At 65.1% G+C, this 55137-nt stretch carries 59 protein-coding genes (1 of these 59 running past the window's edge); 32 read left to right on the plus strand and 27 right to left on the minus strand.

Annotation, left to right across the window (positions count from 1 at the left end; translation table 11 throughout):
* From ileS to arfB, 6 genes are all read left to right on the plus strand, one after another.
* Positions 1-2765, plus strand: partial view of an isoleucine--tRNA ligase gene (gene ileS / locus WN73_RS24585; RefSeq protein ID WP_271555221.1) — the 3' portion only. 250 nt of this gene lie to the left of the window's left edge; the window shows 2765 of its 3015 coding nt (coding positions 251-3015); its start codon lies beyond the left edge, outside the window; the stop codon is at positions 2763-2765.
* Positions 2766-2926: 161 nt separating this feature from the next.
* A complete protein-coding gene (lspA, locus tag WN73_RS24590) occupies positions 2927-3421 on the plus strand; it encodes a signal peptidase II (protein WP_060910439.1) in 495 nt (164 codons plus the stop codon).
* A gap of 96 nt (positions 3422-3517) precedes the next feature.
* Positions 3518-4246, plus strand: coding sequence for a hypothetical protein (locus tag WN73_RS24595; protein ID WP_271555281.1), 729 nt, complete (start codon positions 3518-3520; stop codon positions 4244-4246).
* Between the two features lie 204 nt (positions 4247-4450).
* Positions 4451-5842, plus strand: a complete 1392-nt coding sequence (locus WN73_RS24600; RefSeq protein WP_442868805.1) for a M16 family metallopeptidase — start codon at positions 4451-4453, stop codon at positions 5840-5842.
* Positions 5839-7209: a M16 family metallopeptidase gene (locus WN73_RS24605; protein WP_028174651.1), complete on the plus strand. Its 1371-nt coding sequence runs from the start codon at positions 5839-5841 to the stop codon at positions 7207-7209. The genes WN73_RS24600 and WN73_RS24605 overlap by 4 nt, the downstream gene beginning before the upstream one ends.
* A 117-nt stretch (positions 7210-7326) precedes the next feature.
* Positions 7327-7743 carry an alternative ribosome rescue aminoacyl-tRNA hydrolase ArfB gene (gene arfB / locus WN73_RS24610; protein WP_028174650.1) on the plus strand — a complete coding sequence of 139 codons (417 nt, stop codon included), beginning with the start codon at positions 7327-7329 and terminating at the stop codon, positions 7741-7743.
* Between the two features lie 58 nt (positions 7744-7801).
* Here the strand turns inward: arfB and WN73_RS24615 are convergent, their stop codons facing one another.
* Positions 7802-8110, minus strand: coding sequence for a hypothetical protein (locus tag WN73_RS24615; protein WP_028174649.1), 309 nt, complete (start codon positions 8108-8110; stop codon positions 7802-7804).
* A 373-nt stretch (positions 8111-8483) separates the two neighbouring features.
* On the opposite strand from WN73_RS24615, the gene WN73_RS24620 reads away from it, so the two are divergent.
* The 4 genes from WN73_RS24620 to WN73_RS24635 are packed head-to-tail and all read left to right on the plus strand — an operon-like array spanning position 8484 to position 11391.
* Positions 8484-8804, plus strand: coding sequence for a c-type cytochrome (locus WN73_RS24620; protein WP_038967308.1), 321 nt, complete (start codon positions 8484-8486; stop codon positions 8802-8804).
* The gene (locus WN73_RS24625) at positions 8805-9200 is read left to right on the plus strand and encodes a VOC family protein (protein ID WP_028174647.1); all 396 of its coding nucleotides are present in this window, start codon (positions 8805-8807) and stop codon (positions 9198-9200) included.
* 43 nt (positions 9201-9243) lie between these two features.
* On the plus strand, positions 9244-9792 hold the full coding sequence (locus WN73_RS24630) for a hypothetical protein (protein ID WP_028174646.1): 549 nt from the start codon (positions 9244-9246) through the stop codon (positions 9790-9792).
* A 30-nt stretch (positions 9793-9822) separates the two neighbouring features.
* Positions 9823-11391: a GMC family oxidoreductase gene (locus WN73_RS24635; RefSeq protein ID WP_028174645.1), complete on the plus strand. Its 1569-nt coding sequence runs from the start codon at positions 9823-9825 to the stop codon at positions 11389-11391.
* A 249-nt stretch (positions 11392-11640) separates the two neighbouring features.
* On the opposite strand, the gene WN73_RS24640 is transcribed toward WN73_RS24635, so the two are convergent.
* On the minus strand, positions 11641-11958 hold the full coding sequence (locus tag WN73_RS24640) for a ribbon-helix-helix domain-containing protein (protein ID WP_011090224.1): 318 nt from the start codon (positions 11956-11958) through the stop codon (positions 11641-11643).
* Positions 11959-12197: 239 nt separating this feature from the next.
* Here WN73_RS24640 and mutL point away from each other — a divergent pair, with 239 nt between their 5' ends.
* From mutL to WN73_RS24655, 3 genes are all read left to right on the plus strand, one after another.
* On the plus strand, positions 12198-14009 hold the full coding sequence (mutL, locus tag WN73_RS24645) for a DNA mismatch repair endonuclease MutL (RefSeq protein ID WP_028174644.1): 1812 nt from the start codon (positions 12198-12200) through the stop codon (positions 14007-14009).
* 119 nt (positions 14010-14128) lie between these two features.
* The gene (locus tag WN73_RS24650) at positions 14129-15763 is read left to right on the plus strand and encodes a DUF1963 domain-containing protein (RefSeq protein ID WP_080668205.1); all 1635 of its coding nucleotides are present in this window, start codon (positions 14129-14131) and stop codon (positions 15761-15763) included.
* On the plus strand, positions 15754-16488 hold the full coding sequence (locus WN73_RS24655; RefSeq protein WP_271555225.1) for a hypothetical protein: 735 nt from the start codon (positions 15754-15756) through the stop codon (positions 16486-16488). Before WN73_RS24650 ends, WN73_RS24655 begins: the two co-directional genes overlap by 10 nt.
* Before the next feature lie 15 nt (positions 16489-16503).
* Here the strand turns inward: WN73_RS24655 and rsmD are convergent, their stop codons facing one another.
* On the minus strand, positions 16504-17058 hold the full coding sequence (gene rsmD / locus WN73_RS24660) for a 16S rRNA (guanine(966)-N(2))-methyltransferase RsmD (protein ID WP_271555226.1): 555 nt from the start codon (positions 17056-17058) through the stop codon (positions 16504-16506).
* A 1-nt stretch (position 17059) separates the two neighbouring features.
* On the minus strand, positions 17060-19138 hold the full coding sequence (locus tag WN73_RS24665; protein ID WP_271555227.1) for a pseudouridine synthase: 2079 nt from the start codon (positions 19136-19138) through the stop codon (positions 17060-17062).
* A gap of 119 nt (positions 19139-19257) precedes the next feature.
* Between WN73_RS24665 and WN73_RS24670 the strand changes: the two genes are divergently transcribed.
* Positions 19258-19716: a nucleoside deaminase gene (locus WN73_RS24670; RefSeq protein ID WP_038955606.1), complete on the plus strand. Its 459-nt coding sequence runs from the start codon at positions 19258-19260 to the stop codon at positions 19714-19716.
* On the opposite strand, the gene WN73_RS24675 is transcribed toward WN73_RS24670, so the two are convergent.
* From WN73_RS24675 to WN73_RS24695, 5 genes are all read right to left on the minus strand, one after another.
* The gene (locus WN73_RS24675; protein ID WP_271555228.1) at positions 19713-20618 is read right to left on the minus strand and encodes an alpha/beta fold hydrolase; all 906 of its coding nucleotides are present in this window, start codon (positions 20616-20618) and stop codon (positions 19713-19715) included. The genes WN73_RS24670 and WN73_RS24675 overlap by 4 nt on opposite strands.
* 189 nt (positions 20619-20807) lie before the next feature.
* Entirely contained in the window at positions 20808-22091 is a 1284-nt protein-coding gene (purD, locus tag WN73_RS24680) for a phosphoribosylamine--glycine ligase (RefSeq protein WP_271555229.1), read from the minus strand.
* A 244-nt stretch (positions 22092-22335) separates the two neighbouring features.
* A complete protein-coding gene (locus tag WN73_RS24685; protein WP_271555231.1) occupies positions 22336-22668 on the minus strand; it encodes a hypothetical protein in 333 nt (110 codons plus the stop codon).
* Entirely contained in the window at positions 22668-23189 is a 522-nt protein-coding gene (locus WN73_RS24690) for a permease prefix domain 2-containing transporter (protein ID WP_271555233.1), read from the minus strand. Before WN73_RS24690 ends, WN73_RS24685 begins: the two co-directional genes overlap by 1 nt.
* Positions 23186-23509, minus strand: a complete 324-nt coding sequence (locus WN73_RS24695) for a PadR family transcriptional regulator (protein WP_271555234.1) — start codon at positions 23507-23509, stop codon at positions 23186-23188. The genes WN73_RS24690 and WN73_RS24695 overlap by 4 nt, the downstream gene beginning before the upstream one ends.
* Positions 23510-23705: 196 nt before the next feature.
* Here WN73_RS24695 and WN73_RS24700 point away from each other — a divergent pair, with 196 nt between their 5' ends.
* The 3 genes from WN73_RS24700 to WN73_RS24710 all read left to right on the plus strand — a co-directional run bounded on the left by WN73_RS24700 (position 23706) and on the right by WN73_RS24710 (position 25566).
* Complete coding sequence (locus WN73_RS24700) at positions 23706-23951, plus strand: hypothetical protein (RefSeq protein ID WP_271555236.1); 246 nt, start codon at positions 23706-23708, stop codon at positions 23949-23951.
* Positions 23948-24652, plus strand: coding sequence for a hypothetical protein (locus WN73_RS24705; RefSeq protein ID WP_271555238.1), 705 nt, complete (start codon positions 23948-23950; stop codon positions 24650-24652). The genes WN73_RS24700 and WN73_RS24705 overlap by 4 nt, the downstream gene beginning before the upstream one ends.
* A 233-nt stretch (positions 24653-24885) precedes the next feature.
* Entirely contained in the window at positions 24886-25566 is a 681-nt protein-coding gene (locus WN73_RS24710; RefSeq protein ID WP_271555240.1) for a hypothetical protein, read from the plus strand.
* A 233-nt stretch (positions 25567-25799) separates the two neighbouring features.
* Here WN73_RS24710 and WN73_RS24715 read toward each other — a convergent pair whose 3' ends face one another.
* The 3 genes from WN73_RS24715 to WN73_RS24725 form a co-directional block, all read right to left on the minus strand.
* Positions 25800-26099: a winged helix-turn-helix domain-containing protein gene (locus WN73_RS24715; protein ID WP_271555242.1), complete on the minus strand. Its 300-nt coding sequence runs from the start codon at positions 26097-26099 to the stop codon at positions 25800-25802.
* Positions 26099-26653 (minus strand): hypothetical protein, encoded by a 555-nt coding sequence (locus WN73_RS24720; protein ID WP_271555244.1) that lies wholly within the window; start codon positions 26651-26653, stop codon positions 26099-26101. Before WN73_RS24720 ends, WN73_RS24715 begins: the two co-directional genes overlap by 1 nt.
* A 240-nt stretch (positions 26654-26893) precedes the next feature.
* On the minus strand, positions 26894-27904 hold the full coding sequence (locus WN73_RS24725; protein WP_271555246.1) for an alpha/beta hydrolase: 1011 nt from the start codon (positions 27902-27904) through the stop codon (positions 26894-26896).
* Between the two features lie 120 nt (positions 27905-28024).
* Here WN73_RS24725 and xseA point away from each other — a divergent pair, with 120 nt between their 5' ends.
* Entirely contained in the window at positions 28025-29656 is a 1632-nt protein-coding gene (xseA, locus tag WN73_RS24730; RefSeq protein WP_271555248.1) for an exodeoxyribonuclease VII large subunit, read from the plus strand.
* A gap of 214 nt (positions 29657-29870) precedes the next feature.
* Here the strand turns inward: xseA and WN73_RS24735 are convergent, their stop codons facing one another.
* A complete protein-coding gene (locus WN73_RS24735) occupies positions 29871-30020 on the minus strand; it encodes a hypothetical protein (protein WP_165448178.1) in 150 nt (49 codons plus the stop codon).
* A gap of 222 nt (positions 30021-30242) precedes the next feature.
* Complete coding sequence (locus WN73_RS24740) at positions 30243-31067, minus strand: dienelactone hydrolase family protein (protein WP_271555249.1); 825 nt, start codon at positions 31065-31067, stop codon at positions 30243-30245.
* 203 nt (positions 31068-31270) lie between these two features.
* On the opposite strand from WN73_RS24740, the gene WN73_RS24745 reads away from it, so the two are divergent.
* A complete protein-coding gene (locus WN73_RS24745) occupies positions 31271-31498 on the plus strand; it encodes a DUF2093 domain-containing protein (protein ID WP_011090242.1) in 228 nt (75 codons plus the stop codon).
* Between the two features lie 16 nt (positions 31499-31514).
* On the opposite strand, the gene WN73_RS24750 is transcribed toward WN73_RS24745, so the two are convergent.
* Positions 31515-31820 (minus strand): hypothetical protein, encoded by a 306-nt coding sequence (locus WN73_RS24750; RefSeq protein WP_161536737.1) that lies wholly within the window; start codon positions 31818-31820, stop codon positions 31515-31517.
* Positions 31821-31997: 177 nt separating this feature from the next.
* Here WN73_RS24750 and WN73_RS24755 point away from each other — a divergent pair, with 177 nt between their 5' ends.
* Positions 31998-32285, plus strand: coding sequence for a hypothetical protein (locus WN73_RS24755; RefSeq protein ID WP_271555252.1), 288 nt, complete (start codon positions 31998-32000; stop codon positions 32283-32285).
* A gap of 405 nt (positions 32286-32690) precedes the next feature.
* Positions 32691-32876 carry a hypothetical protein gene (locus WN73_RS24760; RefSeq protein WP_271555254.1) on the plus strand — a complete coding sequence of 62 codons (186 nt, stop codon included), beginning with the start codon at positions 32691-32693 and terminating at the stop codon, positions 32874-32876.
* A gap of 384 nt (positions 32877-33260) precedes the next feature.
* Here WN73_RS24760 and WN73_RS24765 read toward each other — a convergent pair whose 3' ends face one another.
* The 7 genes from WN73_RS24765 to WN73_RS24795 all read right to left on the minus strand — a co-directional run bounded on the left by WN73_RS24765 (position 33261) and on the right by WN73_RS24795 (position 39363).
* The gene (locus tag WN73_RS24765; RefSeq protein ID WP_011090245.1) at positions 33261-33596 is read right to left on the minus strand and encodes a GYD domain-containing protein; all 336 of its coding nucleotides are present in this window, start codon (positions 33594-33596) and stop codon (positions 33261-33263) included.
* Positions 33597-33832: 236 nt separating this feature from the next.
* Positions 33833-34849: a tetraacyldisaccharide 4'-kinase gene (lpxK, locus tag WN73_RS24770; RefSeq protein WP_271555255.1), complete on the minus strand. Its 1017-nt coding sequence runs from the start codon at positions 34847-34849 to the stop codon at positions 33833-33835.
* On the minus strand, positions 34842-36188 hold the full coding sequence (locus WN73_RS24775; protein ID WP_271555256.1) for a 3-deoxy-D-manno-octulosonic acid transferase: 1347 nt from the start codon (positions 36186-36188) through the stop codon (positions 34842-34844). Before WN73_RS24775 ends, lpxK begins: the two co-directional genes overlap by 8 nt.
* Positions 36151-36864 carry a lysophospholipid acyltransferase family protein gene (locus WN73_RS24780; RefSeq protein ID WP_028174623.1) on the minus strand — a complete coding sequence of 238 codons (714 nt, stop codon included), beginning with the start codon at positions 36862-36864 and terminating at the stop codon, positions 36151-36153. The genes WN73_RS24775 and WN73_RS24780 overlap by 38 nt, the downstream gene beginning before the upstream one ends.
* Complete coding sequence (locus WN73_RS24785; RefSeq protein ID WP_011090249.1) at positions 36861-37106, minus strand: DUF4170 domain-containing protein; 246 nt, start codon at positions 37104-37106, stop codon at positions 36861-36863. Before WN73_RS24785 ends, WN73_RS24780 begins: the two co-directional genes overlap by 4 nt.
* A gap of 60 nt (positions 37107-37166) precedes the next feature.
* A complete protein-coding gene (locus WN73_RS24790; RefSeq protein ID WP_028174622.1) occupies positions 37167-37985 on the minus strand; it encodes a 3'(2'),5'-bisphosphate nucleotidase CysQ in 819 nt (272 codons plus the stop codon).
* A complete protein-coding gene (locus WN73_RS24795; protein WP_271555257.1) occupies positions 37972-39363 on the minus strand; it encodes a TldD/PmbA family protein in 1392 nt (463 codons plus the stop codon). The genes WN73_RS24790 and WN73_RS24795 overlap by 14 nt, the downstream gene beginning before the upstream one ends.
* Positions 39364-39627: 264 nt before the next feature.
* Here WN73_RS24795 and WN73_RS24800 point away from each other — a divergent pair, with 264 nt between their 5' ends.
* Entirely contained in the window at positions 39628-40146 is a 519-nt protein-coding gene (locus WN73_RS24800) for a DUF6101 family protein (RefSeq protein ID WP_011090252.1), read from the plus strand.
* A gap of 110 nt (positions 40147-40256) precedes the next feature.
* Here WN73_RS24800 and ubiA read toward each other — a convergent pair whose 3' ends face one another.
* A complete protein-coding gene (ubiA, locus tag WN73_RS24805) occupies positions 40257-41189 on the minus strand; it encodes a 4-hydroxybenzoate octaprenyltransferase (protein ID WP_028174620.1) in 933 nt (310 codons plus the stop codon).
* Entirely contained in the window at positions 41186-41845 is a 660-nt protein-coding gene (locus WN73_RS24810; protein WP_161536742.1) for a hypothetical protein, read from the minus strand. The genes ubiA and WN73_RS24810 overlap by 4 nt, the downstream gene beginning before the upstream one ends.
* A 209-nt stretch (positions 41846-42054) precedes the next feature.
* Here WN73_RS24810 and WN73_RS24815 point away from each other — a divergent pair, with 209 nt between their 5' ends.
* The 6 genes from WN73_RS24815 to WN73_RS24840 all read left to right on the plus strand — a co-directional run bounded on the left by WN73_RS24815 (position 42055) and on the right by WN73_RS24840 (position 48026).
* Complete coding sequence (locus tag WN73_RS24815) at positions 42055-42810, plus strand: 16S rRNA (uracil(1498)-N(3))-methyltransferase (RefSeq protein ID WP_271555283.1); 756 nt, start codon at positions 42055-42057, stop codon at positions 42808-42810.
* A gap of 145 nt (positions 42811-42955) precedes the next feature.
* On the plus strand, positions 42956-44107 hold the full coding sequence (locus WN73_RS24820; protein ID WP_271555259.1) for an ATP phosphoribosyltransferase regulatory subunit: 1152 nt from the start codon (positions 42956-42958) through the stop codon (positions 44105-44107).
* 3 nt (positions 44108-44110) lie between these two features.
* Complete coding sequence (hisG, locus tag WN73_RS24825; RefSeq protein ID WP_060910417.1) at positions 44111-45088, plus strand: ATP phosphoribosyltransferase; 978 nt, start codon at positions 44111-44113, stop codon at positions 45086-45088.
* Positions 45089-45175: 87 nt separating this feature from the next.
* A complete protein-coding gene (locus tag WN73_RS24830; protein ID WP_011090258.1) occupies positions 45176-46222 on the plus strand; it encodes a glycosyltransferase family 2 protein in 1047 nt (348 codons plus the stop codon).
* Entirely contained in the window at positions 46219-47064 is an 846-nt protein-coding gene (locus WN73_RS24835; protein WP_271555260.1) for a ChbG/HpnK family deacetylase, read from the plus strand. The genes WN73_RS24830 and WN73_RS24835 overlap by 4 nt, the downstream gene beginning before the upstream one ends.
* Positions 47065-47189: 125 nt before the next feature.
* Positions 47190-48026, plus strand: coding sequence for a DUF2076 domain-containing protein (locus WN73_RS24840; RefSeq protein WP_060910416.1), 837 nt, complete (start codon positions 47190-47192; stop codon positions 48024-48026).
* 70 nt (positions 48027-48096) lie between these two features.
* On the opposite strand, the gene WN73_RS24845 is transcribed toward WN73_RS24840, so the two are convergent.
* Positions 48097-48906 (minus strand): L,D-transpeptidase family protein, encoded by an 810-nt coding sequence (locus WN73_RS24845; RefSeq protein ID WP_038967312.1) that lies wholly within the window; start codon positions 48904-48906, stop codon positions 48097-48099.
* Positions 48907-49220: 314 nt separating this feature from the next.
* On the opposite strand from WN73_RS24845, the gene WN73_RS24850 reads away from it, so the two are divergent.
* A complete protein-coding gene (locus WN73_RS24850) occupies positions 49221-50003 on the plus strand; it encodes a protein phosphatase CheZ (protein WP_028174613.1) in 783 nt (260 codons plus the stop codon).
* A 186-nt stretch (positions 50004-50189) separates the two neighbouring features.
* On the opposite strand, the gene WN73_RS24855 is transcribed toward WN73_RS24850, so the two are convergent.
* The gene (locus WN73_RS24855; protein WP_161536749.1) at positions 50190-50711 is read right to left on the minus strand and encodes a hypothetical protein; all 522 of its coding nucleotides are present in this window, start codon (positions 50709-50711) and stop codon (positions 50190-50192) included.
* A gap of 315 nt (positions 50712-51026) precedes the next feature.
* Between WN73_RS24855 and WN73_RS24860 the strand changes: the two genes are divergently transcribed.
* The 3 genes from WN73_RS24860 (at position 51027) to WN73_RS24870 (ending at position 54565) form a co-directional block, all read left to right on the plus strand.
* The gene (locus tag WN73_RS24860; protein ID WP_011090264.1) at positions 51027-51323 is read left to right on the plus strand and encodes a co-chaperone GroES; all 297 of its coding nucleotides are present in this window, start codon (positions 51027-51029) and stop codon (positions 51321-51323) included.
* 165 nt (positions 51324-51488) lie between these two features.
* Entirely contained in the window at positions 51489-53120 is a 1632-nt protein-coding gene (groL, locus tag WN73_RS24865; RefSeq protein WP_011090265.1) for a chaperonin GroEL, read from the plus strand.
* Between the two features lie 233 nt (positions 53121-53353).
* Positions 53354-54565, plus strand: coding sequence for a hypothetical protein (locus WN73_RS24870; RefSeq protein WP_028174611.1), 1212 nt, complete (start codon positions 53354-53356; stop codon positions 54563-54565).
* Positions 54566-54632: 67 nt separating this feature from the next.
* On the opposite strand, the gene WN73_RS24875 is transcribed toward WN73_RS24870, so the two are convergent.
* Positions 54633-55031: an META domain-containing protein gene (locus WN73_RS24875; protein ID WP_028174610.1), complete on the minus strand. Its 399-nt coding sequence runs from the start codon at positions 55029-55031 to the stop codon at positions 54633-54635.
* Between the last annotated feature and the right edge of the window lie 106 nt (positions 55032-55137).

Here is a 55137-nt window from a genome sequence, read left to right on the forward strand (position 1 = left end):
TGAACAAGATCCTCAAGGACGTCGTGACCAAGAGCCAGCAGATGCTCGGCTTCGACTCCAACTACGTGCCCGGCTGGGACTGCCACGGCCTGCCGATCGAATGGAAGATCGAGGAGGAGAACTACCGCAAGAAGGGCAAGCAGAAGCCCGACTTCCGCGACAGCGCCGCGATGGTGGCGTTCCGGAAAGAATGCCGCGCCTATGCGACGCACTGGATCAACGTGCAGCGCGAGGAGTTCAAGCGGCTCGGCATCATCGGCGACTGGGATCATCCCTATCAGACGATGAGCTATCCAGCCGAAGCGCAGATCGCACGCGAGTTGATGAAGTTCGCCGCCAACGGCACGCTGTATCGCGGCTCCAAGCCGGTGATGTGGAGCGTGGTCGAGAAGACCGCGCTTGCGGAAGCCGAGGTCGAGTACGAGGACTACACCTCCGACATGGTCTGGGTGAAATTCCCGGTCACCTCGCCAGCGCACGGCGCGCTCGCCTCCGCCAGCGTCGTGATCTGGACCACCACGCCGTGGACGCTGCCCGGCAACCGCGCCATCTCGTTCTCACCGAAGATCGCCTACGGCCTCTACAAGGTGACGGATGCGCCTGCGGACAATTGGGCGAAGACCGGTGATCTCCTGATCCTGGCCGATGCGCTGGCCGCAGAAGTGTTCAAGCAGGCCCGCGTCACGACCTATGAGAAGGTGCGCGAGTTGCCGGCGGACACGCTCGACGCGGTGGAATGCGCACATCCGCTGAAGGGTTTTAGCGGCGGCTACGAATTCACGGTGCCGCTGCTGCCGGGCGATCACGTCACCGACGATACCGGCACCGGCTTCGTGCACACCGCGCCCGGCCACGGCCGCGAGGACTTTGACGTCTGGATGGCGAATGCGCGCGAGTTGGAAGCGCGCGGCATCAACACCACGATCCCCTACACCGTCGATGAGAACGGCGCCTTCACCGACCACGCGCCGGGTTTTGTCGGCAAACGCGTCATCAACGACAAGGGCGAGAAGGGCGATGCCAACGAGGCCGTGATCAAGGCGCTGATCGACGCCGGCAAGCTGCTGGCCCGCGGCCGCCTCAAGCACCAATATCCGCATTCCTGGCGCTCGAAGAAGCCGGTGATCTTCCGCAACACGCCGCAATGGTTCATCGCGATGGACAAGGACATCAGCGCGAACGGCCATGCGAAGAAGGGCGACACGCTGCGCGCCCGCGCGCTGCACGCGATCTCGGTCACACAATGGGTGCCGCCGTCGGGCGAGAACCGCATCAACGGCATGATCGCCAACCGTCCGGACTGGGTGATCTCGCGCCAGCGCGCCTGGGGCGTGCCGATCGCCGTGTTCGTGCGCGAGAAGAGCGACGGCTCTGCCGAGATCCTGCAGGACGAGATCGTCAACCAGCGCATCGCCGAGGCCTTCATGGAGGAAGGCGCCGACGCCTGGTACATGGACGGCGCCCGCGAGCGCTTTCTCGGCTCCCGCGCGAGCGAAGACTGGAAGAAGGTCGACGACATCTGCGACGTCTGGTTCGATTCCGGCTCCACGCATGCCTTCGTGCTCGAGGATCGCCAGAACTTCCCGCAGCTCGGCAACATCGTCCGCAAGGTCGACGGCGGCAGCGACACCGTGATGTATCTCGAAGGCAGCGACCAGCATCGCGGCTGGTTTCATTCCTCGCTGCTGGAAAGCGCCGGCACGCGCGGTCGCGCGCCCTACGACATCGTGCTGACCCACGGCTTCACGCTCGACGAGAACGGCCGCAAGATGTCGAAGTCGCTCGGCAACACGGTCGAGCCGCAGAAGGTGATCAAGGATTCGGGCGCGGACATTCTGCGCCTGTGGGTCTGCGCGACCGACTATGCCGACGACCAGCGCATCGGCCCCGAGATCCTGAAGAACACCATCGAGACCTATCGCAAGCTGCGCAACTCGATCCGCTGGATGCTTGGAACGCTGCATCACTTCAAGCCGAGCGAGAAGGTCGCCTATGCCGAGATGCCCGAGCTCGAGCGGCTGATGCTGCACGAACTGGCCGGCCATGCCGAGACCGTTCGCAAAGCCTATGCCGCCTTCGACTACAAGACCGTGGTCGCAAGCCTCGCGGCCTTCATGAACTCGGAGCTGTCGGCGTTCTATTTCGATATCCGCAAGGACACGCTCTATTGCGATCCGCCGTCCTCGCCGGCGCGCAAGGCCGCGCTTACCACGATCGACCTGTTGTGCGACGCCATCCTGAAATGGCTCGCGCCGATCCTGAGCTTCACGACCGACGAAGCCTGGCGGATGTTCCGCCCCAACGCGGAGCCCTCGGTCCATTTGACCCTGTTCCCGGCGGACATCGAAAAGCTCCGCGACGACAAGCTCGCCGGGAAGTGGGAGACGATCCGCAACGTCCGCCGCGTCGTCACCGGCGCGCTCGAGCTCGAACGCGCCGCCAAGAACATCGGCTCGTCGCTGGAGGCATCGCCCGTGATCTATGTCGCCGACCGCGACATGCTGGCGACGCTGTTCGACACCGACCTCGCCGAGGTCTGCATCACCTCGAACTACGAGGTGCGCGAGGGCGAGGCGCCGGCTTCGGCGTTCCGTCTCGATGCGGTGCCAGGCGTTGCCGTCATGGTCGAGAAGGCGGTCGGCACCAAATGCGCCCGCTCCTGGAAGATCTCGCAGACGGTCGGCGAAGACCCTGAGTATCCCGACGTCACCCCGCGCGACGCCCAGGCGCTGCGCGAATGGAAGGCGCTGGGGGTGGGGGTCTGATAGTCGTCCCGGCGAAAGCCAGGGCCCATCACCACCGCCGTCAAAGGTGAACAGAGATCGATGACCCCGAGTCTTTCAAACGATTACCGCCTGGGGTTATGGGTCCTGGCATTCGCCAGGACGATGGCGGAGTATGCCGCGGCGGCGTTGGGTCACGCACGATGACCCCCCTCCGCGCCGGCATCCTCTCGGCCATCGCCACGGTCATCCTCGACCAGGCATCAAAACTCTGGCTGCTGAACGGGTTCGACCTCGCCCATCGCGGCGCGGTGCGGGTGACGCCGTTCTTCGACCTGGTGCTGGCCTGGAACATCGGCATCAGCTTCGGCTGGCTCCAGAACGACAGCCAGGCGGCGCAGCTCGCGCTGATGGCGGTCAAGGCCATCGCGGTGGTCGCGCTGGCGATCTGGATGGCCCGCTCCCACACCCTGCTTGCGACCGTCGCGCTCGGGCTGATCATCGGGGGCGCCATCGGCAACGGCATCGACCGACTGGCCTATGGCGCGGTGGTCGATTTTGCCCTGTTTCATCTCGATATCGGCGGAAATACCTATAATTGGTACGTGTTTAACCTCGCGGACGTGGCCATCGTTGCTGGGGTGGCGGGGCTACTGTATGATTCCTTCCTGGGGGTACCCGCCGCAAAAGCGCCCTGATCCCGGCCGATACGGACCGGCAGGTGGAACCCGGCCTTTTGCGAGGGTTGGCCGCGTGCGAGCGGCAATCTGCCACAATATGGAACAGGTACAGTGATGCGCAGCTCGAAGACCAGCGGTTCGATGGTTCGAGACCCCAAATGGGGGTTCATGCGGGCATTGAAATTGTCCGGTGTCGCGCTCGGCATCGGTCTCGTCATGTCGGCAGGCCCGGTCCGCGCCGGTGACGACGGCGACGATGATGACGACATGACCTTCGAAGAGAAGCTCATCGACAATCTGATGTCCGGTATCGGCGCCAAGAGCATGGAGAAGAAAGGTATCGAGTACCGCGAGCGGTCGCCGCTGGTGGTGCCGCCCAAGCTCGACCTGCCGCCGCCCGCCGGCACCGAAGCCAAGAACGCGCCGAACTGGCCGAAGGACCCCGACGAGAAGCGCCGCAAGGAGGCCATCGCTCAGAGGAAAAAGGCCGTCAAGGCGACGGAGAACTGGCAGGCGGCCCAGCCGCTGACGCCCGCCGAGATGAGAGCCGGCACGGCAGCTGCCCCGGAGCGCACCAGCAACGATCCGATTCAGCCGGGCACCAACGGCAACCCGTCGCTCAGCCCCGCCCAGCTCGGTTTCTCCGGTGGCCTGTGGAACATGATGAAGGGCGGCAACAGCTCCGAGGAAAAGCAATTCACGAGCGAACCCCCGCGCCAGTCGCTGGTCGAGCCCCCGCCGGGCTATCAGACGCCGTCGCCGAACTACGCCTATGGCGCCGGTCCGGACAAGTCGCGGCGGACCTATTTCGACATCATGTCGGGCAAGGACAAGGAGCAATAGCCCCCTCGCCCGCCGCGACGTCCTGACAGTAGCGAACCTGGCGCCGGCGGCTCATGCGCGCCGGACGCGGCCCTTGAATTGCTTATCAGTAACTTGCCTACGCGTTGAGTTCTCTGCTTCGTGACGCGAAGCCTCAGCCGCACGGTGTAGCATGCCGTGCCTCCGAGCCGGACATCCGGGCTCGGCCTTTCACCAGGGATCATGATGTCCGCAAACCGATCGGTTGCCTGCCTTTTTACCGCGCTGCTTTCGACGAGTGTCCTGACAGCCAACGCCGCCCTCGCCCAGACCACGGTGACATCGGCCCCGCCCGCCAGCTTCACGCTCAGCAACGGCCTCCAGGTCGTGGTGATCCCGGACCACCGCACGCCCGTGGTCACGGAGATGATCTGGTACAAGGTCGGCTCGGCCGACGAGACGCCGGGCAAGTCCGGGCTCGCGCACTTCCTCGAGCACCTGATGTTCAAGGGCACCGAGAAGCATCCGGTCGGTGAATTCTCGCAGACCGTGCTCCGTGTCGGCGGCAACGAGAACGCCTCGACCTCGGTCGACTACACCAACTACTACCAGCGCGTGCCGAAAGAGCAGCTGCCGACCATGATGGAGTTCGAGGCCGATCGCATGACCGGCCTGATCCTCAAGGACGAGAACGTGCTGCCCGAACGCGACGTCGTGCTCGAAGAGTACAACATGCGCGTCGCCAACAATCCGGACGCGCGGCTCAACGAGCAGATCATGGCCGCGCTCTATCTCAACCATCCCTATGGCCGGCCGGTGATCGGCTGGCATCAGGAGATCGAGAAGCTCGATCGCGAGGATGCGCTGGCCTTCTACCGCCGCTTCTACGCGCCGAACAACGCGATCCTGGTGATCGCCGGCGACGTCGAGGCCGCCGACATCCGCCCGCTGGTCGAGCGCAATTTCGCCTCCATCCCGGCCCAGCCCGCGATCCCGGCACGCCGCGTCCGTCCGCAGGAGCCGGACCCGGCGGCGCCGCGCACCGTCACGCTGTCCGACCCGCGCGTCGAGCAACCGAGCCTGCGTCGCTATTATCTCGTGCCCTCCGCCACGACGGCCGCGGCCGGCGAGAGTGCGGCCCTCGACGTGATGGCCCAGCTGATGGGCAGCGGCAGCAATTCCTATCTCTACCGCGCGCTCGTCGTCGACAAGCCGCTCGCGGTCTCCGCCAGCGCCAGCTATTCGAGCATCTCGCTCGACCCGACCCAATTCGCGATCTCGGCCGCGCCGAAACCGGGCGTCGGCTTCGCCGAGGTCGAGCAGGTGATCGACGGCGTCATCGCCGACATCGCGCAGAACCCGATCCGCGCCGAGGATCTCGAGCGGGTCAAGACGCAGCTCATCGCGGAAGCGATCTACGCTCAGGACAACCAGGCGGTGCTGGCGCGCTGGTATGGCGGCGCGCTAACCACGGGCCTGTCGATCGAGGACATCAGGAGCTGGCCCGACCGCATTCGCGCGGTCACCGCCGACCAGGTTCGCGCTGTTGCGCAGAAATGGCTCGAGAAGAAGCGTTCGGTGACGGGCTATCTGATCAAGGACACCACCGCCACCAAGCGCGAGGAGAAGCGTTCGTGACCTATCCCTTCCTTCGCACGCGTCGTTTCGCGCTTGCCTTCGTCACCGGCGCTGCGCTTGCGCTCGCCGCGGTCCAGCCGTCGCAGGCCGCTGCAAAGATCCAGCGCCTGGTCTCGCCCGGCGGCATCGAGGCCTGGTTCGTGCAGGACGCCACCGTGCCGCTGATCGCCATGGAATATTCCTTTGCCGGCGGCTCGGCCCAGGACCCCAAGGACAAGTCGGGCGTTGCCAATCTCGTCGGTGATCTCCTCGACGAAGGCTCCGGCGATCTCGACTCCAAGACCTTCCACGAGCGGCTCGACCGCCGCGCCATCGAGCTTTCCTTTAGCGCCACCCGCGACACCTTCCGCGGCAGCCTGCGCATGCTGCGCGACAACAAGGACGAAGCCTTCGACCTGCTCAGGATGGCATTGACCTCGCCGCATTTCGACACCGCCGACGTCGAGCGCATCCGCTCGCAGGTGATCTCGGGCCTGCGCCGCGAGACCACCAACCCGACGTCGCTCGCGAGCCGCAAATTCCTGGAGGTCGCCTTCGGCGATCATCCCTACGGCCGGCAGACCAACGGCACGCTGGACAGCGTGCCGACCGTCACGGTCGCCGACATGAAGGACTATGTCGGCCGCGTGCTCGCCAAGGACGGGCTGAAAGTCGCGGTGGTCGGCGACGTCGATCCGGCCACTCTCGGCAAGCTGCTCGACCACACCTTCGGCAGCCTGCCCGCCAAGGCCAATCTCGTGCCGGTGCCCGACGTCGAGGCAGCCAAGCCGCCGCAGCGCGCCTTCGTGCCGCTCGACGTGCCGCAGACTGTCATCACCTTCGGCGGCCCCGGCGTGAAGCGCAGCGACCCGACCTTCATGGCGGCCTATGTCGTCAACCACATCCTCGGCGGCGGCGGACTGTCCTCGCGGCTCTATCGCGAGGTTCGCGAGAAGCGCGGGCTCGCCTATTCGGTGTTCGAATCCTTGCTCTGGATGGAGCATTCGGCGGTCTTCATCGGCAATACCGGCACCCGCGCCGACCGTGCCGGCGACACCATCGACGCCATCGAGAAGGAGGTGCGCCGCATCGCCGAGGAGGGCCCGACGCAGAAGGAGCTGGACGAGGCCAAGTCCTACCTCAAGGGCTCTCAGATGCTGGCGCTGGATACGTCCTCCAAGCTCGCGCAGGCGCTGCTGCAATACCAGCAGGACAAGCTGCCGATCGACTATATCGAGAAGCGCAACGCGATCGTCGACGCGGTGACGCTGGATGACGCCAAGGCGGCCGCCAAGCGCCTCTGGGGCCAGGGCCTCCTGACCGTCGTCGTCGGCCGCGCCCCGCAGGCCGCCGCGCAGCCGGCGGCAGCAGCGCCCAAGTCGAACTGAGGTCTTCCGTACGTTTTCTGAAATGGCCGGGCTCGCCCGGCCATTTGCGTTTCCACGATGCGCCATTGCCGAACGTGAACGTCCGGGATATGTCCGGACATCACGAATGGTGCCATCATGCTGCGGATATCCCGCGATCTCGTCATCGACGAGGACGACATCGAGATCGGCTTCGTCCGCGCCTCCGGCCCCGGCGGGCAGAACGTCAACAAGGTCGCGACCTCGGCCCAGCTGCGCTTCGACACGCGCAAGCTGACCCTGCCGGAGGATGCAGCGATCCGGCTCGCCCGCATCGCCGGCCAGCGCATGACCAAGGACGGCGTGATCGTGATCCACGCCCAGCGCTTCCGCACCCAGGAACGCAACCGCCAGGACGCGATCGACCGGCTCGTCGAGATCCTGAGCGAGGCGATGATACGGCCGAAGCCACGGCGCGCGACACGGCCGACCTTTGGCTCCAAGCAGCGCCGGCTCGAAGGCAAGAAGCGTCGCAGCGACGTCAAGGCCGGACGCGGCCGGAGTTTCGACGATTGAATGGGCAAAGACCTCCGGCCGCCGAGCGGCCGGAGGTTTGCAGGTTCACGTTCCGGCGTCAGTAACGCTTGCCGGTGGCGGGGCTGCCCGAAGCGGAATCGTCGACCGTCCCCTTGTGCGCTGCGCTTCCCGTTGTGCCGACCGTGCCCTTCGTCCCCTTGGTCGACTTCATGCCCGTCTTCTCACCCGCAGCTCCCGGCTGCGTAGCGAGATCCTCATCTTCGCCGACTGACGCACCCCCCTGCATGGGTTTGCTTTGCACGGTGCCGCCAGGCTTGATGCCAGATGACGTGCCTTGCGCGAAAACGGGCGTCGCAATGAGGGCCGCAAGAGCGCATGCGATTGCAGAAGTCTTCACCAACTTCATCCATTTCTCCTGGATTTTTCGCGATGAACGGGTCGGCTGCGTCCTGCGCCACCCGCCTGCACCGGACCGGTTCATCGCATAGAGAGTTCGAGCGGCGCGATCGCGATGCAATCCGCCTCGTGTGGTCATCGTTTAGGGATTTCGAGGCGGTTTCGCGGAATTGTGCTCCGCATATGCGGCAGCGCGGAACACGCTCCCCACGAGCATCTCCGCTTGCAGCGAAACAGCCCGCTACTACCACCGCATGTTTGGCGGCGCCTAGAGTTTGCGCACGTTGAATTTGACGTGGATGGGCGAGCTCTTGGCGATGCGCGCAGTCGTGCTGGGATTGTGCACCGCAGTGGTGCTGGTGGTGCGGGTTGCCGACGCGCAGATGCCCTTGCCGGCCGCAAAGCCGCCGGACGGCGCGACACTGTTCAAGCAGCAATGCGCGGTATGTCACACTTTGAGCCTGTCGGAACCGTTGCGGCAAGGTCCGCCGCTGGTCAAGATCGTGGGCCGGACCGCCGGCAAGGTCGACGGCTTCCGCTATTCGGACGGCCTCGCCAAAGCCGACTTCGCCTGGGACGAGACCCGGCTCGATGCGTGGCTGACCAATCCGCAAGCCGTCATTCCCGGCGTGGTCATGGCCTACCGGCAGGGTAAGCCGGAGACGCGCGCCGCCATCATCACCTACCTCAAGGAGCTGAACTGAATGGCCAAGCCCGTCCATTCCATGATCCGCGTGCTGAATGAGGCGCGCTCGCTCGACTTCTACCAGCGCGCCTTCGGCCTCGAAGTCACCGATCACCTGAAGTTCTCGGACTTCGCCCTGATCTATCTGCGTCACCCCTCCTCACCTTTCGAGGTGGAGCTGACGGTGAATTTCGATCGCAAGGAGCCGTACGCGCTCGGCGACGGCTACGGCCATCTCGCCGTGGTAGTCGACGATCTCGATGCCGAGCATGCCCGCTTCGAGCGCGAGAAGCTCGCACCGGGCCCCTTGCGCGACTTCAAGCACGACGGCAGGACGCTGGCGCGCTTCTTCTTCGTCAGTGATCCCGATGGCTACAAGATCGAGGTGATCCAGCGGGGCGGACGTTTCAACTGATCAACTCACAAAGATCCAAATCACAAAAATACGGAGGAATGCCATGAGAGAAGTCGATCGTCGAAGCAAGCACAGCCGCCGCGTCTTTCTCAAGGGCGCGGCGACCGCCGTGCCGGTCGTCGCTGTCGCGACCAGCGTCGCCGTCAGCATCGAGGACGCATGGGCCGATGATTCCAGCGCGTTGTCCCCGGCGACGATGAAGACGCTGCTGAAGGTCGCGCGCGACATCTATCCGCACGATATTCTCGGCGACAGCTACTACATCACCGCGATCAAGCCATGGGACGGCAAGGCGGCCAAGGACCTTGCCGTCAAGTCGCTGATCAGCGACGGCATCGCGCGGCTCGATCAGAACGCGCGGGATCGCCACAAGGTGGCTTACGCCGAAGTCCCCTGGGAAGCCGACCGCGTGGTGCTGCTGAAGGAGATCGAGCAGAGCGACTTCTTCCAGAAGGTGCGCGGCGACCTCATCGTCTCGCTCTACAACCAGAAAGAGGTCTGGCCGCGGTTCGGCTACGAGGGCTCCTCCGCCGAGCACGGCGGCTACATCAACCGCGGCTTCGCCGACATCGACTGGCTGCCGAAGGCTTAGATCGCCACCCAACGGTTCAGGAGAACGCATATGGCAAAATTCGATCTGAACGACTCCAGCGTTGTGGTGATCGTCGGCTCCGGTGCCGGCGGCGGCACGCTGGGCAACGAGCTCGCGCAGAAGGGCGTCAAGGTGGTCATTCTCGAAGCAGGGCCCCGCATCGAGAACCAGGACTTCATCAACGACGAGTGGGAGAGCTTTTCCCAGCTCGCCTGGACCGACGCCCGCACCACGTCGGGGACGTGGCGCGTCGCCAAGGACTTTTCGGGCCTCCCCGCCTGGATCGTCAAGGCGGTCGGCGGCTCGACCGTGCATTGGGCCGGCGCCTCGCTGCGCTTTGACGAGCACGAGTTCAGGGTGAAGACCGCCTACGGCAATATTCCCGGCGCCAATTTGCTCGACTGGCCGGTGACGCTGGCGGAGATGGAGCCATGGTACGCCAAGGCCGAGAACAAGATGGGCGTAACCCGCACCAACGGCATTCCCGGACTTCCCGGCAACAATAACTTCAAGGTGCTGGAGGCCGGCGCGAAGAAGCTCGGCTACAAGACCGTGCACACCGGCAACATGGCGATCAACAGCCAGCCGCGCGATGGCCGCGGCTCCTGCCAGCAGATCGGCTTCTGCTTCCAGGGCTGCAAGTCCGGCGCGAAATGGTCGACGCTCTACACCGAGATCCCCAAGGGCGAGGCGACCGGCAATCTCGAGGTGCGGCCGAGCAGCATGGCGGTCAAGATCGAGCATGACGCCGGCGGCAAGGTCACCGGTGTCGTCTACGCCGACGAGGCAGGCGCAATGCAACGCCAGAAGGCGCGCATCGTCGCGGTCGCCGGCAATTCGATCGAGAGCCCGCGGCTGCTGCTCAACAGCGCCTCGACCATGTTCCCGGATGGCCTCGCCAATTCGTCGGGACAGGTCGGCCGCAACTACATGCGGCACATGACCGGCAGCGTCTACGCCGTGTTCGAGAAGTCGGTGCACATGTATCGCGGCACCACCATGGCCGGCATCATTCGCGACGAGGCCGCCAACAATCCGAAGCGCGGCTTCGTCGGCGGCTATGAGATGGAGACGCTGTCGATCGGTCTACCGTTCATGGCGGCCTTCCTCAATCCCGGCGCCTGGGGCCGCCAGTTCACGTCAGCACTCGACGGTTATCCCAGGATGGCCGGCATGTGGCTGGTCGGCGAGGACATGCCGCAGGAGACCAACCGCATCACGCTCGACCCCGTCGTGAAGGACAAGTTCGGCCAGCCGGTCGCGAGCGTGCATTTCGACGACCATCCCAACGACGTCGCGATGCGCGCACACGCCTACAAGCAGGGCGCCGCGGTCTACGACGCCGTCGGCGCCACCGTGACCTATCCCACGCCGCCCTATCCGAGCACGCACAATCTCGGGACCAACCGGATGAGCGAGAAGCCGCGGGACGGCGTGGTCAACAAGTTCGGGCAGAGCCACGACGTCAAGAACCTGTTCGTCTCCGACGGCAGCCAGTTCACCAGCGGCGCGGCCTGCAACCCGACCCTGACAATCGTCGCGCTCGCGATCCGGCAGGCGGATTACATCGCCGGCGCGATGCAGAAGAAGGAGATCTGAGGTCAGATAGGCAACCGCTCTCTCCCCCGTCATTGCGAGCGGAGCGAATCAGTCCAGACTGCCGACGCCGAAAGATTCTGGATTGCTTCGTCGCAAGCGCTCCTCGCAATGATGATGTGGAGGCAGTTGCGAAGCCCGGATGGAATCTCGTAGCCCGGATGGAGCGAAGCGTAATCCGGGGCGCGGACGGATGACCAGAACCCGGATTGCGCTACGCTCCATCCGGGCTACGCACTTTTGTTGGGACAGCTATTCGGCCGCATCGAGGATCGGCGCCACCGTGGCCTTGAACTCCTGCACCGTCGCCATGTTCCTCGACCGGTAGATCAAACATGAGCAGCGCAGCAGCGAGGCGAAATTGTTGACCTCGCCGTGATGGTCGAGCACCTCGTTGTAGAGCGTGGTCAGGAACTTCCCGAGGCTCATGTTCTCCCTGGCCGCGATCTCCTCCAACGTGTCCCAGAACGCCATTTCCAGCCGGATCGAGGTGCAGTGGCCATCGATCCGCAAGGAGCGGGTCTGGGATTCGTAGTCGCGTTGGGGCTGGTGCGCGAAGAGATGGCACATGGCGTCCTCCCGTCCTGTTGCCGTTTTTTCACGATGCTACACCGCGGCCCGGCACCCCACAATCAGGACTGCAGCCGGAGATCGGTCCGTCCCGCCTGCGCGATTTTCTCGAACGTCCAATGTCTTCAATGTGATAGATATCCCTCTTCCCCAGCCCGCCACGTTCCTGTTGCTCAACACATGCTTTTGACGCAACACGGCTTAAGATAACGCCGTTCGCGAACCCAAGACCCGAGCCCATGCCCGTCCGCCAACTGCCAGAGCAAGTCGTCAACCGCATCGCCGCCGGCGAGGTGGTCGAACGGCCCGCGAGCGTGGTCAAGGAGCTGGTCGAGAACGCGATCGATGCCGGCGCGAGCCGAATCGACGTCTTCACCGACGGCGGCGGCCGGCGGCGGATCGGCATCACCGACGACGGCAGCGGGATGACGGCGAAGGACCTCGCGCTCGCGGTGGAGCGCCACGCCACCTCCAAGCTCGACGACGAGGACCTGCTCCAGATCCGCACGCTCGGGTTCCGCGGCGAGGCCCTGCCCTCGATCGGCTCGGTGGCGCGTCTGTCGATCACCACGCGCCATGCCGGCGAGCCGCACGCCTGGGCACTCACCGTCGAGGGCGGCGAGAAATCGGAAATCATGCCGGCGGCGCTGGCCCACGGCACGCGCGTCGAGGTCAACGACCTCTTCTACGCGACGCCGGCGCGGCTAAAGTTCTTGAAGACCGACCGCACCGAGGCCGAGGCGATCCGCGAGGTGGTGCGGCGGCTCGCAATGGCGCGACCGGACGTCGCCTTCACGCTTGCGGGCGAAGAGCGCGCGCCCGTGACCTGGGCCGCGGCGCTACCCGGCGCCGCCGGACGGCTGACGCGGCTCGGCGACATCCTCGGCGCGGAGTTTCGCAGCCACGCCATCGAGGTCCATGCCGAACGCGAGGGCATCGTCGTTTCCGGCTATGCCGCAGCCCCCGCGCTGACGAAAGCCAATGCGCTCGGGCAGTATCTCTTCGTCAACGGCCGCCCGGTGCGCGACAAGCTGATCTTAGGGGCCGTGCGCGCGGCCTATTCCGATTATCTGCCGCGCGACCGCCATCCCGTGCTGGCGCTGTTCGTCACGCTGGATCCGCGCGAGGTCGACGCCAACGTGCATCCCGCCAAGACCGAGGTTCGCTTCCGCAACGCCGGCCTCGTGCGCGCGCTGATCGTCCATGGATTGAAGGAGGCGCTCGCGCGCGAGGGCCGCCGCACCGCCGCCAACAGCGGCGAGAGCGCATTGTCCTCGTTCCGGCCCGCCTTCACGCCGCGCCCGGCGAGCTGGGACTGGCGGGCCTCGCCGTCCGCGCCGGTCGCACCGATGCCGTCATTCGATGGCGCGGCGGCGCCCGCCTTCACGGAGCGCGCCCAGGCGGCGTTCGATGTCGGCGCGCCCAGTGCAGACGTGCGGTTCGAGACGCAGCCCGTCAGCGACCTCGTCGACCGCCCGCTCGGCGCGGCGCGCACGCAGATCCACGAGACCTACATCGTCTCGCAGACCCGCGACGGCCTGATCATCGTCGATCAGCATGCCGCGCATGAGCGCATCGTCTATGAGCGGCTGAAGGCCTCGCTCGCCGCCAACGGCGTGCAGCGGCAGATCCTCTTGATCCCCGAGATCGTCGAGATGGACGAGGCCACGGTGGAGCGCCTGCTCGAGCGCAGCGACGAGCTGGCCTCGTTCGGGCTTGCGATCGAATCCTTTGGCCCGGGCGCGGTCGCCGTGCGCGAGACGCCGTCGCTGCTCGGCAAGACCAATGCGGGCGGGCTCTTGCGCGACCTCTCCGAGCATATGGCCGAATGGGACGAAGCGCTGCCGCTCGAGCGCCGCCTGATGCACGTCGCCGCCACCATGGCCTGCCACGGCTCGGTGCGCGCCGGCCGCAGGCTGCGGCCCGAGGAGATGAACGCCCTGCTCCGCGAGATGGAGGAGACGCCGAACTCCGGCCAGTGCAATCACGGCCGGCCGACCTATGTCGAGCTGAAGCTGAGCGACGTGGAGAAGCTGTTCGGGCGGAGGTGACGCGAGGGTCCGTAGGGTGGCTTAGCTAACTCGCCCTGCGCAGCTTCGACCAATTTCATCCGCAAGCCATTAACTCTTAGCTGCTACCTGAGGCTGTCCTGCGATGTCTGGGGTCCAGTATGTCTTGGTGGCAAGTCCTGGTCGTATGCGCCGTGGCGTTTGTTGTTTGGGATTTTCGCCGCTTTCAGCGGGCGAGAGCCACGACCTCGCCCCCGTGGCCAGGTCCGGCGACTTTCGCGCGGGTGCGGCGCGACGCGCCGATTCCACCGCTGCTTGGGATCAGCGAGAGCGTATCGGTCGTCTTGCGACGGCAGATTCCGCCGCGGTTCGAACCGCCACGATCATGGCTGGGCGGGCTGCCGATGATGCCCCATCACATCGAATGGCCGCGGTCGATTTCGTCGGAATATCCTGATAGAAGCGAGCGGCCGCTGCACTTCATAGCGCAGATTGCCTGCGCCGACCTGCCGGCCGAATTATGGGGCGGGCTCGGGCCGCGCCAGGGCTGGCTCCTGCTGTTCATCGACCCCAATCAGGGCGCGCCTCAGGGACCTGATGCCTTTCGCATTCTGCATGTCGATGCGCTCGGCTCCGAGCGGGAGCCGCCGGCCGATCTCGGGCCTGTGCACGACGGCGTCTACAGCGGGTTCGACTATGACTATTGCCGCACTGCCGACGAGGTGCCGCGGCGCTGGCGGCGCTGGCCGGTCGATCTCGTCGTCGTGCCCAATGAGGCGCGGATCGAAGGCCGGCGGACGCGCGTGGCGCCGGAGAATTTCGCGAGCATCCTCTATCCGGGGCAGCCCGTCGCGTCGGACCGCGAGCGGCCGGACGAGATCGAGCCTTTCACCTGGCGCGGCGCGCTTCGCGTGCTTGACAGCATGGCGCGCACTTATCCGCCGTCAGCCAAACCGCCGGACGAGCTTAAGATACCCGATCGGCTGGTCGAGCGGCTGAGCCAGCCGGGTTATATCGGCTCCATCCTCGCCGTGATCGAGGCCGATGACGCCAATTGGACCGCGATGTCCCGGGCTGATCTCGAGGGCCCCGAGCCGGAGGACGAGGCGATGCGCCTGCGCCGTGCGCAGACGCGGCGCGCGGCGGAGAACCGCAGAACACGACGCGAAGCGCTGGCGGCTTTCCTGGCCAGCCATCCCACGCTGGAGTCGATCGTGGACTATCTGCACCGGTCCGAGCGCGAGCTTGGCGAGTGGAGCACCGCGATGCGCGAACGCGTTGCCGGCGAGAGATCAGTCGTGCTGGCGCACGACCTCGACAGCCCGATTCCGGACGATGCCTGGCGAGCGCTCAAGGCGCGCCTGCAGCAGGACGCATTCCGGTTCTGGAGATATTCCTCCGCCGACCGGGATGGCGAGCGGAGCCACGTTGCCTTTTACGAACACGAAATTTCCGCCTGGTCCTTCCAGCGCGGCCACATTCGCGAGCTGGTGGCCGACTATTACGTCGATGAAGCGAAGCGGCCACTGATCCCGCCCGCCGTGCTTTCCGAATTCGAGCCGTATTGGCGCAGCCTCTATCACAACCGTCCCCATCGCATCGGCGGTTACCACGACGGCTTGCAATCAGATGCGCGGATCGGCCCAACCCGGAAGCTCCTGCTGTTCCAGATCGCAACCGACGACGCCATGCACTGGTGCTGGGGCGACGTCGGCGCCTACTATGTCTTCATCGACATGGACGCGCTGAAGAAGATGGATTTCTCGCAGGCAACGATCACTCTGGAATGTTACTGACGATGCACAGCAGTTCGGCACGCGTGGTTGCCACTCCGCTCGCACACGCCGACCTCATGCGAAGTGGACAGCCTTCGCTGTTTGCCGCGATGCGGATGTCGAGCGAACACAGCCATCTGTTCAAAGAGATGGCCGTCGGAACACACGGATTCGTCAATGAGGTAGGCTTCGCTGCAGGCTGGGCTGCCCCTTTGTCCCCGCTGCCGCGCAACAAGGCGTTTTACAGGGAGTTCATGCGCGACCGCTTCTTCTGGGTGACGACAGCCGATTGCGGCGGCCATTTGGGACGGCTGGAGATCAACGAAGCGCTGGTGGAAGATACCTACATGCGCGGGGCGATCGACTACACCGGTTTCGAACTGATCCTCACCCTCGGCGAAGACGCCCACAGCATCTTCGCGAATCGCGTGGAAATTGGAAAACCGAGGCCCGACTTCGATCATCGCAACGTGATCCTCGGCATACCGACGCCGCCGTTTGCCTTTCCTGCGCAGCGCGAGAAACCCAAGCCTGGCGATGCCAGAATAAAATGCCCGACTGACCTTCGGCCAATCAAGCGGCTTGAGCTGGCCGACATGATCGTCGCCCTCGTGAACCGCCGCGCGGGCGAGCCACCCGACGGCGCCTCGATGCATGACCGCTTCGAACTAATTTCTGCTGCAAGGCTAACGCTGGCAGCTGAAGGAGCCCGAGTGCTTCACGCTCCTGAGCATGAGGGCTTATGAAGCAGAAGTGTTGGGCTACAACTTCTTCAGGAAGACGAACTCCGTGTCGTCATACGCGCGCCTCTCCAGCTCCTCGAAGCCATCAGGCGCCGTAAACTGCGCGGCCTTCGCCTCTTCCACCACCAGCAGCGCGCCCGGCGTAAGCCAGCCGCCGTCGCGCAAGCTCGCGAGCGCCTTCTCCGCAAGTCCCCTGCCATAGGGCGGATCGAGGAACACCAGCGAGAACGGCTCGACGGGATGCGCCGGGCCGAGATCGGTCGCATCGCGGCGATAGACTTTTGTCACCCCGCCGAGGCCGAGCGATTCGACATTGTTGCGCAACAACGCCCGCGCCTCCGCACCGTTGTCGACGAACAGCACGAACTTCGCGCCGCGCGAAGACGCCTCGATGCCGAGCGCGCCGGTGCCGGCGAAGAGGTCGAGCACGCGCGCGTCCTCGATCGGATCGTCATAGGCGTGCACGAGGATGTTGAACACGGACTCGCGCAGGCGGTCCGCCGTGGGGCGGATGTCGCGCGAGGACGGTGAGGCGAGATTACGCCCCTTCAAGCGACCGCCGACGACGCGCAATTTAGTCCTCCCGCGGCGTCAGGTCGCGCTTGCCGTGATAGCCGCGCTTGGGACGGCGCGGGGGGCCGTAGCCGCTCGCCTCCGCCTCGTTGCGCTCGCGCGCCTCCTCGCTGCCGGTGCGCTGCACCAGCACGCGGCGGCCCTTGCGGTCGTTGATCACCGCGCGCTTGCTGGCGGGCTTCTTCTCGCGCGGCGCGCCGTCGTCGGTCGAAGCGGCCTTCTGCGGCACGTCGAACTGCGCACCCGACTTCTCGATCACCTTGTCGCCGAGCTGCTCGCGCAGCACGCGCGACTTGATCTCCTCGACCTGGCCTTCGGGGACCTCGCCGAGCTGGAACGGGCCGTAGGAGACGCGGATCAGCCGGTTCACCTCGAGCCCGAGATGGGCGCAGACGTTGCGCACCTCGCGGTTCTTGCCTTCGCGGATCGCGAACACCAGCCAGACATTGGCGCCCTGGTCGCGCTCGAGCGTCGCATCGATCGGACCGTATTTGACGCCCTCGACCTCGATGCCAGCCTTGAGCTCGTCGAGCTGGGCCTGGGTGACGTCGCCATGGGCGCGGACGCGGTAGCGGCGCAGCCAGCCGGTGTCCGGCAGCTCGAGCGTGCGCGCGAGGCCGCCGTCATTGGTGAGCAGCAACAGTCCTTCGGTGTTGAAGTCGAGCCGGCCGACGCTGATCAGGCGCGGCAGACCTTCGGGCAGATTGTCGAACACGGTCGGACGACCCTCGGGATCGTCATGCGTGGTCATGAGGCCGCGCGGCTTGTGATAGAGGAACAGCCGCGTGCGCTCACGCGGCGGCAACGGCTTGCCGTCGACAGTGACGACGTCGTTCGGTGTGATGTCGAGCGCCGGCGAATTGATGACGCGGCCGTTGACGGCGACGCGGCCCTGCGTGACCATCTCCTCGGCGTCGCGGCGCGAGGCAAGCCCCGCGCGCGCCAGCGCCTTGGCGATGCGCTCGCCGGCCTTCTTCGGCTTCGGCGCTTCTTCGCGGCGCGGCCGCCCCTCGAAATCCCGATCGCGCTCGCGATAGGCGCCGCGGCCGCCGAAGGCCGGCCGCTTCTCGAAGATCCGGCTCTCGTCCTCGTTTTCACGGCGGGGACGATCACCGAACCGGCCTTCGCTGCGCGGATGCTCGTGCCAGTCGGAGCGGCCTTCCGAGCGCTCGCGCGGGCGATTGAATTTCGGGCGGTCGCCGCCGCGCTCGCCATCGCCGTCACGACGGGGGCGATCGAATTTTGGACGATCATCGCGCGGGCGATCGAACTTGGGACGATCAAACTTGGGACGGTCGAATTTGGGCCGCTCGCGGAACGGACGATCGCCCGACGGCCGATCGTCGCGCGAACGCGAGAACCGGGGACGGTCGTCGCCGCCTTCGCGCTTCTGCCAGGGCTTGTCTTCGCTCCGATCGCGGCCGCCAAAATCCTTGCGCGGACCCTTGCTGAAATCCTTGCGCGGCGGCCGGTCGCCGCGCGGACCCGCATCGCGCTTCTGCCACGGCTTTGAATCGCTGCGCTCGCCACGATCGCGCGGGCGGTCGCTGCGGTCGGGTGCGCCGCGCGAGAATTTCCGCTCGCCGTCGAACTTGCGTTCCGGGCGGTCGCCACGCGGCGCGTAGGGCCGCTTGTCGCCGAACTTCTTGTCACCGGTCCGGCCGGCGGGGCGGGAATCGTCGCGATCCCGGCTGCGCGGCGGACGGTCGTCACGGCCATAGGACGGGCGATCGCCGCGCGGCTTGAACGGCCGCTTCTCGCCGTCGCGCGCGCCGCGATCCGAAAACGGGCGGTCGCCACGCGGCTTGAAGCTGCGCTCACCGCGCTCCTCACCACCGCGGTCGTCGCGCTTGAAGCGCGGGCGGTCGCTGAAATCGCGGCGCGGGGCATCGCCCTCTTCGCGGCGGCGGAACGGACGCCCCTCGCGGTCGCCGCGGGGCGGACGGCTGTCGCCCTTGCCCTCAAAGCCGCGCTTGGCGAACTTCTTCTCGGGGCCGCGCGCCTTGCCGGAACGGCCCTTGGCCGGGCCTCGATCACGCCGGCCGCGGGAATCGTTGTCTTTGTCGCTGTCGCGAGGCATGAATAATCTCACTCAGGGGGTGGCCAGAGGGCAGTGTGCGCGCTCGTTCCGAGCCGCATGCTCAGGCAAAACCGGTATTCACTCTTGCTGAAGGCGGAGCTACTAGCAGGTTTCTGGCGATGATACGAGGCTTGAAAGCCCCCTCTTTCATGGATTTGGCGCTCAAAACGGCCGAAAATGCCGGAAAGGCGGGCGAAGTTCCGATCGGATGCGTCGTGGTCCGCAATTACGAGGTCATCGCCACGGCCGCCAACCGGACGCTGACCGATTACGACCCCACGGCCCATGCCGAGATCGTCGCGCTGCGCGAGGCCGCGAAAAAGATCGGCAGCGAGCGCCTGGTCGACTGCGACCTCTACGTGACGCTGGAGCCCTGCACCATGTGTGCGGGCGCGATCTCTTTTGCAAGGGTCAGGCGACTCTATTACGGCGCCGCCGACCCCAAGGGCGGCGCGGTGGAATCAGGCGTGCGCTTCTTTGCCTCGCCGACCTGCCATCACGCGCCGGACGTCTATTCCGGGGTCGGCGAGAGCGAAGCGGCGCGGCTGCTCAGGGAGTTCTTTCGCGAGCGGCGCTAGCTGCCTGCGAAGAACTCGCGCAGCGCCTTTGCGGTGACGTCGGGGTTCTCCTCGGTGAGGAAGTGCCCCGAGTCCACCGGCATGCCGTCCACGTTCGTGGCCCATTGCTTCCAGGTATCCAGCGGTGTCGCGGCGGCCTGCGCCACGCCGGCGTTGCCCCACAGCGCCAGCATGGGAATGGTGATCTTCTTGCCAGCCTCGAAATCGGCCTTGTCGAGGTCGTAGTCGAAATAGGCGCCGGCGCGGTAGTCCTCGCACATCGCGTGCACGCGGGCGGGATCGCGGAACGGGGCGATGTAGTGTTCGAGCGCGCGCTCGTCGATGGCCTCTAGCGTCTTCGATTTGGTCTGGCTCGCCATCTTGAAGCGCAGGAAGAACTCGCCATTGCCCGAGATCAGCGTCTCCGGTAGCGGGGCGGGCTGTGCCAGGAAGGTCCAGTGATAGATCTTCAGCGCGTAGGCGCGGTTCATCCGCTCCCAGTAATTATAGGTCGGCAGGATATCGAGCACGGCAAGCTTCGACAGCCGGCCGGGATGGTCGAGCGCGAGGCGGTAGGAGACGCGGCCGCCGCGGTCGTGGCCGCCGAGCGCGAAGTGCACGTGGCCGAGGCGCTCCATCGCCTCCACCATGGCCTTCGCCATCGCGCGCTTGCTGTAGGGCATGTGCAGCGCGTCGCTCTCGGGCATGTCGGACCAGCCATAGCCCGGCAGGTCGGCGATAATCAGTGTGAACTTGTCGGCGAGCTGCGGCGCCACGCGGTGCCACATCACATGCGTCTCGGAGAAGCCGTGCAGCAGCAGGAGCGGCGGGCCCTTGCCGCCGACGCGGGCAAAGATGCGGCCGAGGGAGGTGTTGATCCACTCGGAGGCGAAGCCGGGATAGAGGTCGGCGAGATCGGACATCTTTCTGCATCCTTGTCTGGTCAGTCGCAGAGCCGCTCCCAACAAAAATGTCGAAAACAACCCCATGCACAGTAGCACGCGTCCTCGGCGAAGGGCGCTAAGCCCAACAGCCGACTACGCATTTTTGAAATGTCGATGTGGCGGCGCGATGGCGCAAGGTTTTTTGCGCGCGCAGCGGAAAAACCGCTGTCAGCCCCTGGCCTTCTCGGCTTCCACCGCCTGCCAGCCGATGTCGCGGCGGCAGAAGCCTTCCGGCCAGTTGATGCGGTCGACGGCCTGATAGGCGCGGCCTTGCGCCTCCGTCACGGTCGCCCCCAGGGCGCAGACATTGAGTACGCGGCCGCCATTGGCGAGGATCGCGCCGTCCTTTGCGACCGTGCCGGCGTGGAAGATCTCGACGGTGTCGATCTTGGCGGCTTCCTCCAGCCCCTCGATGCGCGTGCCCTTCTGGTAGTCGCCGGGATAGCCCTTCGCCGCCATCACCACGGTGAGCGCGGATTCCGGATACCAGCGCAGATCGAAATGCTTCAACTCCCCGTCGCAGGCGGCAATGAACGCCGGCACGATGTCCGACATCATGCGCAGCATCAGGACCTGGCACTCGGGATCGCCGAAGCGGACGTTGAACTCGAACAGCTTCGGCCCCTGCGTTGTCAGCATGATGCCGGCATAGAGCACGCCGCGGAACGGCGTGCCGCGCTGCTTCATGCCGGCGACCGTCGGCAGAATGATCTTCGCCATGATCGCGTCATGGATCGCGGGCGTCACCAGCGGCGTCGGCGAATAGGCACCCATCCCGCCGGTGTTCGGGCCGACGTCGTGATCGAACACGCGCTTGTGGTCCTGCGCGGAGGCCAGCGGAATGGCGGTCTCCCCGTCGCACAGCGCAAAGAAGCTGATTTCGCGGCCCGGCAAAAATTCCTCGATCACGACCTCAGTGCCGGCCTCGCCAAAGGCGCCCTCGAACATCATGGCGATGGCGTCCTCGGCCTCGCGCACGGTCTTGGCGACGACGACGCCCTTGCCCGCGGCAAGACCGTCGGCCTTCACCACGATCGGCGCGCCCTGGCTCTGGACATAGTCGCGCGCGTCCTTGGCGTTGGTGAAGCGCTTGTAGGCGCCGGTCGGAATGCCGAATTCGGTGCACAGCGCCTTGGTGAAGCCCTTGGAGCTTTCTAGCTGGGCGGCCGCCCCGCTCGGCCCGAACGCCTTGATGCCGGCGGCGGTGAGATCATCGACGATGCCGGCCGCCAGCGGCGTCTCCGGGCCGACCACGACCAGCTCGACCGCGTTGGTCTTGCAGAAGTCGATCACGGCCGCATGGTCGGCCACATCGAGCGCCACGCACTCCGCCTCCCGCGCGATGCCGGCATTGCCGGGCGCGCACCAGAATTTGGTCACCAGGGGGGAGGCTGCGATCTTCCACGCCAGGGCATGTTCGCGACCGCCGGAACCGAGCAGGAGAATGTGCATCGAAGGCTCGAAAAGAGGGGTTTGCTGGGGGCGGAGGTCGCACGAATCGGCGCGCGTCTCAAGGGGGTGTTGCCCCAAACTCCCCGTCATTCCGGGGCCCGCGCAGCGCTGTCCCTTCCACTTGCGGGAGAGTAGTGAGGCGTAAAAGTTCAGTAAAATCAACGTATGAGGGCGTCGGTATTCCGCTCGTGTCAAAAATAGAAAAACTCGTTGAAACGCCGCGAGCTGTCTGCCGAGAGCCGCTTCAATTCAGATTCAAACGTTGTTCGAGGCGCTCAAGTTCGGCGTCCATCTCCTCGTCGCTCATCTGCAAGATTTTGTCCCACATCCTTTGGCGCGCCGCCGGGTCACGCTTATAGCTTTCAGTGATGCTGATCTTCGCCAATCTATTGGCCGGGCGATCCGTCGTTGTGCCGTCTCTCCAAAGTACCCGCACTAGCTGGTCGTCCAACACCTTCTCGACCCTGCCTTGGTTAGTGTTGGGGTCGGGTTCTTTATCGTAGTCAAGCACGACATCGCCGGCTTGCAATCGCGCCATCCCGCTCTCGATTGCTCGACTCGCTTTTTTCTTTTTCATTAGAGCCCAAACTTCGAACGAAAATAGTCGATCAGGAAGGTGAAGAGTCCGACACGCTTAAGCCATTGCCATAGCAGTGGACCGAACGACCGGGCCACTTCAATCCAGTATTTTTGGCGCGCTGGCCGCTCGCCTAGACGGGCGACATTCTTTTCGAACATCTCATGGAGATCGCCGAGTTGAGCTTGAGCGGTGTTCTTCGGCGCTAAGCTGGCGATCAGAAGCTCGGCCAAAACTGGGGGCGCAGCCGAGGTTTTAGGTTCCACTGGCTTAGCAGTCTCCGCTTGCAGACCCGCTCTAAATTTTGCGATGCGAACCTTTAGGGCCTTATGCTCGTAGCGGTAAGCCTGCTCGGCGAGAAAGTGGCGGAGCGACACGTTGACGAGTTCGTCTCGCTGCGGACCTTCAGGCGGAAGCCCACCAATTTCCAATTGGTCCAATGCACCTTTCTCGCTCTGGATTTCGACACGTATCCTAGTCTCATCGATCTCGAAAAATGCGATACTATGACTTTGTTTCACGCCATTGCTCCTGCCAGAGAGGTGCCCGCCCGCAAGCGGTCGAGCGCGTTGATTGATGCATGCAGGGTCGATTGACCCTTGCCGGTGATTTCGAAGAACATTTTGGCGCGTCCACCGCGCTCCGCGGTGGCTTGGCCCATCTTGCTCTTGATGAATCCCTTCTTTTCCAAGGTTTCGAGGGTCGCGTAGATCGTGGCCATAGGAACGGCCTTGGTAAGACGGGTCTCAAGCTCCTCGTAGATGGAGACGCCATACGCGTCGGGCTGCTTTCGCAAAATTGCGAGCATTACGACCTGCTCCGTCTGCTTGAGGGTGCTCATGATGTTTTCCTGCGGGTTCTAGAGTTTTTGAGTTTTGAGTGTTTTCGGGTGGGGCTGAGGGTGCTGTTTGAGGGTGTTGATTCGGTCCGATGCTTTCAATATCTTCCAATATATGGAATAAATTCAAAACCGTCAATCTTCTAGGTTCTGGAAAATACATCCCGGTCCGCTTTCTGACGGCGAAGGCCCGACGACGATGGATGAATCCTACCCGCTAAAGATCACCTTCCGCGAGATGCGCGAGTCCGGCGCGCGCGAGATCCCGATTTATTGCCGTGACTACCGTTGCGGCCATCACGTCGAAACCAACGCAGACGGCTGGGCCGATGATGTCCGGCTCTCCGACATCGGGCCGCGCTTCGTGTGCGAGCGCTGCGGCCAGCGCAGCGCGGAGGTGCGGCCGAATTTCGAACCGGCGAAGATGGGGGACAATCCCGGATGACGAATCCCATCTCCAGTGGTGAATGGGCTTTCTCGACGATTGCGCAGCACGATACGACTCGCGTTCAACGACTTGAGCAAGCCATCGAATACGACCAGATCATCGAGAACCTTTCGTCGACTCTAAAAAAGGCGATAACAGCAGGCGACTACTGGTTGGGAGTTGATCGCTATCGCGGTTGCATGCGCGGCATCGTCCAGTTTCGCATCCAACCAGAGCTTTACGATTTGTTCTTCAACGCGAGAACCGGGTATCGCGCACAATTCTGGACATCGCCGCGTCGCGGGCTGGAGGCGAATGCTGATTGCGTTGCCAAGCTGACTGCGGCGCTCAAAGATCATCTACCAAACCAGTTCAGGGCAAGGGAGATCGTTTGCCGAACTGATGGCTTTACGCGCGAAGATGAGGACGCAGGCAGTTGCGCGATGGCGAGCGAGTCCTTCTTTGAATCACTCGACTCCAAATTCTCAAAAATATGGGTTTGCGAGCGACTGATTCAAGGCAAGCCGGGATCGCTCGTATCGCTCGGCGAGGTTCACTCAGGTATTCGGCTCGATGTTCGTCGTTGGCAAACTGCAAGGGCACCGTACCCATCATCCGAATTTGCGTGGCTGGACCTGAAGGGTGGTTTTGTCGGAGGCGATCAGCCAAAATCTCCAGAGACGCGGGCTCACGACATCCACTATCGCGGGTGGTCTTAAAATCGCAAGGCATCAGTCCGGATGGTTGCGGCCGCTCGGCGAAGATCGAGATCATGGCAGCACGCGAGACGCTGCAGTGGACCGAACCTGTGAATAGCCGGGACAAACAACCCGAGCCTCGCGGCTCTACCCTGCATTGTGCCATCGTGACGGCTCCCGATTCGCAAGAAGGGGTTGCACCGCCATGACATTGAACGCTTCGCGTTGGCCGCGATACTCTCATGAGGTCTCTAGTGCAAGATGATCAACACGCACCCGCGAAACCGCAGCTAGAATTTAAGGAAGTAGCCGTTCTTATTCCGCTAATCGGTACTGCAATCGCGATCAGCTACGACGTTGGATACTTCTACGGACTCGATATTAAGCTATTCACGCTCTTCTCAATCACCGAGCACGTCGTTTTTGCATTGGAAGCTACGCCAGTTGCGTTTGTATTGGCTATCTTTTTGATTGCCTATTTGGGCCCGGGCCTTGATGTGTTGCTTGGAGTAAAAGTCCACACTGCCGGGAAAAATATGCATAAGACTAAGAGACGATACGTCGATGCAGCAATACCCGCGGGTCTTGTTTTGCTCGTTGGAGTAGCCCTTTACTTCAGCTTCTTTGGATTGATCGCAGGACTAATCGCTGGCGCAGCCGTGACTTTGTTCCGCTTGTTTCCCATTCCCAGAAGGTTAGTCTACTTGATCTCTGGTATTTTGATCATCGTTACCGCATTTGCAACCGGCCACGACTTTGCTCATTCTTATGTGTCACGCGGAGCCAGCGACCACTCGATTCAACTGGAAAATGAAAAGCTCGCGGTCAAACTTATTCGCGCTGGAGATCGAGGAGTTCTGTACTTCGAGCCGAAGACCAAGCAGCTAGATTTCGTGAGATGGGACGCTGTAAGGAAATTGAGTAGCGCTTGGTGACAGCCAATTTGTCCCACGGCACCGCGTGGCAGGCTGTCACTTCGCGGCTTCCGCAATCGCGACCAACGGATCGGGCTCGTGCTTCGACAGACCGGCGGATGAGGGGTTGTATCCGCAAACACAAACAGGAGTAAGACTCGCAGAGAGAACCCCTCACCCGAGTGAGTCTGTGTCACCAGCGAAGATTCCCTCTCCCGCAAGGGGAGAGGCACCGCAATCAGCATCGCAGAAAGCTACACCTGCTTCCCCGCAATGATCTCCTGCAGTGTCGCCACATGCCGCGCGAAGGCGCCGCGGCCGGTGGCGGTGGCGGTGACGGTCGTCTGCGGCTTCTTGCCGACAAAGGCCTTGTCCACGGAAACGTAGCCCGCCTTGGCCAGCGTCTCGATATGCGCGCCGAGATTGCCGTCGGTGGCGCCCGTCAGTTTCTTCAGCCGCGAAAATTCCAGGCCGGCGGACACAGGCAACGCGTTCAGCGCCGCCATGATCTTGAGCCGCAACGGCTGGTGGATGATGTCGTCGAGCTCGGCCATCAGATCCGCCGCATCCAGAGGCCGCCGAGGATCAGCCCGCCGCCGTTGACGAAAGCCATCCAGAGCGGGAACGCCTCGCCGATGGTGAAGAAGCCGATCAGCGTCAGCGCGGAGATGCCGAGACCGATCGCCACGAAGGCATAGCCGAACCAGAGGCCTGCCAGGGTGTAGAACAGCATGAAATAGAGCGGCCAGAACGCGCCCAGCTGGCGCGGGCCGAAATGGCCGATCACATTGGTGCAGAGATAGCCGAAGGCGAAGAACAGCACGAATACGAGCGGCAGCCTGGCGTCGAAGCCGGCGCCATGAGGGTGATGCGGCGGATTGAGCAGGCGCAGCGCAACCAGACCGCCGACACCGAGAACATCGACCGCGACCCAGGCATAGACCGCGTAGATCGGCCAGAGCCAGGTCACGAGATTGCCTGCGAACACCAATATGCCCCACCAGACGGCTGCATAGCTCGCCAGCTCGTAGAGCTGCGATTGCTTCACGCGCTGGACGATATCGTCGATGTCGGCCAGCGCTGCGGACGCCTCCTTGCTGTCGATCATGTCGTCCCTTTCAGTCCCAGGGCTATCTCGTATGACGCTCGGTGACACCTGAGCGCACGCCTCGTCCTTCGAGACGACCGCTTCGCGGTCTCCTCAGGATGAGGCTCGGCTGCACCAGTCCCCGTTGAAGCGACCGCCGCAAACTCCGCCCTCATCCTGAGGGTCCGCCGCAGGCGGGCGTCTCGAAGGATGGCCGGAAGCCGCTCCCATATGCGCTTGCCTTGCCATCAGCGGATCGCATCATGACTGCCCCGCCCCGCGCGTTGCCACGTCCTCGGCGATTGCCGAGATCGCCTTCGGGCTGGTGACGATGCCCATGTGGTTGATGCCGTCGATGATCCTGACGTCGGCCGACGGTTTGATCGCCTGCACCGTCTCCGCATATTTATCCGAGATCATCATCTCGTCCTCGGCACCGCCGAAGATCGTGACGGGACGCGTCGTCGCCGCGAGATCGAGACGATAGCCGCGCGTCGCGAAATTGCGCATCAGGCGGTCGGAATAGGTGGAGACGAGATACTTCGCCGAATTCGCAGGCACGGCCAGAGCAAGCACCGGAAGCTGCGAGCAGCAGTCGATGCCGAGCTTGCGGAGGGCGGTGAGGCCGAGGAGGCGGGGAACGTCGGCATTGGCCCAGCCGCCGGAATGCGGCTTGTTGGTCGGTGCGTCATAGCCGAGATAGGGCGCGAGCAGCACGGTGCGCACGAACATGTCCTGCATGATCGGCGTCGCGGCAACGCGCAGCGAGAAGCCGGCGCCGGCGGAATGGCCGATCAGGGTCAGCGGCAGATCGGGCGCAGCCTTGCGGACATGGGCGACGAAGTCGACGAGATCGTCCTCGAGCTGGCCGACATAGCCGATATCGCCGCGCGTGCCCGAGGCGCCGTGGCCGCGCATGTCGAGCGCCCAGGTCTCGACGCCGCGCAAGGCGATCGCATGGGTCAGCGCGTGGTTGACGGTGCCGCTGGAGCCGGAGGAGCCGTGGATGAAGATCGCGCCATGGCCGGTCGCGGGTCCGTTCGGGGCGTAGTGGCGAAAGCCGAGCCAGGTGCCGTCACGGGCCTGAAAACGCTCGAGCGGCGGCATGGTCGAGAAGTCGACAAGCTTCACCGACTCCGAGACCGACCGCATCTCAGGCGGCCGCTCCGGTGGCGTTGCGATCATCGCGACCAGGATCAGCGCCACGGCGCCGACGGCGCACAGGGCCCATTTCAGTCCGTTCAACACGCCGCGCAGCAGCTGCTTCGCCATGGGCTCAACTCCATTGAACTCATCATCAATAGAGAACTCTATACTGCAGAGTACTCTCCCAATCAATCCCCGGATTGGCGCCCGGCGGCGAAAATCCTTAACGTCGGGTCTGACCCCAAAATGCCGAATCGTTTGCCGATGCCGCCCGCGGAACCCCTGCTTAACGCCCCCGAATTCACCGTCTCCGAGCTTTCACAGTCCCTGAAGCGGACGGTGGAGGATGCCTTTGGCCATGTCCGGGTCCGCGGCGAGATCTCGGGCTTTCGCGGCGCCCACTCCTCCGGCCACTGCTATTTCGCGCTCAAGGACGAGAGCGCCAAGATCGAGGCGGTGATCTGGAAGGGCGTGCACGGCCGGATGCGCTTCAAGCCCCAGGAGGGGCTCGAGGTCATCGCCACCGGCAAGCTCACGACCTATCCGGGCTCCTCGAAATACCAGATCGTCATCGAGGCGCTGGAGCCGGCCGGCATCGGCGCGCTGATGGCGCTGATGGAAGAGCGCAAGAAGAAGCTTGCCGCCGAGGGCCTGTTCGACGAGGCGCGCAAGCAGCTGCTGCCGTGGCTACCGGAGGTGATCGGCGTCGTGACCTCGCCGACCGGCGCCGTCATCCGCGACATCCTGCACCGGCTGGAGGACCGATTCCCCCGCCATGTGCTGGTGTGGCCGGTCAAGGTGCAGGGCGAAGGCTCGGCCGAGCAGGTTGCGGCCGCGATCCGCGGCTTCAACGCGCTGCCGGAGGGCGGCAAGATTCCGCGCCCCGACGTCCTGATCGTCGCGCGCGGCGGCGGCTCGCTGGAGGATCTCTGGTCGTTCAACGAGGAGATCGTGGTGCGGGCGGCGGCCGAGAGCATGATCCCGCTGATCTCCGCCGTGGGCCACGAGACCGACATCACGCTGATCGATTTCGTCGCCGACAAGCGCGCGCCGACGCCGACGGCGGCGGCCGAGATGGCCGTCCCCGTGCGCAGCGACCTGTTCGTCGAGGTCGCCGATCTCGCACGGCGCACCCGCGCCTATTGGCAGCGCGCCCACGAAAGCCGCCGCAGCGAATTGCGTGCGGCTGCGCGTGCGCTGCCGGCGGCCGGAGATCTGCTGGCGATCCCGCGGCAGCGGCTGGATTCGGCGGGCGCCGCCCTGCCCCGCGGCTTGAAAGCCAACACGCATGCGCATTTCCGCAGGTTTACTGCGGCGGGCGCAAAGCTGACGCTGCGGGTGCTGCACGGGCAGATCTCGCAGGCCGATCACCGGCTCACCGTGTGCGGCGAGCGGCTCGGTCTCTCCGCGCGGTCGCTGTTGCGGCAGCGGCGCGACCGCTTTGCCGGTCTCGAGGTGCGGCTGCGGGCCTCAAAACTCTCCAACGCACAGGCGCAGCGCAACGCGATTGCCCGCCAGCGCGAACGCACGCATCGCCTGGCCGAGCGTGCCAACCGTGCGCTGGTGACGCTGCTGCAACGGCTCGACGCCCGCGTCGAGGCCAGCGGCAAGCTGCTCTCGGCGTTGTCCTATCGCGGCGTGCTTGCGCGCGGCTTTGCGCTGGTGCGGGACGAGGCCGGCCATCCCCTGCATTCGGCCGACAGCGTCGGTCCCGGCGCACGCGTCGAGATCGAGTTCGCGGACGGACGCGTCGGCGCGACGACGGACGCGGATCGCCCTGCCGCCAAACGCGCACAGCAACCGAAGCCGGCCGCGCAGGAGACCAAGCCCGCGCCGAAGCGCGTCGGCAAGCCGGTGGATCAGGGCAGTTTGTTCTGAGTTGGCGGCTCACTCTCCGTGTCGTTCTGGCGAAAGCCAGGACCCATTACCCCAGGAAGTAGTTTGGCGAAGACTGATCGTTCGGGACTAATGCCGCGTACAATCGATAGATTCCGCGGTATGGGTCCTGGCTTTCGCCAGGACGACGTTGGGGAGAGTTGGTCGCCCTCTCAATACATATCAGCGCGGAAGGGTAGGAGTCGCAACAGCCCGCCTAGCGGCAGGACAATCCCGCGTCGATCGTGGTCCAGAAGCCGCAATGTTCAGGCGCGAGCATTGGCGCGCCGGCGTGGGCTTCGAACAGGAAGATCGCGACGGTGAAGACGATCAGTGCGGAGGAAAAGAGGACGATGCGGTTGCGCATGTGGGATGCGTTTAACCGACATCGTGGTCGAATGATGGCACCGTCCCGTGCTGAAACCGCAGCCATGCGCGATCCGTAGATTCACGGTCGGCCACTATCCGTGCAGGGCGGTGGTCGATGCGGGGCTGTCCGCCTCAAATTGTTCCTCGGGCGGCCCCGCTTGGGAATCCGTAGCCCCCTAGCCCGCATGAGCGCAGCGATATCCGGGCTTCTGGATCTTCATCACCGCGCCAGCCACTCCGCGACGTCCTTCTGCGACTCCGCGCGTGCGACCGCATCGGTGCCGAGATGGCCGTGCTCGGGCGCGGCGGCGTCGCTGCTGCCGCTAGCTGCGTGCAGCGGCGTGTTGGCGCGGTCGAAGTCGTGATAGGCGCCGGGATAGACCACGATGCGCGCGAGCGCGCTGCGGCCATGCGCACCCTCGACCATCTGGCGGCAGGCCGGCGGCGACGACACGTCGTCATTGGCGCCGATCAAAACCAGCGTCGGCACCCGCGCGCTCCAGCCGAGGCCGGCGGAGATGCGGCAATCCGGATAGAACGCGATCGCCGCGCGGAAATCCGGACCTGCGTCGCGCGCCGCGTTCTGCGGGCGCACCGCCCACAGCAGCGTGCTCGCGCCGTTGGCCCAGCCGATCAGGCTGACGCGGTCGCGCGCGACCCAGGCCTGCTTCATCAGCCAGGCGCGCGCGGCCGCGACGTCGGCGACACGCTCGCGCCGCGCCTTGACGTGCGTCTCCTTGACGCGGCATTGCGGCCCGAGCTCGCGCGAGCCGTAGCTGTCGGGCAGCAGCACCGCGTTACCGGCCTTGACCAGCCGCTCCGCCCAGTCGCGATAGCGCGGCAATACGGGATCGGCATGGCCGCCGAGGCCGCCGCAGCCATGCAGCGCGATCACGGTCGGAAACGGCCCGGCGCCCTCAGGCTTGTAAAGCTGGGCATGCAGGATTCCGGAGCCGAGCGGAATCTCGACCTGCTGCGGCGCAGGCGCAGCGCACGCGGCCGACATCAGCAGCATCAGGAACAGGGCGGTCAATCGAAGGCGCATCGGGCTCTGCCGTATCAGGTGCCGGCCGCTTGCGCCGGGACGATCCTTCGCCCGAAGCACTATCATGCGAAAACGGCGGCAAAACATCACAAACCGGTGGGTTTACCGGGCGGACAGGCCGCCCTATCTATGCTACATCCCGTCCAACACATCGTGCCCTCCAGGGTGTTTTACGGAGAGGCCTTCCACGGAGACTTTCGACCGTGCTGAACAAGTTCGGCTCTTCCGGCAATGGCGAAGCGCAGGTGCAATATCTCGACGGCGATTTCCGCGTGATCTCGCCGGGGACCTATGTGCGCTGCGCGATCACCGACACGCGGATCCCGCTCGACGAATTGAAGTACTGGAGCGTGGACCTTCAAGAAGCCTACGCCACGCCGGCCGCGGTGCTGCAGCGGCATTTCCCCGGCGCGCCAAAGCCGCAGCCGTGAGGCCGCGCCTGCGCTGCTATTGCTGCTCAGTGGCATCCCCGCCCACGCAGGTCTTGATGAAGGTCTTCCTGGGCTCGCCGACGACCTTCTGATCGATCGCCTGCTTGAGGCAATCGACCCGCGCCTGCGCCATGCAGAGCTGCATCTGGTCGCGCTTGTCCTGTCCCTTCAGGTTTTGCGTCGTGCCGAGACACGTCACGCGCCTGGTCGCGGGAACCGGCACCGTGCCGGTCGAAGCGGCGGGCGGCGTCGTTTGTGCAAACACGGGCGCAATGATCAGACACACAAGGCTGGCGGCGACAGTCGCGGACGGCAATTTCATCGAATTCTCCCGATCGGTCCCGGACCGATAGGCGTTTTGCGATGAATGTCGCGTGAATGGCGGGCTGCCGCAGGGTGCGGCAAAGCGAAAGCGTGCCCACCATCACTTCGTCGCGGGCGTGTGCTCAGGCTTGGTGAGATTGTGTTACGTTGGGGGCAGGACAGTTTGGGAGCTCGAATGGGACGCCCGAATGCATTCGACGGGATGATGCACGAATTCTGTGCGAACCTAGGTTGGTGTGGCGGCGTCGAGGATCGCACGCCGCTGCACGTTTCCGACTTTATTCCAGACACACGGCCGGTTTCTGCGGATCAATTTGCAAGCTGGCTCATCATGGCCCAAGGTCTCGATCCCGACCGGTTCAGTGCTTCCGAGCGCAGCCAACTGAAGACTGTCTTCGTGAAGCACATGGGAACGGACGTCGTCGATGCGAGCAAGCTTCGCTCCGGGCATCACGGCGTGTAAATTGCGCCGCGCTATTCCAGCCACCGCGGCAGGGGCAGCGCACCTCAACTGCGGGTCTCACAGCCAAAATGATCTCCGTCGTGCCGATCTGCGTTGCATCGAACAGTGCTTGCACTCCTTGGTGAGTCATTTCGCGCTGTGGTTGGATTCTTTGGTGCGACTTGGCGCCCTTAAGTTGTTTGACGAAGTCTTGGTGAAACAGAGGGCTGCTATAGTGCGTGTTAGGTAACTGGCCCTGCTCTTTTTATCGCGCAGACAATCAAGTCAACCAAACGGCCATCGAGCTTTGGAATTGGCGCAGTCTGTGAACGGGCTCATATCGAAGAGCCATCTGGCGGGTTACGATCACCTCGAAAATTTGCGGTGAAATATTTGTAAATCGAAAGTCAAACGATGGGGGGGATCATGCCCACCATACTGGACCTGCTCTATCGTGAATATTGCCGCGCCCGCCTCGCTGAAATGCGGAAACAGCTGCTGATCGCAGCTGAACGCTCTGAAGCTCTCGAAGCGCATTATCATCCTGCGGACCAGGGTGACGATGAGAGGACGGACGCACAACGCAAGACCGGTCGCGGCGTGCCGACTTGAAGCGGCCCCAAGACCGGCGATCTCTCCCGCGTAGCAGTGACCAAGCAATTGGCAGCAGTTTGGGAGCAAGCAATGAATACACCCGAATGCTATACTGTCATGGTGGCCTGCGCCTCGTGCCTGACCATCATCGGAATGATTGCCGTTGGAGCCTGGTGAGGGGGCCTGACCGCCGAGCCGGGAAGCACGCCGTTAGCGGGCCCGCTGCCAAGCACGTTCAGTCGGACCTAGGGCGCCGGACGCAGCACGCGCCGTCCCGCATCGTCCGTCAATGGACACCGCAAGGCCTTCGCCGCGCCTCAGCGTGCAGACCTGCTTCTTGCCGTGAGGAAAGCGTTGCCGCCGCTTGATGCGATTGCGGCGGCATCGCTCGAGATCCGGATATCAGCCTCCGGGCGGAGTATACGAAGAACGCAGCTTCGCCGCGTTCTGGCGGACCTGCTTGATCTCGTCCTGCGTGAACAGCCGGGTCAGTTTCACGTTCTGCAGGGTGCCCGCCGTGACGGTCAGGCCGGAAATCGCCGGAGCCGCACTCGGATCAGGCACATCGAAAATCACCAGCACGCCTGGACCGTCGGCCGCAACGCTGTACATCGAAATCAGCTTGCCGCCGGCCGCTTCGATGAGTTTCCTCGCCGCCTCCTGGCGATTGGTCGTGGGGTTTTCCAAAATGGCGTTGAGAGCGCGTGGTGTGTATTGTCCAGTGAGGCAAAAATGCATGGCATGTTCTCCTCTGAGCTTTTGGCAATGACTCTCGCGGCCGTTCCGAACTTATCGGTACGGTCTCGCATCTGAAATGATGAAGGTACGTTGCCCGCCGTGGGCATAAACGCCGCCGATGATTGCCGGGAGTTCGGCACGTCCCGGTGACGGCTCTCATCGAAGGCTACATCAACTCCCGAAGGTGCGGAAGAGAATTCATCCGCCGCGACATGTCGCCCCGGTGTCGCACGCGATCAACGCCTGCCGAACCGACGCTCGCGCGCCTTGTAGAGATGATCGCTGATCAATTGCCGCAACTTTGCCGGGTCATCGAATTCGAGCTGCACCGCGAACGGCACGACGCCGTCAGGCACGCCCTCGCTGCCGCGCAGGCGCGCGAGATCCTTTTCCGTGGTCACCAGCGTCAGCTGCTCGCGCTGTGCTTCCGCCGCGAGCGCGGCGATCTCCTCGGGCGAGAACATGTGGTGATCGGCGAAGCGACGCGTGCGCGCGACATCGATGCCGCTGGCGCGCAGGGTGCGGAAGAAGCGTTCAGGATCGCCGATGCCGGCGAAAGCGAAAACCCGCTTGCCGAACAGCTGCGCGACCGAGGCTGCATCCGGCTTCAGGCGCGCGCGCAGCTCCGGCTTGTTGCGCTTGGCAAGCTCGGCGGCGACGTCGTTGGCGGCGCGGCCGTCGCCGATCAGCACTAGCGCGTCGGTACGCGCGAGCTGGGCCTTCAGCGGCGCGCGCAGGGGACCGGCCGGAAACACCTTGCCGTTGCCGATGCCGCGCTCGCTGTCGATCACGATCAGCGAGGCATCCTTGAGCAGACGCGGGTTCTGGAAGCCGTCGTCCATCAGGATCACGGTCGCGCCTTGTGATTTGGCGAGCGCGACGCCGTCGAGGCGGTCACGCGCGACGACGACAGGGACGTCGCGCGCCATCATCAGCGGCTCGTCGCCGACATCGGCTGCGATGTGACGCGCGCCGTCGACCATCACCGGGCCCTGCAGGCGCCCGCCATAGCCGCGGCTGAGCACGACAGGCGTCTCACCGAGCTCACGCAGGAGCTTCGTCAGCGCCAGCACGGTCGGCGTCTTGCCGGCGCCGCCGACATGGTAGTTGCCGACGCAGATCACGGGGATGCCGGCGTCGAATCCCTCGAGCGCCATGCGACGCCCCGTGATCGCGCCGTAGAGCGCGCCCAGGGGACGGAGGATTTGGGACTCTGGGGAACGCGGCCGGTACCAGAAGGCCGGCTCACGCATTGGCGGCTCCCATCTCGATCCGCAATTGCAGCAGATACGGCTCGAGCGCGGCCATGGTGCGCTCCAGCGCGCCGCCGAGCTGCTCGACCACGCTGCTGCCTGCGTGCTGTATCTTGTCGCGCACGGCGGGATCGGCCAGGAGCTGGCCGAGCTGCTTGACCAGGATCTCCTGCGTGTCGGCCTGGCGCGCGCCGCCGCTCGCATCGAGCGCTTCGTAGACGTCGGCGAAATTGAAGACGTGCGGACCATGGACGATCGCCGCACCGAGCTTGATCGCTTCGATCGGATTCTGGCCGCCATGGCGGATCAGCGACCCGCCCATGAACACGATCGGCGAGAGCCGGTAGAACAGGCCGAGCTCGCCCATGGTGTCGGCGACATAGACATCGGTCGCGGCCGTCGGCAGCTCCTCGCGCGAGCGCAGCGCCGGCTTCAGGCCCGACGCGGTGATCAGGCCAGCGATCGAGGAGCCGCGATCCGGATGGCGCGGCACGATCACGGTCAGAAGCTGCGGGAAGAAACCGACGAGGCTGCGATGCGCCGCCACCAGCATCTCGTCCTCGCCCGGATGGGTCGAGGCCGCGACGATGATCGGACGCCCGCGCGTCATCGCCATCAGCCGTTCGAGCTTGGCGGGATCGGCCGGCGGCGCCGGCACGTCGAGCTTGAGATTGCCGGTGGTGAGGACGTCGCGGCCGCCGAGCGCGGAGAAGCGTTCGGCGTCAAGCTTGGACTGCGCCAGGCAGATGTCGAACCGCGACAGCAGCGCCGAGATGGTGCCGTACATGCGCTGCCAGCGCGGAAAGGAGCGCGGCGACATCCGCCCGTTGATCAGCACCATCGGCACCCGCCGCGTTGCACCCGCCAGGATCAGGTTCGGCCACAGATCCGATTCGATGAACAGCGCCAGCGACGGCTTCCAGTGGTCGAGGAAGCGCGCGACATAGCGCGGGGAATCATACGGCACGTATTGATGGATGACGTCGGGTGGAAAGCGTTTTGCGACGACGGCGGCCGAGGTGACGGTGCCGGATGTGAGCAGGATGCGCAAATTGAGATCGCGCAGCCGCCCGATCAGCGCCGCCGCGGCCAGAACCTCGCCGACGCTGGCGCCGTGGATCCAGACCAGCGGACCATGCGGCCGCACGTCCCGGGACAGGCCGCGCCGCTCGCCGACACGCGCGGGGTCTTCCTTGCCCTGCTTCAGCCGCCGCTTGATCAGCGCAGGCGCGAGCGGCACCAGGCCGGAAGCCAGGCGCTGGTACATCCGCAGCGTCATCGGCAGCGCTCTGGGCAGCGAATTAGGCATCTTGCGGCCCCGGGCGGCCGAGCTGCGCATAGGCGCGCCGGGTCGCTTCGTTCAACGTCTCCTCCAGCTCCAGCCGCAACGCTTCCATCATGGCGGCGTCGGCGTCCGGCGGAACGTGGATTTCCTTGATGCCGACCAATGCGCCCCGCCCGAACGGCAGGTTGATGGTGGTGCGGTCCCAGTTCTTGAGCCGGATGAAACGGCTGGTCGCCATCGCGAAAGGCATGATCGGCCGCCCCGATTCCCGTGCCAGCATGATGATGCCGAGCCCGGCCACGCGCGCGCGCTTGGGGACATCGGCGGTCAGCGCGACATTACAACCGTCCTGCAGCGTCCGCACCATCTCCTTGAAGGCGCCGACGCCGCCTTTACGGTGGAAGGCACTGCCATGATCCCCGGAACCGCGGATGAGGCCGATGCCGAGCCGCTCCACCGCGATGGCGTTGAACTCGCCGTCGCGGTGCCGGGAGATCAGGACCTTGGCCCGGTAGGAGTCCTTGTTCTTGATGAACGGGGTGAGGAAATGCTGGCCGTGCCAGAAGGCGAAGATCGCCGGGATCTGCGGCTCGACGATGTCATAGACGTCGGGCGGATCGAACGTGAATTTGTTGGTCCGCCAGACCAGACGCAGATATTCGGCCGCCAGGACCCCGACGGCACGCTGAAACCAGCTGCTTCGCAGCGTATTGCGAAGCAGCTTTTTCAACGCGCCTTCGTTTCTTGATTCGGGTCGAGCAGCCGGTGGAGATGGACGATGAAGTAGCGCATCTGCGCATTGTCGACCGTGCTCTGCGCCTTGGCGCGCCAGGCGACGTGGGCGGACGCATAGTTCGGGTAGAGGCCGACGATCTCGACGTCGTCGAGGTTCTTGAAGGTGTTGTGCTCGAGATCGAGCAGTTCGCCTCCGATGACGAGATGGAGCAGTTGTTGCGGGGCACTATCTGGCATGGGTTCTCTTCCTAACGGGCTGCCCGGCAAAGCAGTGTTCGACAAGCACAGCGAAAGCGCTCAGGGCAAGGGACGATTTCGAAAATGCGCGACAATGCTCGCATGACGATCGCGACCCGCTGCCACCAGCACCCCGTGCGCCACTTCCCGGCGGTTATAGAGGATGGGATCTCCGGAGAGGTCGCTCATCCTACCATCCGCTTCCTGCACGATCAAATCGGCCGCCGCAAGATCCCAATCATGGCTGTTGCCGCCCGCAAAAGCCGCATCCAGCGCGCCATGGGCGACCCGGCAGAGCCGGAGCGCGAGCGAGCCGATTCGCGGGTGCAGCTTGATGTCGCCGCCGGCGGTATTGAGACGCTCGACCATCGGCTTGGGGCCGGCCATGCGGGAGAAATCGAGCGTGGACCCGGGCGTCGCCCGCACCGGCTTGTCGTTGAGCAGCGTACCCTGGCCGCGGGCCGCGAAGAAGAACTCGCCGCTGGCCGGCGCGAACACCGCGGCCAGCAGCGGCGCGGCGTCCTCGACCAGCGCCACGCTGACGCACCATTCGTCGTGGCCGCCGAGATAGTTGCGCGTGCCGTCGATCGGATCGACCACCCAGACCAGCCGCCGCGACAGCCGCGTGGAATCGTCGGCGCTCTCCTCCGACAGCCAGCCATAGTCGGGCGTGGCACTGCGCAGGCGCGCTTCGAGCAGGTCGTTGACGGCGATGTCGGCTTCCGACACCGGCGAGGACGCGCCCTTGGTCCATGTCTTCAGCTCGGTGCGGAACATCGACTGCGCGAGCGCGCCCGCTTCCCGTACCGTGTCTTTCAGCAGCGCCGCGTCGCGCGTCAGGATCGTCGCGTCGAGCGAGTTCGCGTCAGCGTCCGCCAAGCGTCAAACCCTCGATACGCACCGTCGGCGCATTGATGCCGTAGCGGAATTCGAGATTGTTGGCGGGCTGCATCGACTTGAAGATCTCGAACAGGTGGCCAGCGATCGTCACCTCGCTGACGGGATAGGTGATCTCGCCGTTCTCGATCCAGAAGCCGGAGGCGCCGCGGCTGTAATCGCCGGTGACGCCGTTGACGCCGGAGCCGATCAGGTCGGTGACGTAGAAACCCTGCTTGATGTCGGCGATCAGCTCGGCCGGCGTCGGTGTGCCGGCTTCGAGATGCAGATTGTACGGCCCGGGCGAGGGCGAGGACGAGACGCCGCGATGGGCGTGGCCGGTGGTGGCAAGGCCGAGCTCCCGCGCGGTGGCGCAGTCGAGCAGCCAGGTCGTCAACACGCCCTCGTCGATCAGCGCGATCTTCTTCACCGCGACGCCCTCGGCATCGAAGGTCTGCGAGCGCAGGCCGCGCTTGCGCAGGGGATCGTCGATGATGCGGATGTTCTTGGCGAACAACTGCTGGCCGAGCTTGTCCTTCAGGAAGCTGGTCTTGCGCGCGATCGAGGCGCCGTTGATGGCGCCGACGACATGGCCGACCAGCGAGCCCGCAACGCGCGGATCGAACACGACCGGCACCTTGCAGGTCTCGACCTTGCGCGGATTGTAGCGCGCCACGGTGCGCTCGCCGGCGGAGCGGCCGACGACCTCCGGCGACAGCAGGTCGGCGCCATGCGGCGCCGAGGTGAAGTCGTAGTCGCGCTCCATGCCGGTGCCCTCGCCTGCTATCGCGGTGGCCGAGATGCCCTGGCTGGAGCGCAGGTAGGAGCCGTGGAAGCCGGTTGAGGTGACGAGCACCATGCCGCCCATGCCGGCGGAGGCCGAGGCGCCGCCGGACTTGGTCACGCCCTTCACCGCGAGCGCCGCGGCCTCGGCTTCGAGCGCGCGGCGCTCGAGCTCCGAGGTCGCCGGAATATTCGGATCGAGCAGATCGAGATCGGGGAAGTCGCGCGCGAGCAGCGCGGGATCGGCGAGGCCGACATATTTGTCGTCGGGTGCGACCTTCGCCATCGCGACCGCGCGTTTGGCGAGCTTGGTCACGGCATCGCCGCTGACGTCGTTGGTCGAGACCACCGCCTGGCGCTGGCCGACCAGCACGCGCAGGCCGACGTCGTCGCCCTCGGACCGCTCGGATTCCTCGACACGGCCGTCGCGCACCTCGACGCCTTGCGAGACGCCGCGCACTGCGACCGCATCGGCCGCATCCGCGCCGGCGCGCCTGGCCGCCTCGACCAACCGCTGTGCGAGATCGGACAGCGCGGACTGATCGAACAGGTCGCGATTGGCTTTGGGCGAAAGCGTCGAGCTTGGTGAAGGGTTCACAAACGAAATCCTGTTGGGGCGGGGTTCGGGACCGGAACCCACAGATGTGCCCTGATAGCGCGGACTTCAAGCATTTTCAGTCCGCTAAAAGCTCAGATTCGCGACTTCGGCGCAACGTCTCGTCAATCATGCGCGCCAAGGTCTTGTCAATCATGAGCCGCGGTGACGCTGGGTTAACCAGCCTTTTTAAGCGGTTTCGGAAGCCGCCGCGCTAAGGTCCTCGCATCGACCGGGAACATAATCCTGGCGGGGAGAACTAAAGCCGTGAGGCGTCAAACAGCAACAAGCGGGATCGCTCCCGCCGGGTCGAGCCGCTCTCTGCGGCTCGACCCTCTTTCCCTTCCGGTCCGCTTCGATGCGCATGATCCGCGCGCCGACGGATACACAAGGCAGATCGAGCTTCATCGCGAACGTGTCGTGCTGCGCCGTGCCGTCCGCGGCATGCGGATGGCGATCAACGTGCGCGTCAGCGACTTCTCCGGCGTCGCGCTGCGCGGCAACGACGCGGCGCAGGCCCTCGTCCTCGTCCATCGCGATCCCTCGCTCTCCGTTCCGCTGCTGGTCGGCGCCGACGGCGACGAGCTCACCGAGGCCTGGGCGGTCTGGAGCGAGATCTTCGCGCTTCCGCAGCTCGACGAAGGCGCGCGCAAGCCCGCACCGCGCCGCCGCCGCGCCAACGCGATCCGCGCCCGCCGTCCGAAATTCCTGATGCGCCGGCGCACCGCCATGGCGCGCGAGCTGTCGGTTCATCACGGCGAGCGCGAGATCATCGCGAGGAACTAAAGGTGCCGTAGGGTGGGCAAAGCGAAAGCGTGCCCGCCTATTTCCATCTCAATCTCGGCAAGATGGCGGGCACGGCGCAAGAGCGCCTTTGCCCACCCCACGCATTTGCGTCACGCCGCGCGCATCACCGCGTCCGCGAGCAATCCCGCAAACAGCAACAAGCCCGCATCCCGGTTCGACTTGAACAGGCGCAGGCAAAGCGCGGGATCGTCGATCCTCAAGCGCACGATCTGCGAGGCCAGATGCGCGGCGAAAGCGGCAAGCCCGAGCCAGGCGGGCCAGCGCACATCGCCTGACGCCAGCGCGACGCCGATCAGCACCACCGCAAGCCCATAGAACAGGATCAGCGCCTGGTGCGTGTGCGCGCCGAACAGGCGCGCGGTGGACTTGATGCCGATCAGCGCGTCGTCCTCGGCATCCTGATGCGCATAGATCGTGTCATAGCCGATCACCCAGGCGATCGATCCGCCATACAGCACGAGCGCGGTGACGTCGATGCGGCCGAAGGTGACGGCAAAACCCATCAAGGCGCCCCAGGAGAAGGCGAGGCCGAGCACGATCTGCGGCCACCAGGTGATGCGCTTCATGAAGGGGTAGATCGCGACGATCAGAAGCGAGGCGATGCCGGTCAGGACCGCGAAGCGATTGAATTGCAGGAGCACCACGAGACCGATCAGGGCCTGCGCGACCATGAAGGCCAGCGCCTGCTTCGTGGTCACCTGCCCCGACGGCAGCGGCCGCGAGCGGGTGCGCTCGACCTTGTCGTCGAGATCGCGGTCGGTGATGTCGTTCCAGGTGCAGCCTGCCCCGCGCATGACGAAGGCGCCGATGAAGAACAGGACGATGGTGAGCGGCAGGCGGCCGGAATCGTGCGCGATGCCGGCGGCGAGCGCCGCCGACCACCAGCATGGCATCAGGAGAAGCCAGGAGCCGATCGGACGATCGAAGCGGGACAATCGCAAATAGGGCCGCGCCCATGGCGGCGCGAGCGTATCGACCCAGTTGCCGGTGGAGTCGGCAACGCGGGCGGATGTGTCGCTCATCGCGTGAGGACGTTGCCGTTGAGCGTGTCGAAGGTGCTGCCGCCCTTCTTGCCGGCATTGGCTTCAGGTGCCGAGCCCGAACCCAGCACCTCGCTCAGCGACGGGCCGGCCGGACCGCGCGGCTGGTTCTGCATCTGCTGCGCGACGTTGCAGACCTTCGTGGTCATGGCCTCGGTGTTCTTGTGGCCGTCCTTCATCTGCGCGCCGACCTGCGGCGGGATTCCGCATTTTGCAGCGTTGGTCTCGACGTACTTGATCATCTTCATTTCAGCCTGGCCGAAATTGCGGATCAGCTTGCACGCCTCGTCCGGCGGCGCGTGGCGGTCGCTCGCGGCCTTAATCGCCTTGCCGCGCTTCTCGGCCTCCTCGCGCAGGGGAATGAAGGCCTTCATGCAGTCCTCACCCGGGGCTTGCGTCGGCGGGGCCGCGCTGAAAGCGCCGGCGCCGCCGACCGGCGCGGCGCCGTTCACCGGAAACGAGGATTGCGGCGCCGTGCCGACGGAGGCTGTCGGCGCCGAGCCGTTCACGGGCGGAAACGCCGAGCTGCTCGCGGCCTGGTTTGGCAGCGGCGCCGGGAAGGCGCTTTGCGCATAGGCGCCAGCGGCCCCCATGGTGATCATGGCGGCGGTGATCGGAACCATCAAATGACGGATCATCAAGGCAGTCTCTCCGGCAGGAGCTTACGGGGTTCGGCGTCTTCCCAATTGAAGCGCAACCAGCGTGTTCGCGTTTTTACGATTCCCGCCGGCCCTTAACAACCCGTCGAATAGGGCAAGAGCGCGGCGCGCCGACGCACCAGTTTGGCAATATTTACCCCCGAAATGGCGGCTTTCGGTTAATAACGGCGGCAAATCGGACCTGAATGATGCCTTCCCACGATTTCCGCGCCCCCCGCCTGTTCGTCGATGCCCCCCTGGCCCAGGATGCCAGGGTCCCGCTCGACCGCGACCAGAGCAATTATCTCGGCAATGTGCTGCGGCTTGCCGCGGGGGCCGAGGTCCTGGCCTTCAACGGCCGCGACGGCGAATGGCAGGCCGCGATCGAAGGCCGCAAACGGCCGGATGGCCTCGTCATCCTCCAGCAGACCCGGCCGCAGGACCGGCTGGCCGACCTCACTTACGTCTTCGCCCCGCTCAAGCACGCCCGGCTCGATTACATGGTCCAGAAGGCCATCGAGATGGGTGCCGCCAGCCTGCAACCGGTCCTGACCCGGTTCACCCAGGCCTCCCGGGTCAACACCGAGCGGATGCGTGCCAACGTGGTCGAGGCCGCCGAGCAATGCGGCATCCTGAGCATCGCGACCGTGGCCGAGCCGGTGCCGCTGGAGCGCTTCCTCAGCCAGCGCGCCGCGGGTCGCCTGCTCATCTTCTGCGATGAGGCGGCGGAGGTCGAAAACCCCGTTCAGAGCCTGCAAGGCGCGCGCGAGGCGGGACAAGGTATCGACGTGCTGATCGGCCCCGAAGGCGGCTTTGCCGAGGAAGAGCGGGCGCTGCTGCTGCGGCAGCCGAAGATCCTGCGGCTCGCCCTGGGCCCCCGGATCATGCGGGCCGACACCGCCGCGGTGGCTGCGCTGGCGCTGGTGCAGACGGTGCTGGGCGATTGGGGCGGCAAGACTCCCTGATGCTGCGCATTGGCCGGCCGTTAAGCGATTGATCCTTTGGAGGTCGAAACCGCTTTCCGGCCATGCTAAGGGCTGCGCCAACTGGCTTGCCTCCACTTGCCTCCCCTTGCCCTGCCCGGTTCCACCGGGACGATGGACCCCTGAGATGACCGCGACTGCCACCTCAAATGCTGCCGGCTCCGCTGCCTGGGCGGATACGCTGCTCTTGTCGTTCGCGCAGGCGGGCTATGTCAGGGCCGAGCCGGCGATCCTGCAACCGGCCGAGCCGTTCCTGGACCTTTCCGGCGAGGACATCCGCAAGAGCCTGTATCTGACCACGGACCTCACCGGCGAGGAGCTCTGCCTGCGCCCGGACCTGACCATACCGGTGGCGCGCGACTACCTCGCCTCCAGCCGCGCCGGCCAACCGGCCGGGTTCAGCTATCTCGGTCCGGTGTTCCGCTACCGCAACGGCCAGGCCAGCGAGTTTCTTCAGGCCGGCATCGAATCGTTCGGCCGCCAGGACCGCGCCGCGGCCGATGCCGAGATGCTGGCGCTGGCGCTGGAGGCGACGGGCGCCTTCGGCGTCCGCGACGTCGAGATCCGCACCGGCGATGTGGCGCTGTTCAACGCGCTGCTCGACGCGCTCAACCTCTATCCGGTCTGGCGGCGCCGCCTGGTCAAGGACTTCAACCGCAAGATCAGCCTGGAGCAGGATCTGGAACGGCTGGCGGCCGCGACGACCGCCACCCGCAGCGAATATGAGGGCGTGCTGGCGGCGCTGGCCGGCTCCGACCGCAAGGCGGCGCTCGCCTTCGTCACCGATTTGATGTCGATCGCCGGCACCACCAATGTCGGCGGCCGCACCACCGCCGAGATCGCCGACCGCTTCCTCGAGCAATCGACGCTGAAGGGCGGCGCGCTGCCCCGCGAGGCGATCGCCGTGCTCAAGCGCTTCCTGTCGATCGCAGGCAATCCCGACGACGCCGTCGCCGAGTTGCGTGCGCTCACCACCGACGCCGGGCTCGACCTCACGGCTGCGATCGATCAGTTCGAGAGCCGGGTCGGCTTCATGGCTGCGCGCGGCATCGACGTGAAGCAGACGCGCTTTTCGACCGCGTTCGGACGCGGGCTCGACTATTACACCGGCTTCGAATTCGAGCTGCATCACCGCGGCAATGGCGCCGAGCCGCTGGTCGCCGGCGGACGCTATGACGGGCTGATGACCCAGCTTGGTTCAGCCGAGCCGATCGCCGCTGTCGGTTTCTCGGTCTGGGTGGACGCGCTGACCCGGATCGGCCGCAAGGTGGGGACCTAAGTCATGAGCGCGCCATTCGTTCTGGCCGTTCCCTCCAAGGGCCGCCTCCAGGAAAACACCGAAGCCTTTTTCGCCCGCGCGGGCCTCAAGCTGTCGAAGGCCGGCGGCGCACGCGACTATCGCGGCACCATCGCAGGGCTAGACAATGTCGAGGTCGCCTATCTGTCGGCGAGTGAGATCGCCGCGCAGCTGTCGCGCGGCTTCGCCCATCTCGGCGTCACCGGCGAGGACCTGGTGCGCGAGAACATCGCGGACGCCGACAAGCGTGTGTCCCTGATCGAAGGCCTCGGCTTCGGCTATGCCGACGTCGTCGTCGCGGTGCCGCAGGCCTGGATCGACGTCCGCACCATGGCCGACCTCGACGACGTCACCACCGGCTTCCGCGAGCAGCATCACATGCGGATGCGGGTCGCGACCAAGTTCGTCAATCTCACCCGCGCGTTCTTCCAGAACCACGGCATCACCGATTACCGCATCGTCGAAAGCGCAGGCGCGACCGAAGGCGCGCCGGCAGCCGGCAGCGCCGAGCTGATCGTCGACATCACGACGACCGGCGCGACCCTCGCCGCCAACGGCTTGCGGGTGCTCGACGACGGCATGATCCTGCGCAGCCAGGCCAATCTGGTCGCCTCCAGGGATGCCGACTGGTCGCCGCAGGCGCGGGAGACCGCGCGCGTCATCCTCGACCACATCGCGGCGCGGGCGCGGGCCAACAAATACCGCGAGGTCCGGACCCGATTCCGGCAGTGCGACGCCGCCCTGCTCGGCGAGGCCCACAGCCGGTTCGGCGTGGAGGCCCCGTTCGGCGGGCCGACCTCGTCGGGCATGCTGACGCTGCACTGCCCGCCGGGGCAGCTCTATGCGCTCGCGAGCTTCCTGCGCGAGCATGGCGCCGAGACCGTCTCGGTGGTTTCGCTCGACTACGTGTTCGACCGGGAGAACCCGCTGTTCGCCAAGCTCGAGGCGTTCCTGCGGCGGTGAGCCTCAGGTCCGTTCAGCGTAGCGACAGCAAACGGCAGCTACCATATGCTGTTGAGATGACCTTGAACGCCTCTGGAACCTTGATCGATGACGCTGGGCTCTGATGTTTCCGGCCTGACGACCACCGCGGCCAACGCCGCCGCGAAGGGACTGTCGATTGTCGTCCCCGTCTACAACGAGGCGGCGGGGCTTGCCGCCCTGCACCAGCGCATCTGCGATCTCGCAAAGACCCTGCGGCAGCGCCATCGCCTCGCTTGCGAGGTGGTCTATGTCGACGACGGCAGCGCGGACGCGACGCTGTCGATCGCGCGCAGCCTGCCGGCCGACGCGATCGACGTCCAGGTGGTCTCGCTGTCGCGCAATTTCGGCAAGGAGGCAGCGCTGATGGCCGGCCTCGACCATGCCCGCCTCGGCGCCGTGATGTTCATGGACGGCGATGGCCAGCATCCGCCGGCTCTCGTCGAGCAGCTTGTGGGACACTGGATCGATGACGGCTACGACGTCGTCTATACCGCCAAGGCGCATCGCGACAACGAAACCTTCCTGCGGCGGCTCGCCGTGCATGGCTTCTACGCCCTGATCAACTGGGGCGCCCGCCAGAAGATTCCGGAAGACGCCGGCGATTTCCGCCTGCTTTCGCCGCGCGCGGTCACGGCGCTTCGGCAACTGCCGGAGCGCAACCGCTTCTTCAAGGGCCTGGCAAGCTGGATCGGCTTCCGCCAGATCCGCGTCGACTACGAACCGTCGCCGCGCGCCCATGGCGTCACCACCTTCAACGCCGCGCGCCTGCTCGGCCTGTCGATCGAGGGCCTGACCTCGTTCTCGGTGGCACCACTGCGTTTCGCCAGCCTGCTCGGCGTCGTGCTCGCCGGCATCGCCTTCCTGTTCGGCCTCTCCATTCTCTGGGAGGTCTTCACCACCGGCAAGCAGGTCCCCGGCTATCCCTCGCTCGTGGTCGGCCTGATGACCATCGGCGGCGTGCAGCTCATCATGATCGGCATCGTCGGCGAATATATCGGCAAGATCCTCTCCGAGCTGAAGGCGCGCCCGATCTACTTCGTCGCCGAGCACAGCGAGAAGCATTTCGAGGCCGACAAGGCCGACGACGCCGCGAAGAGGACGGCGGCCGAATGAGCGCGGCGGCGGCGCCGCGGCGGATCTGGCTCTGCGCCGACGATTACGGCATCAGCCCTGGCGTCAATCGCGCCATCCGAGACCTGATCGAGCGCGGCCGCCTCAACGCCACCTCGGTGATGATGGTCGGCCCCGCGATCGCTCGCGGCGAGATCGAGGCGCTTGAGGCCGCGGCGAAGACGAGCCCGCGCTGCGCGATCGGATTGCACGTGACGCTGTCCGCGCCGTTCCGGCCGCTCACCATGCATTTCCGCCCGCTCGACGGCGACATGTTCATGCCGTTTCCGAAGCTCTTGCGCGCGGGTGTCTTGCGGCGGCTCGACCGCGAATTCTTTCGCAATGAGGTGAAGGCGCAGCTCGTGGCCTTCACGGAGGCTTTCGGCCGCGCGCCAGACTTCGTCGACGGCCATCAGCATGTGCAGCTCTATCCGCAGGTGCGCGACGGCTTTATCGACGCGGTCAGCGAAACCGCGCCGAACGCCTGGGTGCGCCAGGGCGGCCGCGACCTGCCGCTGAAGCAGCGGCTCGCCTCGCCAAAAGCCATGGTGCTCGACATCCTCAGCGCGCAATTCCGCCGCCGCGCCGGCGGCGCCGGCCTCGGTTTCAATCCCGGCTTCGCCGGCGCCTATGACTTCAAGCGCGCGGCCGATTTCGGCGCGCTGATGCGGCAATTCCTGGAAGGCCTCCCCGATGGCGGCCTCGTGATGTGCCATCCCGGCTTCGTCGACGACGTCCTTGCCGCGCTTGATCCGATGACCGACGTGCGCGAACGCGAGCATGCCTATCTTGGGGGCGATGAATTCGTGCGGTTGCTGGCGCAGACCAACGCGACACTGGGGTGAATGGCGGCTAAAGCCGGCCGCGAGGCAGCTTGTCGCATACCGAAATTTAATCCAGCCGGCACTGTTGGGGCCACAATGGAACCCTACATCTCCTGCGCGCTTGGTTTGCGCGAGGGAGATTGATCATGACGCCGCAGGAACGCCAGCTCGTCGACGAGCTTTTTGACCGGCTTTCGAAACTGGAAAATGCACCGCGCGATCCCGACGCGATCGCCGCGATCTCCGACGGCCTGCGCAAGGCGCCCGGCGCCGTCTACGCGCTGGTGCAGACTACCCTGTTGCAGGACGAAGCGCTGAAGCGCGCCCATAACCGCATCCAGGAACTGGAAGCGGCGCAGGCGCCCGAGCCGGCCCAGTCCGGCGGCTTCCTGGATACCATGCGCGACACGCTGTTCGGTGGCGGCCCCTCGCGCGGCTCGGTTCCGAACGTGCCGCCGCGTGACGCACGGCCGGTGTGGAACAGCGGCCAGGCGATGCAACAGGCGCAACCGGGTTACGGCCAGCCGCCTTACGGACAGGCTTACGGCCAAGGCCCAGGACAGGGCCCCGGTCAGGGCTATGGCGCCCCGCCGGTCGGCGGTGGCGGCGGCTCGTTCCTCGGTACGGCCGCGGCGGCCGCGGCCGGCGTCGTCGGCGGCTCGCTGCTGCTCTCCAGCATCCGCGGCATGATGGGCGGATCGCACCAGCAGGCCTTCGGCGACACCAACGCCCTGGGCGACCGCAGCGCGGGTGGAAGTCCCTGGGGCGGCAGCGATCAGTCCGGCGGCTCGCTCGCGCGCGATGCCGGCCTCGACGACATCGGATCGAACCGCGACCGTGGCGGCGATTCCCGCCAAGGCTTTGTCGACCAGGCTTCGAACGACGACCAGAATTACAACGACCAGAACGACAATGACGACAACGTAGACCTGGCCGACGACAGCGATTTCGGCGGCGACGATGGCGGCAGCGATTATGCGTAAGGCCGCTCGATAGCGCGCAAACAAAAACGGCCGCCGATGGGGCGGCCGTTTTCATTTCGGAGCTCGGACCTCACATCACCACGACCCTGGTGCCGACATTGACGCGGCCGTAGAGGTCGATGACATCCTCGTTGCGCATGCGGATGCAGCCGGACGAGACGTTGGTGCCGATGGTCCAGGGCTCGTTGGAGCCATGGATGCGGTAGAGCGTGGAGCCGAGATACATCGCGCGCGCGCCGAGCGGGTTTTCCGGACCGCCTTCCATGTGCCTGGGCAGGTCGGGGCGGCGCGCGATCATCTCCGCCGGCGGGGTCCAGTCCGGCCATTCGCGCTTGGCCGTGATCGCCTTGACGCCGGACCAGGTGAAGCCGGGACGGCCGACGCCGATGCCGTAGCGCATCGCCCGGCCGTTGCCCTCGACGAGATAGAGGAACTTGTTCGGCGTATCGACCACGATCGTGCCGGCACTTTCCTTGCCGCTATAGTCAACGAGTTGTTTCTCGAACTTCGGATCGAATTGACGCTGGCGCGGATCGACCGCCTCCTGCTGGAGACCTGCGCCTTGCTGATATCCACCCTGCATCTGCGGTTCGCCCATCGGCGGCAGGCGGCGCGGATCGTTGTAGCCCGGCTGCTGCTGGTACACCGGCGGCGCGTAGGCCGGACCGCGGCCGGGCCCATCGCCGAACAGGAACTCGATGAAGCCGCCGCCCATGTTCGCATTGGAGGCGACGCGCACCGGCGCCGGCGGCACTTGCGGCTGATAAAGCACCGCGGGCGGATCGTTCGGCACGGTATTGTCGAAGGCGCTGGCGCTGGTTGCGCCGGCAACGAGGGTGCAAGCGCTGCCGAGCAGCGCGACAGACATTTTCTTGAACATCGACGTACTCTGTACTGTTTCGTCTAGATCACATGCGTCGTGCAGAGCTGATGGCTGATCGGCGTCCGCGACGTGGTCAATAAAGAGCAAAAGGCGTTTCGTTTGGTAAACGGAAACGCCGTTTTGATTCACCACGTCGCGAGCGAGAGCCCAATTTGGCGATCAGCGTTTATTTTCGATGAACGCCTCATGCTCATGGTTAATCGCTTCTTCTCGCGTCGTCGCGCGCGGCCGCGCAACAGTTCCGGTCGTGAACCTCGTGTTAAATTGCTTCTGCCTACAAAGACGCGTGAGTGAGGTGGGGGGAGTTTCTGATGGCTATTCACCGCAAACGTTTTCGTGTCGAAGAGGCTATTGTCGGCGAGATGCCCAGCCCCGAAATGATTGAGGAGGCTGCGCCGATGCATAGCGAGATCATGGCGGAGCTGCGCGCGATCCGCGCACAGATGGCGAAGGGCACCGCTGCCCCGCTGTCCGCCAGCGCGGCGATGGCGGCGATCGACGCTTCCACGGCCCATGAGCTTGCCGAGACGCGCACCATGCTCGACACCTACCGGGCGCAGATCGAGCAGTGCGAGAAGCTGAAGGTCGAGCTCGACCTCATCCACGACGCCATCGACCGCACCAAGCGCGAAATCGCGACGCTGCACGGCAAGAGCTTCGACGGCGGCGAGATGGCCAAGGTCAATGGCGAACTCGGCGCGGTCGTCGGCGGCACCGAACAGGCGACCCAGCAGATCCTGGAAGCCGCCGAGTCGATCGACCAGGCGGCCAGCGCGATGTCCAAGGTGCAATCGGCCGACCAGCAGAAGCGGCTCGCCGACGACATCCAGGAACGCGTCATCTCGATCTTCGAGGCCTGCAACTTCCAGGACCTGACCGGCCAGCGCATCAGCAAGGTCATGACCACGATGAAGTTCATCGAGCAGCACATCAACGCGATGATGGAGATCTGGGGCGGCGTCGACGCGATCAAGGCCCATGTGCCGGCGCCGGCCGACACCCGCAGCGAGGACGAAAAACTCCTCAACGGTCCGAAGCTCGCCGGCGACGTCGGCCACGCCTCGCAGGACGACATCGACGCGCTGTTCGACTGAACGGACGCGGCATAGAGAAGAAGCAAAACGCCGGCGCGAGCCGGCGTTTTTGTTTTTGGGATTTATCTCACGCTGTCATTCCGGGGCGGCCCGCAGGACCGAACCCGGAATCTCGAGATTCTCAGGTGCGCAATTGCGCACCATAGTTCGATACTTTCGCATCGCCCCGGAATGACGGGAAGAACATCACGCCCTCGGGGCGCAGCGGACGTAGACCATGTTGCCGTAGCGGGTGGCGGCGTCCTTGTCGATGAAGCGGGTGATCAGGACGCGACCGTCGAAGGACACGATCTCGCGGTCCTGCTCGCCGGGGGTCGGACCGGCCGGCCCGATATAGTTCTTGCCGCTGGGCGAGCCCTTCAGCCGCAATTCCTGCGGTGTCGCCTGGTCGGCCAGATGCATGACCACGCCGCCGGAGGTGCCGGCGCCGATCACGTAAGGATTCTTGCACTGGGACCGCGCGGCGGCCTCGGTGCGGGCGCGGTCGGCCGGGTTCTGGAACGAGGCGAGACCCCAGCGGCCGACGATCTCGTCGGCGCGGATGCTCGCCGGCATTTCCGGGCCGGTACCGGGCTCTGCCTCGGGCGGCGGGGACGAAGACGAGAAGGACGGCAGGCTCATGCCGCCGCCGCAGGCGCCAAGCAGCAACGCCAGGCCAGATGCGGCTGCCAGATTGGCAACCTTGCGCGCGCGAGCTGAACTGATCATGGCATTCCCCCGAACAAGACCATGGCCGCACCCCTCCTGCAGCCAAGCGCAAAACCGCCACCGGAGCAATGACGTCGTTTGATACGCCGGCGCCCCGAACACGTTTCCAATGCCACCATCCTATATCCGCCTCACCAATCGCTTAACCACCTTTGCTTGACAGGATCGCGGCCAAGCCATATTTCCGGGCGCACTATTAGCACTCGGAAAGCCCGATTGCTAAGCGCGCCGTTCGATCCTCGGGACGAGGGTGGACGGAAGCGCCGCCCCACCCACTTCCACTACTTCCGAAGCGAGCCTCCAAAGGGAAACGTCATGGCTAAATCCAAATTTCGTCCGCTGCATGACCGTGTCGTGGTCAAACGTATCGACGCCGAGGAAAAGACCAAGGGCGGCATCATCATTCCGGACACCGCCAAGGAAAAGCCCTCCCAGGGCGAGGTCGTCGCCGTCGGCCCCGGCGGCCGTGACGAGACCGGCAAGCTGATCCCGATCGACCTCAAGGTCGGAGACCGCGTGCTGTTCGGCAAGTGGTCGGGCACCGAGGTCAAGATCGACAACGAAGAGCTCCTGATCATGAAGGAGTCGGACATCATGGGCGTGATGGCCTAAGGCCATCAGCCTGAACGGCCGCTGAATGTCATGCCCGGATCGCATGATCCGGGCATCCATCCTTCCGCCGGGTTCGACCTGCGGATCACGGAATCGATGCGGCCGGCAAAGCGGCAAGACGCAGCACGAAACAAGACACAGCACGAAACACGAGGGATTGCAGAAATGGCTGCCAAAGACGTCAAGTTTTCCGGAGACGCGCGCGAACGCATGCTGCGCGGCGTCGACATTCTCGCCAACGCCGTCAAGGTGACGCTCGGCCCGAAGGGCCGCAACGTCGTCATCGAAAAGAGCTTCGGCGCGCCTCGCATCACCAAGGACGGCGTCACCGTCGCCAAGGAGATCGAGCTCGAGGACAAGTTCGAGAACATGGGCGCCCAGATGGTGCGTGAGGTCGCTTCCAAGACCAACGACCTCGCCGGCGACGGCACCACCACCGCGACCGTGCTGGCCCAGGCCATCGTGCGCGAAGGCGCCAAGGCGGTTGCCGCCGGCATGAACCCGATGGACCTCAAGCGCGGCATCGACATCGCAGTTGCGGCCGTCATCAAGGACATCGAGAAGCGCGCCAAGCCGGTCGCTTCCTCCTCCGAGGTCGCCCAGGTCGGCACCATCTCGGCCAACGGCGATGCCGCCATCGGCAAGATGATCGCGCAGGCGATGCAGAAGGTCGGTAACGAGGGCGTCATCACCGTCGAGGAGAACAAGTCGCTCGACACCGAGGTCGACATCGTCGAGGGCATGAAGTTCGACCGCGGCTATCTCAGCCCCTACTTCGTCACCAACGCCGAGAAGATGACCGCCGAGCTCGAGGACGCCTACATCCTCCTGCACGAGAAGAAGCTCTCGGGCCTCCAGGCCATGCTGCCGGTGCTCGAAGCCGTGGTGCAGTCCGGCAAGCCGCTCGTGATCATCGCCGAGGACGTCGAGGGCGAGGCGCTGGCCACCCTGGTCGTCAACCGCCTGCGCGGCGGCCTCAAGGTCGCCGCCGTCAAGGCGCCGGGCTTCGGTGACCGCCGCAAGGCCATGCTCGAGGATCTCGCGATCCTCACCGGCGGCCAGCTCATCTCCGAAGAGCTCGGCATCAAGCTCGAGAACGTCACGGTGAAGATGCTCGGCCGCGCCAAGAAGGTGGTGATCGACAAGGAGAACACCACGATCGTCAACGGTGCCGGCAAGAAGCCCGACATCGAGGCCCGCGTCGGCCAGATCAAGGCGCAAATCGAGGAGACCACCTCGGACTACGACCGCGAGAAGCTCCAGGAGCGCCTCGCCAAGCTCGCCGGCGGCGTCGCGGTGATCCGCGTCGGCGGCGCGACCGAGATCGAGGTCAAGGAGAAGAAGGACCGCGTCGAGGACGCCCTCAACGCCACCCGTGCCGCGGTGCAGGAAGGCATCGTCCCCGGCGGCGGCGTCGCGCTGCTCCGCGCCAAGAAGGCGGTGGGCCGTCTCACCAACGCCAATGACGACGTCCAGGCCGGCATCAACATCGTGCTGAAGGCGCTGGAAGCCCCGATCCGCCAGATCTCCGAGAACGCGGGCGTGGAAGGCTCGATCGTCGTCGGCAAGATCCTGGAGAACAAGTCCGAGACCTTCGGCTTCGACGCCCAGAACGAGGACTATGTCGACATGGTCGAGAAGGGCATCATCGACCCCGCCAAGGTGGTGCGCACCGCGCTCCAGGACGCCTCCTCCGTGGCCGGCCTGCTGGTGACCACCGAAGCCATGGTCGCCGAGGCGCCGAAGAAGGACGCTCCGCCCGCGATGCCAGCCGGCGGCGGCATGGGCGGCTTCTGAGCCCACCGTTCCCCGACAATGTTGCGAAGGCCGCCTCCGGGCGGCCTTCTTTTTTGCCGACCATGGCTCACGCTTTCCGATTCAACCGACGGCCAAAACCCATTACGGTGGCGCCGATTCTAAAGCGCGATGAGGTCGGAACGAGTCGTCATCACGCTTTAGGTTGTTGTTTGAGCATGATCTTTTCGGTCACACTTTTCCGGATCATGCTCCCTTGCTCGAGGATTTTATCGATGCGCGCGCTTCTGGTTTGCTCCACGGCCCTTGTGGCGGCTCTGCTTGCTGTTTCGCCGGAGGTCGCATCCGCCCAGATGAAGCTGTCGCCAAAGGCGACGGTGCCGGGCGGCCCCGAGACGCGCTATTTCACCTCGATCGACGGGCTGATGGACGGCAATGCCGACGTGATCCTGAAGGAGACGCGCCAGGGCAAGACGGTCACGGCCGCCGTGCTCGACGTCTGTTATCCGGTCGCGAAAAATTCCGACCGCAAGGATCGCTTCGTCGTCAATCTCCAGGTCGCCGGCCAGACGCTGACCGGCACGACGCAGAGCCTCGGCGCGAAGGCGCCCGTCACCGTCAAGCTGCTGCGCAAGCCGACCGGAGACACTTTCGAATTCCGCGGCCAGATTGGAATCGGCCAGGCCGTAACCGAGGTCACCTCGCCCGACAATTCCGATCTCAGCGAGAAGGAGTTTCTGGACAACCAGACCTCCGACGACGGCATCACGCCGCAGCCGAAGGACTTCACCGACGTCTCGCCGGAGGCGATCGCGGTCAAGGTCAAGCTGGATGCCGCGACCGAGTTCCTGAAGAGCCTGAAGGGCCAGGAGGTCGAGGTGACGCTGGCGAGTCTCACCGTCGGCTGCGACGCGTTGCGCGCCGGCGAGCAGACCATCAACATGTCGGTCGACCCGGAGCGCGCCGGCGCGCTGCTGGCAAAATTCAAGGCGATGCCCGGCGTCACCGCCGCGGGCTGGACCGCAGGCATGACCGAGATGGACCGCACCATCCGCTTCGCCGCGGCCGACTGGCGCGACGGCGACAAGATCAACCGCGACAAGCTCGCAGCCGCCGTGGCGGGCGTGCTGGGCCGGACGCTCGCGGCAAAGCCGGTCTCGCAAAACTTCAACCCGGCCACCGGCAAGCTCAAGCTGGTCTTCAAGCGGCCGAACCAGGATTTCCCAACGCTCGATCTGACCGACACGATCGAGGTCGCAGGGCTCATCTCGCCGGACAAGCCCGGCACGACCGACAAGCTCATGCTCTGGATCGGCAGCCCCGCCACCACGACCGCCGACGAGAGCAGCGGCGCCAAGCTCAATCTCTCGGACGAAGCTTCGGCCGACGAGGAGGGCGACCAGCCCGACGACAACGGCTCGGTCGAGGCGCTCGCTAAGGAATTGAAGGGCCAGCGCTGGGACGCCGACAAGTCGGTGTGGAAATAGACGGAGACACCACCTCAACCCCGGCGAAGCCTTTGGCGTAGCCGGGTCGCGGGGTATGACAGCGAGGCTAATTGCCGTTCGCGCGGAAGCGCAGCGGCTTGGGGCCGAGAAGCGTCAGCACATCGCCCTGGCGCTTCCAGGTCTCGACGCTGCCGAGCGCTGCGACGAGATCGTCGTCGGCCTGGGCCTTTGCCGGCGGGCAGGACCGGTCCTGGATCTGACCGGGGACGAAGATCACGGTGTTGCCGGCGACCGAGAACTGGCCCTTGCCGCCCTTGCACCAGAGCTCCAGCACGACCTCGCCATTGTCTCCAATCTCGATGTTCGGAATCCGCTTCGAGCCCGGCTGCGGCGACGCCTCCAGCGTCAGTTCGGTGCCGAAGGGAAAACCATCCTCCGCACGCGCGACAGTGGACATCGCAAGCACTGCAACCGTCGCACACACCATATGCCTGAGCGAAACCATGAAACCTCTCGAGCGACCTGATTTGCCGCACCTTTTATAAGACGGCGGCGCCATTGAGAAGGTTCGCCCATGACGGACGCAAAAATCCCCGCGGGGGTGAACCCCG

The organism is Bradyrhizobium sp. CCBAU 45394, from assembly GCF_028128655.1.
Taxonomy (GTDB): domain Bacteria; phylum Pseudomonadota; class Alphaproteobacteria; order Rhizobiales; family Xanthobacteraceae; genus Bradyrhizobium; species Bradyrhizobium diazoefficiens.

Excerpts from the sequence above, each read along its gene's own strand:
- lspA (WP_060910439.1), top strand. The coding sequence starts at position 2,927 with ATGACCCCCCTCCGCGCCGGCATCCTCTCGGCCATCGCCACGGTCATC.
- WN73_RS24595 (WP_271555281.1), top strand. The coding sequence starts at position 3,518 with ATGCGCAGCTCGAAGACCAGCGGTTCGATGGTTCGAGACCCCAAATGG.
- WN73_RS24600 (WP_442868805.1), top strand. The coding sequence starts at position 4,451 with ATGTCCGCAAACCGATCGGTTGCCTGCCTTTTTACCGCGCTGCTTTCG.
- arfB (WP_028174650.1), top strand. The coding sequence starts at position 7,327 with ATGCTGCGGATATCCCGCGATCTCGTCATCGACGAGGACGACATCGAG.
- WN73_RS24615 (WP_028174649.1), bottom strand. The coding sequence starts at position 8,110 with ATGAAGTTGGTGAAGACTTCTGCAATCGCATGCGCTCTTGCGGCCCTC.
- WN73_RS24620 (WP_038967308.1), top strand. The coding sequence starts at position 8,484 with ATGCCCTTGCCGGCCGCAAAGCCGCCGGACGGCGCGACACTGTTCAAG.
- WN73_RS24625 (WP_028174647.1), top strand. The coding sequence starts at position 8,805 with ATGGCCAAGCCCGTCCATTCCATGATCCGCGTGCTGAATGAGGCGCGC.
- WN73_RS24630 (WP_028174646.1), top strand. The coding sequence starts at position 9,244 with ATGAGAGAAGTCGATCGTCGAAGCAAGCACAGCCGCCGCGTCTTTCTC.
- WN73_RS24635 (WP_028174645.1), top strand. The coding sequence starts at position 9,823 with ATGGCAAAATTCGATCTGAACGACTCCAGCGTTGTGGTGATCGTCGGC.
- WN73_RS24640 (WP_011090224.1), bottom strand. The coding sequence starts at position 11,958 with ATGTGCCATCTCTTCGCGCACCAGCCCCAACGCGACTACGAATCCCAG.
- mutL (WP_028174644.1), top strand. The coding sequence starts at position 12,198 with ATGCCCGTCCGCCAACTGCCAGAGCAAGTCGTCAACCGCATCGCCGCC.
- WN73_RS24650 (WP_080668205.1), top strand. The coding sequence starts at position 14,129 with ATGTCTTGGTGGCAAGTCCTGGTCGTATGCGCCGTGGCGTTTGTTGTT.
- WN73_RS24655 (WP_271555225.1), top strand. The coding sequence starts at position 15,754 with ATGTTACTGACGATGCACAGCAGTTCGGCACGCGTGGTTGCCACTCCG.
- WN73_RS24665 (WP_271555227.1), bottom strand. The coding sequence starts at position 19,138 with ATGCCTCGCGACAGCGACAAAGACAACGATTCCCGCGGCCGGCGTGAT.
- WN73_RS24670 (WP_038955606.1), top strand. The coding sequence starts at position 19,258 with ATGATACGAGGCTTGAAAGCCCCCTCTTTCATGGATTTGGCGCTCAAA.
- WN73_RS24675 (WP_271555228.1), bottom strand. The coding sequence starts at position 20,618 with ATGTCCGATCTCGCCGACCTCTATCCCGGCTTCGCCTCCGAGTGGATC.
- purD (WP_271555229.1), bottom strand. The coding sequence starts at position 22,091 with ATGCACATTCTCCTGCTCGGTTCCGGCGGTCGCGAACATGCCCTGGCG.
- WN73_RS24685 (WP_271555231.1), bottom strand. The coding sequence starts at position 22,668 with ATGAAAAAGAAAAAAGCGAGTCGAGCAATCGAGAGCGGGATGGCGCGA.
- WN73_RS24695 (WP_271555234.1), bottom strand. The coding sequence starts at position 23,509 with ATGAGCACCCTCAAGCAGACGGAGCAGGTCGTAATGCTCGCAATTTTG.
- WN73_RS24700 (WP_271555236.1), top strand. The coding sequence starts at position 23,706 with ATGGATGAATCCTACCCGCTAAAGATCACCTTCCGCGAGATGCGCGAG.
- WN73_RS24705 (WP_271555238.1), top strand. The coding sequence starts at position 23,948 with ATGACGAATCCCATCTCCAGTGGTGAATGGGCTTTCTCGACGATTGCG.
- WN73_RS24715 (WP_271555242.1), bottom strand. The coding sequence starts at position 26,099 with ATGGCCGAGCTCGACGACATCATCCACCAGCCGTTGCGGCTCAAGATC.
- WN73_RS24720 (WP_271555244.1), bottom strand. The coding sequence starts at position 26,653 with ATGATCGACAGCAAGGAGGCGTCCGCAGCGCTGGCCGACATCGACGAT.
- WN73_RS24725 (WP_271555246.1), bottom strand. The coding sequence starts at position 27,904 with ATGGCGAAGCAGCTGCTGCGCGGCGTGTTGAACGGACTGAAATGGGCC.
- xseA (WP_271555248.1), top strand. The coding sequence starts at position 28,025 with ATGCCGAATCGTTTGCCGATGCCGCCCGCGGAACCCCTGCTTAACGCC.
- WN73_RS24735 (WP_165448178.1), bottom strand. The coding sequence starts at position 30,020 with ATGCGCAACCGCATCGTCCTCTTTTCCTCCGCACTGATCGTCTTCACC.
- WN73_RS24740 (WP_271555249.1), bottom strand. The coding sequence starts at position 31,067 with ATGCGCCTTCGATTGACCGCCCTGTTCCTGATGCTGCTGATGTCGGCC.
- WN73_RS24750 (WP_161536737.1), bottom strand. The coding sequence starts at position 31,820 with ATGAAATTGCCGTCCGCGACTGTCGCCGCCAGCCTTGTGTGTCTGATC.
- WN73_RS24755 (WP_271555252.1), top strand. The coding sequence starts at position 31,998 with ATGGGACGCCCGAATGCATTCGACGGGATGATGCACGAATTCTGTGCG.
- WN73_RS24760 (WP_271555254.1), top strand. The coding sequence starts at position 32,691 with ATGCCCACCATACTGGACCTGCTCTATCGTGAATATTGCCGCGCCCGC.
- WN73_RS24765 (WP_011090245.1), bottom strand. The coding sequence starts at position 33,596 with ATGCATTTTTGCCTCACTGGACAATACACACCACGCGCTCTCAACGCC.
- lpxK (WP_271555255.1), bottom strand. The coding sequence starts at position 34,849 with ATGCGTGAGCCGGCCTTCTGGTACCGGCCGCGTTCCCCAGAGTCCCAA.
- WN73_RS24775 (WP_271555256.1), bottom strand. The coding sequence starts at position 36,188 with ATGCGCAGCTCGGCCGCCCGGGGCCGCAAGATGCCTAATTCGCTGCCC.
- WN73_RS24785 (WP_011090249.1), bottom strand. The coding sequence starts at position 37,106 with ATGCCAGATAGTGCCCCGCAACAACTGCTCCATCTCGTCATCGGAGGC.
- ubiA (WP_028174620.1), bottom strand. The coding sequence starts at position 41,189 with ATGAGCGACACATCCGCCCGCGTTGCCGACTCCACCGGCAACTGGGTC.
- WN73_RS24810 (WP_161536742.1), bottom strand. The coding sequence starts at position 41,845 with ATGATCCGTCATTTGATGGTTCCGATCACCGCCGCCATGATCACCATG.
- WN73_RS24815 (WP_271555283.1), top strand. The coding sequence starts at position 42,055 with ATGCCTTCCCACGATTTCCGCGCCCCCCGCCTGTTCGTCGATGCCCCC.
- WN73_RS24820 (WP_271555259.1), top strand. The coding sequence starts at position 42,956 with ATGACCGCGACTGCCACCTCAAATGCTGCCGGCTCCGCTGCCTGGGCG.
- hisG (WP_060910417.1), top strand. The coding sequence starts at position 44,111 with ATGAGCGCGCCATTCGTTCTGGCCGTTCCCTCCAAGGGCCGCCTCCAG.
- WN73_RS24830 (WP_011090258.1), top strand. The coding sequence starts at position 45,176 with ATGACGCTGGGCTCTGATGTTTCCGGCCTGACGACCACCGCGGCCAAC.
- WN73_RS24835 (WP_271555260.1), top strand. The coding sequence starts at position 46,219 with ATGAGCGCGGCGGCGGCGCCGCGGCGGATCTGGCTCTGCGCCGACGAT.
- WN73_RS24840 (WP_060910416.1), top strand. The coding sequence starts at position 47,190 with ATGACGCCGCAGGAACGCCAGCTCGTCGACGAGCTTTTTGACCGGCTT.
- WN73_RS24845 (WP_038967312.1), bottom strand. The coding sequence starts at position 48,906 with ATGTTCAAGAAAATGTCTGTCGCGCTGCTCGGCAGCGCTTGCACCCTC.
- WN73_RS24850 (WP_028174613.1), top strand. The coding sequence starts at position 49,221 with ATGGCTATTCACCGCAAACGTTTTCGTGTCGAAGAGGCTATTGTCGGC.
- WN73_RS24855 (WP_161536749.1), bottom strand. The coding sequence starts at position 50,711 with ATGATCAGTTCAGCTCGCGCGCGCAAGGTTGCCAATCTGGCAGCCGCA.
- WN73_RS24860 (WP_011090264.1), top strand. The coding sequence starts at position 51,027 with ATGGCTAAATCCAAATTTCGTCCGCTGCATGACCGTGTCGTGGTCAAA.
- groL (WP_011090265.1), top strand. The coding sequence starts at position 51,489 with ATGGCTGCCAAAGACGTCAAGTTTTCCGGAGACGCGCGCGAACGCATG.
- WN73_RS24870 (WP_028174611.1), top strand. The coding sequence starts at position 53,354 with ATGCGCGCGCTTCTGGTTTGCTCCACGGCCCTTGTGGCGGCTCTGCTT.
- WN73_RS24875 (WP_028174610.1), bottom strand. The coding sequence starts at position 55,031 with ATGGTTTCGCTCAGGCATATGGTGTGTGCGACGGTTGCAGTGCTTGCG.